Genomic DNA, 57,671 nt, shown 5'->3' on the forward strand with positions numbered 1-57,671 from the left:
CACTCATTTCTCCAAAATTCGCGACTAAACAACCTACGACAACAATTGCCATAGCTAACCCTACATCACACCAACGCTTTCTAAAGAAATTAATCATCTCTATCACCCACTATCTTAAATTTTTAAAAATAGCGTTCAAATAGGAAATCAATTTGTTTTTCTACAGGCAGTATTCTTATATCTGCCCCTGATTCAAGAATTGGCATCATTAATGCTGAGAGAAAAATGGATCCGAATATTTGCACTATCATCATCATTAAAATTTCCTGATCCGTTTCATTTGTTATTTCACTTAAAATATTCTTCACTTTACTAAAAACGAGCCTCTTCAAAAAATCACCATATTCGTATTGAGATGTAAATACCGTAGTTCCCCTTGCAATAATTTTCCTAACTAACTCAGGGTATTGCCGAATTACTAGTACATAATCAAGTAAAAATATTTTTAATCTTTCTTTTGCTGGCACATTAATATCATCTAAAATAGAAAAAGCGCCTTGAAAGCTAATTAATAAGACTTTAATCGTCTCACTAATCAACTTTTCTTTTGAGCCAAAATGGTAATTTACAAGCGCAATATTTGTATCCGACAATGCCGCAATTTTTCTTATTGTTACACTTTCGAAGCCTTCGTCTTTAATGAACTCCAATGTTGTATTTACAGAATTTTAAACCTTATCAATCTTTTTGGGGATTCCAAATATAATTACCTTTTTCACATTATAAAAATTTTTCTATAAATTTTTTATATTTTCTACTTTTTTGGCACTTTCATTACTGTAAGTAGAAATTTTTCTCATTTTAAAAATAATACAACCTAAACTAAATGCGAAAAGTGAAAATATCCCAAAAGTAACCTTTATAGTATTTAATGATAGACTCCAGCTAATTAGAAAAGATACTAGTGCCCCCCCTAAACTGGCCGATGCAATAAATAAACTAGTCACTTCATCAATATTATTTTCCATAATACGGGAGGCTAGGATTAATGTTATTGGAAAAACACCCGCTATAACTAAACCAATAATGAAGATGATAAACAAATACATACCTGTACCTTGAACAAAGGGGAATAGAAATAATAGAATCACTAATGTAAAGCAACTAGATGTAATGTATGTCCAATAATTAAATTTATGAGCTAACTTACCTACAAGTATTCTTCCTATAACTATGGCTAGCCAAAAACAAGATATACTTACTGAACTGATTAATTCATTATTGGTAAGAATCATTATTGTAGATAAAAAATTTGCAAGATTGGTTTCTATGCCTGCATATAAGAATGCAAAAAGTGAAATAAATACTATAACTTTAATCTTTTCACTTTTAAATTTAAGAGTGAATGAGGAAAGGGATGCTCCTCCCTTTTCATTTTTTTGAGGAGAAAAATTTAGAAATTTTGTACGTCCAAGCATGTACCAAACAAATAGTGTAAAAATAAAGAATAGTAATATCCCATAAAGAATAAAATACCATTCATAAAATTTTGTAATATAATTAACTAGTAACGGAAACCCTAGCGCCCCAACCCCAAACCATACTTCGAGAATACTAAATTTAGCAGCACTATTCCTTTCTGCTGAAATAATAAAGGAACCCACCGTAGTTTCTAACAAACCTGCTCCATAGCCTAATACAAAGCAAATAACGGCTAAATATGCCCATTCTTTAATATACATAAAACCTCCTAGAACGATGGACATTACTAAAACACCTAATGTTATTGTTTTAAAATAATGATACTTTCTTACTAGTATGGGTGAACTTAGAACACCAAATAAAAAACCCGTAAATTGAAAAAATATTAAAACACCTAATTGATCAGGGGTTCTTCCATAATATTGTATTAATGAAGGAATTAAACTACCTATACAAACATGTATTATTCCTACAATAAAATAAAACAAGCAACCATAATAAAATATTAACCGCATCTTTTCTCAACTCCAATCCAAAATAAAAACAGGGATTTAAGTAAAAGTTTTAAACCCCTGTTTTTACCATAAAACTAAATAGTTGCTACAGATCGTTCTTTATTACTACTGCTTTTATCAAAAAACATATCCAATATTACTTGTGAACGAAACCCATCTTCAAATGTTGCTACAGACTTATTTGGCCCACCTTCCGCAGCCTTAGCCCATTCTATAATTTCACTTCTAAAAGAATCAGACCATTCAAAAATCTCGTTTTCTGGATCGACTAGTAAAGGTAATGGTAACGGGATTTCATGTTTTTCCAATCCATCAAAGAGTATATATTTATTTGGCTCTTTAGAAGAATACTTATATTCTTTCTTCGTACCTATTACCTCTATACTAAAACCACAATCGTCAAGAAATGAACTTTTAGATGTTGTAATATTAACAAAAACCTTATTTTTCAATTGGCCATAAACCTCAGCATAGTCATCAACAAAAACTGGTTTACTTTCTTTTTCCTTAACATTTGTTTTAATTTTAGTTCGAACAGTATCCTCTCTAAAATCACTCTCAAATAAAAACCATAATAAATCTATTAGATGAATTCCTAAATCTCCCAAGGCCCCACTAGTTCTATTGCTTTGAAAATGATCTCGCCAAGTAAACGAAGTTCTCCTAAAAGCGCTATTCTTTTTAAAATGCAATCTTACCACTACTATTTCCCCTAATTCTTCATTTTGAATTAATTGTTTTAAAGCCTTAACATAAGATAGGTGGCGATAGTTAAACCCCATTGAAGCGACTAAATTAGTATTTTTTGCTATTGTCATCATGTATTTTGCTTCTTCACAAGAAATTGCCATTGGCTTTTCACATAACACATGTTTGTTTTTTAATAACGCTTGAACAGCTTGAGATCTATGACAAAAATTCGGTGAAGATATTATTACCCCATCAACTACTTCAAGTAACTCTACATAGCTATTAAAAACCTTCCCACCAAAATTCCCTACCAACTTTTGGGCATTCTCATTATTAACATCATACACTCCAACTAATTTACAACTATCAACAGTTGATAATGCTCTAGAATGAGCTCTTGCAATACTTCCTGCACCTATAATCCCAATATTCATTATATGAACATCCCCTTTTAATTAATAATGTGCTTTAGAGTATTTAAAATTCCAATCGAGTATTCACCTTGAGCTAACATTGAGTGTGTGTTTTTGGCTTCTTCTGTTGCATTTTCTACTAAATAACCATGTCTTACAGCTTGTAGCATTCTTAAATCATTCCCACTATCTCCAAAAGCAATGGCATTTGTTTTATCTAGTTCGTACTTGTCTAAAATAAACTTCACTATCTCATCTTTACCTGTTCCAAGTGGAATAAAATCTACATCATAGCAATTTTCTGGATCACCAGCTAATGGATTACATTTGTTAATATTAACTCCCACTTGGAATATTTCTCCGATTTCTTCTATCTTTTCTAAATTCTTTGCATCAATAAATTCATTTTGCTCTTCATAATAAAAATTAAATTTGTACTTAGAACTTCCTAATTGTGTCTGAGGTCTTAAAAAAATTTCATATTTTAATTCTAGCAATTTAAGAATTCTTTCAATATTTGAAGAATCAAAACCACCCTCTATAATTCTCTCCTCCCAAATTTGATCATCTATAGTAGTCCCATTACTATCAAAGTACGTTATTTCTGTACCTAATCCACTCGCCACAAAATGAGGGAAATACTGAATACCACCCCTTTTCATTTTTTCAACAATTGATTCTAAACTACTTCCCGTTACCCAACCAATTACTAAATCCCCTTTACTTCCGTGTTCATACAAATACTTTTCTAACAATTTCATATTGCTTCTTTTAGAATCATCCATGTTATGAGAATAATAAGTTTCATCAAAATCACAGAACACTACATATTTAGGTTTTTGAACCTGTGGTAGTCTTTCAAAATTTAAAGATTTTAGAACTTCATTATTTATTGACATTGAATAATCCCTCCAAAACGAAATTTTGCTCTTCTAACATCATGTTTGGGTGTAAAGGTAAATGTAATATTTCTTTATGAACTTGCTCTGTATTTAATATATTTTTTTGCAAATCATTTTCCTTTACCCTCTTAGTATTTTGTTTATGAGATAATACCGGATAATAAATATCTGTTTCAATGTTATACAATTGGTACAATTTATTTTTCAACTCGTCTCTTCTTCCATTTTCAACTCTAATCGGAAAAAGGTGCCAGACATTATCTTCTGTCATCTTAGGTAGCTTAATTAATTCTCTATCTTCTAATTCCTTTAAATCACGTATATATCGTTGAGCTAAATACGCTCTTTTTAAATTGTTGTATGATAAGTACTTAATTCTTTCCAAACCAATAGCTGCTTGCAAATTATCAATTTTAGAATTGAATCCAAAGTCTAATACCTTTTTATTTTTTTTATCAATTTCAAATCCATGATAACTATATTGATTGCAACGTATTGCAAGAGTTTCATTATCGGTAACTATTGCACCTGCCTTACCACATACACCAAAATTCTTATATGGGTTAAAACTAAGAACAATAATATCTCCATATTCTCCAAGATTTGAAGAACCAATAGCTTGACATGCATCTTCAATAACTCTTAATTGATATATATCCGCAATTTCACGAATTTTTTTCATTTCACATTGTTTACCATACAAATGTACTGGCAAAATGCATTTAGTTTTTTGGGTTATAGCTTCTTCGATTTTAGACGGATCAATACAATAACTCTTCTGATCTATATCTACAAATATAGGTTTTGCTCCGACTGCTAACACAGCATTTTCAGTAGCAGCAAAACTATTAGCTGGCATAATTACTTCATCCCCCGGCTGGATACCGATAGATAACAATGACACCATTAGAGCATCTGTACCACTACTTGTTGCAATTACAAACTTTTTATTCAAATAACTTCCGATTACTTCTTCTAGTTTTTTTGAAAATGGGCCACTTGTGAATTGACCTGTCAGTAAAACATCTTTTAAAACCCCTATAATTTTTTCAACCTCATCTTGAGAAATCAACCGATTTACTGGCATAAATTCTATTTTCTGTATATTTTTTCTGCTATAATTGAAAATAGCTTTTTCTATATCAATATCTATTTTCAATTTGTTTTCCCTAAATAATTTCTCTTTCATCTTGTGATTCGGTAATATATTACTAATTTCAAATTCTTTTTCTTTTGTTTCCCCCTGTAGGCACTTTAATAAAGCTAAATTGTCTTTACTATGTCCAGAAATTGTAGTAAGAGTTTTCACGTTAAATCACCTCTAAGAAATTATTTTGAAAATCATGAGTAGACTATATTTTATGTTATCGATTACATGTCAACATATTTTTTACGGAGGGTTTCTCTATGGTAACAATTAATGAAATAGCTAAATTATGTAATGTATCAAATGCTACGGTTTCAAGAGTTCTAAATAATCATCCTTATGTAAATTCAGAAAAACGTGAGAAAATAATAAAAGTAATGCAAGAATTCAACTATACTCCTAGTTCTATTGCAAGGAATCTTAGGATAAATAAGACACAAACCATTGCACTATCAATTCCCAATATAGATCATCCCTTTTTCGGAAAATTAGCTAGAGAAATTTCTAAAGAATTATTAAAGCATAATTACAAATTGCTAATTTATCAGACTTTTTATGAGAAAAAAATTGAACTTGAATTACTTTCCTTACTAAAGAATAAAGCTGTAGATGGTGTAATTCTCGCATCCCTAGAAAATAGTTGGGAAAATATAGAGCATTATTTAGCATATGGGCCCATAATACTTTGTAATGAGTATGAGGAAAATGCACCTATTCCGATAATTTGTTACGATGAATTTGAAGCTGGATACAAAGCTGTTAAACATTTAATAAGCAAAGGTCATAAAAAAATTGGCTTTTGTTTTGATTCTCTTAATAGTCAAGCACAATTAAAACGCCAACAAGGTTATCTGCATGCCTTAAAAGAAAAACAATTACCATTCAATAAAAAATGGCTATTTGGAGATGCAATTACTATTAATGATGGGTTTAGAATTTTTGAGAAGCTAGATAAATTAAAAGATAAACCTACTGCATTATTTACAGGAAATGATCAAGTTGCTGCTGGAGTCATTAAAGGAGCTACTATTAAAGGGTATTCTATTCCAACTGACTTAGCTGTTTGTGGTTATGATAATCAATTAATTTGTACAGTTACAACCCCAACAATTAGTACTATTGATATTCCAATTGTTAAACTGAGTAAACGAACCGTTAACGAGATACTACTATATATAAATACAGATGAATCTATTAAACGTAAAATTATTGAATATCCTACTAACTTAATTATTCGTGAATCTACATAATTAAAATAAAAGTTTCTGCTTAAATTTATCTAATATATAAAAAGAGGACGTAAATAATAATGCGTCCTCTTTTTATATCAAATTAAAATGATCCATTAAAATGCTTTTCACGAAGTCAGATAGATAATGTTTTTAAGAAAGTTAAGAACTTACATATTAGCTGTTACAATAGGTGGATCACATAATTCACACCTATTACAAGCATTACATATCACTCATATACTGTTACCTTTTTTAGATATATATAATGATTAAAAATTGTGAAATTTTATAGCATTATGTAAGACATTTAATATCAAATATATTACATTCACTATGAAATTAGTTTGTTTATAGGATTTCTATAGATAAACAAGGTACTAAATTGACTCTTAAGAAGTCATTACTATTACATTTATCTAAAAATTGAAAAAACATGTGTAGATAGATATCATCTTAAATACATATATAATTAATTTTAATTCTCTGACATAATTCCACATAATTCTTAAACCAGTTTTTTGTGCATTATTAAATAAAATATTGCACAATGTCAGTCTTTAAAAGATTATATATCAAAACTTTAAGAGAGGAAGAAAAACTATGAAGATGAAAAGAAAAATCATGATGACAACAGCACTTGCAGCTACATTAGCTACAGGTGCACTACCAACTACATCAGTGTTTGCTGCAGAAAAAGAGGCTCCTATCCAACAAAAAGAGGCTCAAATGGGTATTCAACCATTAGCACAAAATAATTTAGAAACAGCTGTTAATGCTGCCTTAAATGGTCCAGAAATCAAAAAAATAAAAGTATTTGAGCATGAATTTAACGTAAAAGAAATAGAAGTAGTAAATCTAGGTGGAGAAAAAAAATATGTTAAGGGACAAATTTCTCATCATTTAAGTTTCCGTCCAGATGATCAATTTTATTATGAGTTTACTGTGCAAGATGGAAAAGTAGTAGATAAGCCTGTATTTAATATTGATAGAGGTGGTTGGACACCATTTGCTGCTCCACTTTTATCAATTCTTGCTGCGTATAATGGAATTCCAGTTAATCCAAATGATTTAAATACACTTGGTCAGCAGATTGGTAAAGTTATAGATGGAAGCTGGGAACATGCAGCCCAATCTATCGCAACTGTAGTTAGTCTAAGTTTTAATGAGTAAAATGTTTTAATTTTTATTAGCATTGTAGGGACCACTTTTCCTAAATAGCCTTGTTATAAGAAATTCCTGAAACAGCTATAAATAGATTTTTACCGCTCACTCACATTATCTTAATTTGTTAACCACCTTATCATTCATAATATGTCACAAAATAGAAGTCTTTTTAAGGCTTCTGTTTTGTTTGTATACAATACAGCAAAAAGATTATTTTTACCTATCTATGCTTCAATTTTTTAAAAATCCGTTTGGCTATTAGATATAAATTATTACAATAAACTAATAATATCTTAAGTTAGCTCACTACCTCTTTTTAATTACAAAAATTCATTACATTAGGAATAACAAACAATAAATATAGTAAAAAACCATCTTATTATAGCTATTGTTTAAAAGTCAGGAGAGATATAATGAACAAAATAAAAATGAAAAATTTCTTTAAAATTAGTATCCTCACTTATTTTACACTAGCAATTTTAAGTGCACCATCTACTATTTTAGCTGATAGTCATCCAGGTTATTCTTATGAACCCAATATAGGATATCAGAATCCATCATGGATGTCAGAAGTAGCTGATTTAACAAAATTAAGTGAAATATCTATTCCAGGAACTCATGGTACAATGGCTTTACATGGAGCAAGTTTTCTTGATGAAAATTTGACAAGAAATCAAACTATGAGTCTACCCCAACAATTAAATTCTGGAATTCGATATGTAGATATGCGCGTTAAACGTGTAAAGGATTCTTTTGCAATGTACCATGGCATTGTAAATCAAAAAGCAGTGTTTGAAGATGTATTAAAAGACGCAATTCAATTTTTAAAAGATTATCCGACAGAAACAATTTTAATGCGCTTAAAAGAAGAAACTACACCTGAAAGTGGATCTCCATCATTTGAGGAGATATTTTTAAAATATAAAAACGTTAATGCTTCATATTTTTGGGATCCTAATTCCGTACCAACTATAGACAAAAACAACCCTACTTTAGGAGATATCCGAGGTAAAATTGTAGTCTTACAAAACTTTACATCCTCTCAATTGTACGGTATTGATTACGATAGTTTGAATATACAAGATAAATTTGAAATTGGAAGCGGACCAAACGAAATATATGAAAAATGGAATGCGATAAAAATTCATCTACAAAGTGCAAATACTAACTTTAATAATGGAAAAATATATCTTAACCATTTTAGTGGTACGGGTGGTGCAGCCGCATTTTTAAATAATGTATATCCTTGGTTTGTTGCCAGCGGAAAAGAGAATAGAAATACTGATAGTAACCCTAATTTAATTCAAACGAATTCCACTAATGCGTGGGGTGATTTTCCCCGCGATAGAAATGGGCAAGTGTATTATGGTGGGATGAATACACTTGGGACCGAACTCTTACAACAAGGTGGAATTAGACATTCTGGTATTATCGCAGCTGATTTTCCTGGACCAGGTTTAATTGATAGTATCATTAAATTAAATGGTGTACATTCAAATGAAAAAGAGATATTAATTTCGCAAATTCCATCCGAATCTAGCCCTTTATCCGGACAAAAAAATCGATCCAGTCAAAACTTTAAAATTGATAGTTTACCTGTAGGTACCAAAGAATTAAAATGGGTTATTGAACCTTCAGAAAAAGATCATCCTTCTACTATCTCTTTCAATGTAATGATTGATGTTTCCCTAGGTACCGATTCTATTCGTTGGAAAAATATTTCACATGGATCTAGGACTGAAGCTTACACAAATACTAAATATTATATCGCAAGTCCCATTGGTGCCACTAACAAATTCACTGTGAAAATATACGCTATTACAAATTAGAAAATAAAAAATCCCAATGGAATACCATTGGGATTTTTTGTTAATTTCATTTCGTAAACATTAGATGGGGATTAAATTTATTAGTACATCATTTAGACCATTAGAGAATTTATTTTTCAAACACCCTTTATTTTCAAAGAAAAACCCAAAAATGTTAACTACATTTTCCTGATTATCATTTATTCAAAACTGCCTTCCAAAGCGATAGAGCAAAAATCCAATTTGTGTCACCATTGCCTTGATAATCTTGAACTGCTTCATACACTTTTCCCTCATGTACTACTCTATCACCTTTAGTATATGCTTTTCTCGCATCCCATTTTTCATATGTGGAATCCTCTGCCTTTGTTGTTACACTCAAAACATCACTTCTACTAGATTCATTTCCAGCTAAATCATCCGCCGTTACTACATATTTATACGATGTATTAGCCTTCAATTCTTTATCCATAAAGGATGTATTAGCCGTTGTCCCAATTTTATTCATAACTCCAGCGCTTTCTCTATATACAGTATAATGGTCTACACCTACATTATCTTCAGACGGACTCCACATCAAATCAACAGTTGTCGCTGTTGTACTCATACTATGTAATCCTTTCGGTTGAGTCGGAGCCTCTATATCTGGGGTTTCATTTGTTGTCTTAACTTTTAGTTTTTCACTTTCTTTTGATATGTTTCCAGCAGAGTCTAATGCCTTTATTGTATAGGTATATTCCGTATTTGCTTTTAGCTTTTTATCAATAAATGTTGTACCTGGTACCGTATCAATTAATTCTCCATTGCGTAACACTTGATACTCTTTTACACCTATATTATCCGTAGAGGCCTTCCATGTTAGTGTAACACTATTGGCAACAACTTTAGACGCATTTAATCCAGTTGGTTGACTTGGAGCTACTGTATCGGGAGTTTCATTATTTACTAGATTTACATCAATTACATTATAAAACGCATTTGACGTATCTGCTACATCCCATACAGCTAAAATAACATGATAACCATTGCGATCAGTTGGTACATTAATTGTATGTGTTAAATTATTTGATGCGGCCGAAACGTCATGTTTCACAGTTCCAATTGGTTCTAAGTCAGCACGTGTTAATGGCTTATTAGGATCCCATCCCTTTTTTGTAATGTAATAATGCCATTTACTTGTAGAATGTGCAGCTGTATATTTCCATGTAAATGTATTTGCTCCACCCATAATCGTATTTTTAAACCAGCGATTTGATGTTTGTTGGTCAAGAATCCCTCCAAATAGTCCTCCTGCCGAAGCGATTTTCCCATCAATCGGTCCACCATCTGGGAATCCTTTAGGTGCTTCTAGGCTTTGAGGCTCGTACATTATATTTCCACAATTTAAATTCAATGCTCCATAATTCTGACTACATAAAGTAGCACGACTGCTTGGCTTTTCAACAAATCCATGTGCATACGCACTTTGAGGAATCATTGTAATAGCCGTCATCCCTGCAACTAAAACACAAGCACCAATTCCTTTTTTACTTTTTCTTAATCTTTCAAATTTAGATGTAAATTTCAAATTCATTCTTGTCCCCCCAATATATTATTGTTATCGCTAATATAATAGCAATATAAAGATAAACGAACAAATTACTAGTAAATATACTAATATCACTCATACATTGTTATATTTATTATTATTTTTAATCTCATATAAAAATAAAATAAATACAATAACTCTATTTTGTAACATTATGTATTAATAGAGGAATGAAAACCTCACTTAATTTCACAAAAAATTCAAATATTAATTTAAGGAATTATACCTTATTTAGAAAAAATACACTTTTAAAGTAAAAAAGTCTGGAAGGAACTCATAATATCAGTTTCTTCTAGACTTCACATTTCTATTATATAACTTGCAAATAAGTCATTTCCAAAGCTAGATTCACACATATTTTCTAAACCTTAAAAAACACAATAAATAATTTACTTATATTCACATGGTGAATGTACACAAATCCTTTTAATCTTATATTTATTCCTATAAGATACCATAAAATATCCAACTTAACTTTATAGTACTGGTGAATAGTCATCTTCTACCCTGTAAATCCTTATTTTAAACAAATCATCTATAGATTGATAATGTAAAAGAAAGGAATTGAAAATCCAATTTCCTCCATAACATTCTATCAATTTATTATATTATTTTTACCTAATAAGGTACAGGAACAAACAAAAAACTTCAGTGTGCTTGCAATTATTAATAAATATAAACGTTTTTAGGGTGAAACGTTTAAAGGGTACTTTACTGAATTGTTATTAACTGCTCCTGTACCTAGTATTTAAATTAACTTATGTCAATATATTTTACAATACAAGTGTTAAACGTTACATATTTCTATATTTAATGATACATTTCATCAATATAGCCCCCTAATCTTTAGGCTAAATATAGAAATTTAGGCTCGTTAGGATTTAATTGTGGAATTCTCATCATTGCAAATGAATAGATTAGGCACATAACTGTCACAAATTAATCACTTATCTATTTTTTCAACTGTGAAAATTTTATTACCACTTCAATATTTACTCTTAAACTAAAACACATTTATACCTACAATTAATTTATTATCTTTCAAAAGAGTCGATAGTTTTATATTTTTTATTTTTTTATTGTACATTTGTACATTTGATGTTAGGATTATGCCTATTAAAATTGAATCCTAACGATTCTTCTTTATAATTTCTATATTTTAAATACCAAATAAAAATATAGATTCTGAAACACGATCAAAATCAGAATAAAAATGTCGTTATTTTACAATGATGTCGTGGAATACCTTTAGAATGGAAAGATACATGCAACAACGTGTTAAGGGGTTACAGGGGGAACAAAAATGAGAGACTTTTTTGATGATAAGTATAAAAATATTGAATTAAAAAGGAGGTTAATAAATTTAATAAGTGACATTAGCGAGTTCAAAGGAAAATTAGCTGCTTATCAGGAACAAAACCCTGACATATTTAATAATTTAGAAAAAACTATACCACTACATTACATAAAAAATTTCACAACTATTTATGAAGATGTAAAAGTTCCTAATAAAAGATTAAAAGAGCTTATTTTAGATGATATAGTACCTCAAAATATTTCAGAAGATGCTATTTTTTGTTATTATCAAACACTTTCTTTTGTACATAAAAACTCCTGTACTTTATTAATTAATCCAGCAACTATACAGGAATTACATTTTCAACTAATACATTACCTTACCTCTGACAGTGCCAAATGGCGTGAAAAACCTTTTATTATTCCAGGTATTCCCGAGCATGGAATGCACTTGAATAGTTACCACATTCTTCCACATGAACTTATTCCGCAGTTTATGGAGCAATTATGTGATCAATACAACTCATTAAATACTAGTAAGGGACTACATTCGCTTTTATTAATAGCTCGTTTTATATTAAATTTTTATTGCATTGTCCCTTTCAATCAAGGTAATAACAGGCTAGCATTTATGTTAATGCAATTACTGTTAATTAAGAGTGGACATACATTTGTAAAACATGTATGTTTGGATAAATATATTAAGAAAAATGAATCTGATTATTACAATTCGATTTATAAATCTTCCGTGAATTGGTACTGCGAGGAACATAATAGTAGCTTTTGGTTAAAAACGTTTTTAACAATTATTTTAGAGGCTTACAAAGATCTTCATAACACAGTTCTAGATTCTATATGTAAACATACTAAAGTTGAGAGAATTCAGGATTTTATACTTAAACAAAAACACCCCTTTACTAAGGAGAGTATTCGTAGCACTTATCCAGACATTGCAGAGAGTACAATCAGTAAGGCTTTAAATTCCTTGCAATTATTTGGGCATATTAAGCTAGTTACAAAAGGAAGAAACGCAAAGTGGACTAAAGTTTGACCATACTTTTATAACTCTTACAGTTCAAAAATTCAATTATAACGTTATCAATTGTTTCCATGATTTTGGGATCAAATTCATGGAATGTCATTTTAATTTTAAGCTATTATTACTACTTTAGTTATTTCTAATTCCTACACAACAATTTATAGGAAAAGGTACGTTTCCTTCCACCTTTTCCTATAAAAATATTAGATATTAACACAGAAAGATTGTCGAAAAAAGTCGTATTTTACTATTTTTTCTTTATTTTCTGGTTGTAAACGTTTTAATTTCATGTTACCATCTTAATCAAACAATAGAGGGTAATAAAAATGAAAGTATTTCTTTCCCTTAGGAACATATAAACGTACGGTAACATCAAGTAAATAAGGCCAAAGAAATATTTGATACCTTCCAAAATAAACAATAGGAATTTTGCACTTTAATTTTTTCTTTCAATTTAGAAAAATACATTTTGTCCCTAAACAAAAATTGTTAGCATGCAAAGTTCAAATACACTAGAACACCCAAATAAATGTAATTTCTTTTTAATCGATCATTAAAATATGAAAAAAGTATTCTTCCTACAAAATTCAGCTGATTAACTTAAAGACATCTAAATTACTATCTTAATTTCCCTCTATTGTTGACAACATATTTACCAACTATGAAAAAGAGCCTTACAAGGGTTCTTTTTTGTTATAATCATTCAAATTTCAATTCTATCTTGATACTTAGATTTCCACACAAATTTCCTCTACTTTTTTACTCTCAATTATTAATTTCCATTCCAAATTTGTTTAAATTTATGAATAAAATTCCATCATATAAAAATAATAAATACAACTAATTGTTATATATTAAAGAGGTGTCAATTTTGTCCTTAAATGAAGAGACCTTAGAAACTAAAACAGATAAAAACATTGAAAAGATCCAAACAAGTAACTTAGAAGAGCTTAAAAATACATTAGATAATATCTTTGATATTAGTGCAGATTTAATCGAACATCCTTTGCAATTAAAAACAAACACGAATATTTTACTATATTATTTTGAAGGCCTTACAGATGGTGTCGCTTTAAAAGGCAATGTTGTTACACCATTATTACAAAAAGTAAATGAGGACAGCCAAATATTTAATTCTAATATTATTGCTACTCATACCAAAATAGTTTATACATGGAATGAAATTAAAGAAGGATTACTTGAAGGTCAATGTGTTCTATTTATGGAAGGAGAAAAGCGGTCACTTCTAATAAATACAAAAGGCTGGGCAGAAAGAGCAATTCAAGAACCAATTTCAGAAGTTACTATTAAAGGCTCACATGATGGATTTATTGAGAATGCCACAAAAAATATAGGCTTAATTCGTCGATATCTTCCTTCTACAGAGTTAAAAATCAAAAAGCTGACGATTGGAGAACGAGCAACTTCATTAGTCTTTTTAATTTACTTAGGTGATGTAGCAAACGCAGATGTTGTCCAAGAAATAGAAACTAGAATCTGTAAAATTAAAACGGATGCGGTATTAAGCATTGGAGAACTATCTAATTATACAAAAGATCAAAATTGGACTCCTTTTCCACAGGCTTATTTAAGCGAACGCCCAGATGCCATTTCAAATCATTTACTTGATGGGAAAGTAGCAGTGTTAATGGATAGATCCCCTGGTGCAATGATTGTTCCAATGAATTTAATTGGATTTTTTCAAACTCCAGATGATTATAATATTCATTGGCTCATTGCATCTTTTTTTCGCCTATTACGATTTGCAGGATTTATTATAGCTATTTTTTTACCGGCATTTTATATTGCTATAGTCTCTTTTCACTTTGAAATCATTCCTATAGATTTATACACTTCTATTGCAACGTCAAGAGTCAAAGTCCCTTTCTCTCCCTTATTGGAAGCTTTTATAATGGAAATCACACTAGAAATGCTACGTGAAGCTGGTATTCGCTTACCACAACCCATTGGACAAACTATAGGAATTGTTGGAGGGATTGTAATTGGACAGGCTGCTGTTCAAGCTGGTCTTGTGAGTAACGTTATGGTTATTATCGTATCTATTACAGCCATTGCATCATTTATTGTTTCTAATTATGATTTATCAAGTTCTATACGCCTTATTCGTTTTCCAATGATGTTATTGGCATACTTTTATGGGATTGTAGGTATTGTTAGTGGATTAATGCTCTTATTCGCTCATTTTGTTTCACTAACTTCCTATGGTTCACCATACGGATTGCCAATCGCGCCATTTCGGCTCAAAGAATTAAAAGATTCTTTTGTAAGATTTCCTATTTCTATGATTACCACCCGCTCGAGTACAGGACAGCCGAAACAAAAAAAGAAAAAAGAAGGTGGTTCGCATGGGGAATCTTAAATTTCAAAACCTAACTTTATTCGAATTTATTATTTTCATTCATTCACTGCAACTAGCATCAGGTATGTTAATTATGCCAAGTCCACTTGCTACTACAGCTGGCACAGATGGCTGGATTTCCATCATTCTTGGATGGATAGTTACTTCTATAATCGGCGTATTTATTATATTAATGTTACAAAAAAATCCTAACAAAAATTTCTCACAAATCTTAAAAAGATATTTTGGTAAATGGATAGGGACAATTCTTTTTCTTTTATATGCCTTTTATCTATTTTTTGCTGGCTTTAATACTTTATTAAAGGCAACTGATATTGTAAAAGTGTGGATATTCCCTTCCACTCCTGCTTATCAAATCACCATATTATTACTATTACCTTTTATTATTTTAGCCCTGAGTGGGTTAAGGGCTCTTACTAGTTATTCTATGCTTGTTTTCTTCTTCACTACTTGGATGCCACTATTTCTTCTTTTTTCACTAAAGACTAACTACAACCCTTTACACCTACTACCTATTTTTAAAGATGGATTATACCCTATTGTAAAGGCAACAAAAGAAACCATTACTCCTTATGCTGGCTTAGAAATTGCATATTATATATACCCGTTCTTACAAAGAAAACAAAAAGCCATAAAAGGACTACTAATTGCGAATACTGGAACTATGTTTTTCTATCTATATGTGACTATTCTTTCTTATATATACTTTAGTCCGGAGGGGATAAAAGACGTAATCTGGCCAGTATTTCATCTGTTAAAAGGGGTTCGTTTTTCATTCATGGAACGATTAGAAATTATATATATCGCTTACTATTTAATTGTATTTTCCACTACGATATATCCGTATTTATTTTTCAGTTTTGAATCTGTGACCATTTCACTTCAAAAAAACACCCGCAATTGGGCGCTGCTTGCTTTTATGTTATTTATAGTTGGCATATTTATTTTCCTAAATCCCGATGTGGATCAATATTTGTTTATATATTCTCTTATGGATATCTTAAATGTCGTTTTCTTTATTCTATTACCAATCTTATTTTTCTCTTACAGTATTCTTTTTACTTGGATTATTAGGAGGAAGCAACTTTGATTCGAAAATGTATATGGATTGTAACTTGTTGTGTATATATAATTGGTTGTAGTCAGAGAATTCCTCTTGAGAAGGTTTCATTAATCCTGTTAATTGGCTTGGATAAAACCCCTAATGGAGACATAAAAGTTGGAACAAGCATACCACTCTTTCATCATAAACAGCAAAAAAGTACTATAGAACATTGGACACATGCATCAACTGTATATACTGGATTCAGTAAGATAGATACGAAATTAACGGGCTATATGACAGCTTCCAAAGCTGAAATCATTTTAATTGGGAAAAAATTAGCGCAAGAAGCAAATTGGTTGCAGGAGCTTGATTCGTCATACCGTGATCCTTACGCTACCATTAATACTAAAGTAGTACTTGTAGATGGACCTACAGAAGAAATTTTTAAAATTCATAAGCCTAGTAAACCATCACTTTCATCTTATATAAATGGTGTAATCGAATCCTCAATTCAAAATAACCAATCCGTCTCTTCTACAATTCAACAATTAATGAGAGAACAAAATGAAGAAGGAATGACGCAAGCTGTTCCAATTATCAAAAAAACAAAGAATGAAATCGACACAGTAGGAATTGCATTTTTAAATCGAAAAGGGAAATATTTAACTCATATCCCTAAAAAAGATGTTAAATTTTTCAATCTTATTAATAAGCCAAAAAGTAACGGCCGAATGATACTACACCTTGCGCTTCCTCCTAAAAAGTCCAACAAAAAAACAAACACCTCTATCTTCGTACAGAACGCGACAAGGAAAGTAGATGTTGATTTTCAAAACGGAAAGTTTATATTTAATTTCAATATATATGCTAATGTAGCTTTAATAGAAAAAACCAATGCGAATTTAATTAAGGGGCACTATGATAATAAAACAAATATAAATAATTTAAAAAGTGCTATTCAAAAAGAAATTAATAATAATTTACAAAATATGTTGAATGAAATACAGCAGAATAAAATTGATCCAATTGGATTATCCCTATATGCTAGAGCTTTTCAATATAAAGAATGGAAAAAAGTAAAAGGAGATTGGTTGCAAGCGTTAGCAGAGGCTAAAATAAATGTAAAGACACACGTCAAAATAAAAGATACTGGGACCATTAGAAATTAGTCTTAGATTTAATAGCATTTCTCAAAGGAATCACATATTGTTCTAGTGATTCCTTTTTATGAGAGAATAATGCCTTGCTTTAACGAAAATACAATATATGCAATAGACAATGATAGCTAAACTCCAACTGACACCATAGTAATCCTGTGTGTAGAAGTCATAACCTGCCTTAATACCTGTTTCCATTACAACTAACGTAAATCCTAACGCCACCCACTTGTTAATTTTCATCTTAATATACGTTATCGCTATAATTATTAAAAATAAAATATTTGTAAGGTAGTTTATCTTTAGCTCATATTTTTGAATGTATACTGCCATTATACAAGCAACGATATTAGTCGCAATGCCCAAGGCAACCACGGCTCTCCAAATCCTGTCCGAAATTCCCACTTCTAATTCAGTCCCTTCCTTAATCACATTCGTTCCTACACCCTATTCAAGGTATGCTGTATTATCCTTGTCTGATGAATATCTATTTATCTTTTCATATAGAGCAAACAAAATTTTTACTCATAATTTTTTCTTTATCAGGCAAACTAGATTTAAGCCGTTTGAACTAGCGGCTTCACTCTTCTGGTAATGAGATAGTAATTTATAGTAATTGACTAACTCATTCAATCCATTGGCACTGGCAGGCGACAAAATTGTTGTCTGCCAGTTTCATGTATACTTTTTCTAATTTCATTCCAAACCATACGTTCGCTTTACTGATTTTGAAAAGGACGGAATTAGATTTTGAATTAGTAAAAAAGATAAAGCTCAGTCCACTTTTGGTATAGGACATTTTCTTTTTACATATACTATTTTTGAGCCTTTTTACCAATACGTGTCCTATTGGTGTCTTAAATTCCTCCTAAAAAAGGGCGGCAGATACGACTGCATGCCCTTTTTTATTTATATTGCTGTTCTCTATCCAATAAACCAAATGAAAACTAAAAATGCACTATTACATATTCTGTTCAGTCCAGATTATGTTAAAATTTCTTATGTTGTTTATTTCATAGTCGAATTATGGTTTCATATCTAATTCAACAATATGTGAGCTGTATACCAAAAGAAAAGACACCCGAATGGTGTCTTTTCTTCTTTTAATCTAAAAAAACATTTTTCTTTTTCAGGAAGATTTAATTATCTCACTAACCCAAACCTCTAATTAAAAGACATTTTGATCACGGTGCTCAAGAGGGCTCATCTATATCAACATGTTAATATTTTAATTCCAAATCAATTTTCCAGCACTAAATTTGCTTTCTTAAAGATTTTCTGTCTTGTTCTTAATTTGGTCAAAATCCTCATATAGCTATACAAAAAATATATGCTATTATGATTTTAAGAAACTATGCGTTCCCTTAACCCTGTGACCCTGTATTTTTTACAGGGTCCTTTTTTATTTTATTTACTTTTATTTAGCTTACACGAGTTAATACACATGCCCATCAAGCTAAGATTATATAGGTTTAATTTCATATGAGATTTTCTCTTTTTTCTAAAGGTCCAGTGTAAATTCTTTAAAAATCTACGTATTCTATATACGTCTTAAGAGAAGATAAAAAAATATATTTTTTTATCAAAATTGGAACTTTATCTTGATTACTGTCCAATATATAGTGAAATCAATTTTAAGGAGGGTGCCTGTTTGGCTAGTAATGACAACATAAGCACATGGATAGACCGTCTGTTATCCGGTGACGAAGAAGCTTTTGAATATATATTTGATTTAACAAATCAGAGGATATATGACACCGTATTTGCCATAGTTAAAAATAGTCATGATACAAATGAAATTGTAAATGAGGTTTACTTTCAACTATGGAAATCCATCTCAAAATATGATCAATCTAGACCTTTTTTATTTTGGGTGAATGGCATTGTCTATAAACAAATTAGTCAATGGCGAAAACAAGTTTGGAAAAGGATGCGTTTATTTGAAAAACAGCATTCAATGCAGGAGTCAGTTGTAGAAATCCCAGAAAAACTATTACTTGAAAAGGAAACACAAAAGGAATTGCTAACATTGATTCAAGAATTGCCGTTCAAATTTAGAGTTGTGATAGTGTATCGTTTTTATCACGATTATACATATGAAGAAATTGCGGAATTATTACAAATCCCTATAGGTACGATAAGGTCTAGAATTCATAGAGCGTTAGAAAAAATTCGGAATCAATCTAATATTGAAATTGATGAGGAGGAATATAAATCAAATGTCATTTTCAAATGAATTAAAAAAAGAAATGAAACAAGAAGTTCCTAAAGAAGTTAAAGAGCGTGCATATCACTCATTTACGCAAATTCACAAGAGGGAGAATAAAAAGAAATTGAAAAAGAAATTATTAATAACAGGTTTAGCGGCAGCTATCATTATACCAACTAGTACAATGGCACTAAATAACTCTTATTTTACGCAACCTCAATTAAAATTGAATGACATGATTACTGATCAAGTTAGAAAGTATGCAGCAGCGGGAAAATCTATACCTTTGGATCAAAAAATAACAGATCAAGGAATTACGCTTCATTTAAAAGAAATGTTAATCCAAGAGGATAAAATACTTGTTTACTACCGATTTGAACAACAAGATGGATTAATAATTCCGTATGAATTTAATACAAATGGATTGCATATCATATCCAGTGGTAAAGAAAAGGGTAAGCAAGTGGCAAGTCCAACGTATAAGAATGAAAAATTTAATACTGTAAGTGAATTGCGTTTTCTTAGTAACAATAATCTAGACAGCTATCAAAAGGATCGTATTGGTAATCCAAATGCACCGGATATTGGTATGTTTTACTTAACTGATGCAACAGGAAAGGCTTATGAAACTGCGCTGGCTTTTCATGATAAACCAGAAGGAGCAGTAGTTTTTGAAGAACTTCAAGGAGAAAAATTCCCTAATTCTTTAACTATAAACATCAATATTGATAGAGTTGGAAAAACAGAAGGAAATTGGAAAAACAAAATTTTAGTTGATGTAGAGCATAGATCCGTACAAAAGATTGATACGGATAAAAATCAGTAGAAATCATAGGAAAATTTCCGTACCTTATACTTTTCAAAAAGTATAAGATACGGAATTTTCGAAATCAATCGGTTTAGTATCCTACTATCAATATCTAAATATTTGTGAAGAATACCAGCATGATGACTGTATTTAAGAATTAGTCCCCAAACAAAAAATAAGCTAAATTTACATAAATAACTGTAGAAAGAAAAATTTTGTTATGAGGGCATTTAAAATATTAAGTTGATAGGCATGGAGTTAATACACACCCAATTTCAATTAAAATCGTTTAAATCTTAGTTAAAATTTGAAATGATAAATCTATTAGCTTTTTTGAAAATTGTAATCTAATACTAGATATCTCAATGTATACTTCACTAAACACCAGTTAACACTATAAGCATAGTGTTAACTATCTTAATTGAATATTAATAATAGTAAGTATAAACATTATCAATTTACTATATCTTACATTTATGTAAAAATAGATGTATGTTAAGCTTTTTCAAAATCTTTCCCCTAATAAAGATTTGAAGTAGCATTTCATGATTCTCCTTACAGTTAATATGCCTTGAAAAAGAACCCTATAGGGTTCTTTTTCTTCTTATTACATCTACAGCAGTTACTTATTTAACATACAAAAAGGGCTGACAATTACTTGTAGTCCTTTTTGTACCTAAATATACACTTGTCTTAAGTACTTAATCCTTTATTTTATTATGCATTATTATTAACTAAACATGTCATTATCATTTAGAAATATTACACTTCCAAATTTAGAAGTACACAATAACAAATCTTTCCCAGCTTCCAGCTACATAACTATTAGCTGTTAATTCTCTACCACCATTTGCTGATATAAATCTACCATTACTTAACGCTTGTAATACATATATCCTATTGTCTCCACCATTATATAAAATAAATTTTTCCCACGCCCCAATTAATGTACGATCTGCTACTACTCTACCATTTGGCTCAAACGAAACGTACTTTCCATTACTTTTCGCTTTTAAAGCAAATGTATATAATTCCCCAGTCGGAATTAATTCAAATTTCTCCCATTCATTAACTACACTACGATTTGCTACTACATTTCCCGATGGCTCAGCAGACACATATTGTAAATTTGCAGCTTGTATAGCAACAGTCCAGCTTCCATTAAATAGATTCACACCTTTTAGTGAACACGCATTTAATTGGCTGGCTGCCAATGCATCATTCGATGGGGTTATCATCATTATCATTAGAACCATTGGTAACACCATTAAAACTAACTTTTTAAAGATCTTATTACCATTTGCATGAGCTATGAACCTCTTCATTCCCATTCCTCCCTTAATATATAGCACTCATATACATCATACTAAATATGTAAAATTTTGTAATAAAAGAGAGTCTTTATCAACAAATACCTTATTATTCTGTTTCTTTTTTCTCAAATCTATAGCACCTAAACATTGCTCTATTCTCAAACATATTTTTAAAATTAATTTAACTTTATTTTAAATAAAAGCTAAATAGCCGTTCATAATGAACGACTATCAAGCATCTAACTAATAATTTGAATGTTTTTCATGTTAATCTATTTTGTTTAATCCCGTTGAAGTAACTTGATAGATTCTTTTTTTGCCTATATATTCTTGTTTATTATTCTCAAGGTTAGTAAGTGTAGCCCGTGTCTTTTCATTTACTGCCTCCCCTTCTATATGGGTAAACTCGATATAATCTCCCACTTTGACTGGCACAGTTTGGCTTTCAGCAGTTTGCTGTCTATTTCCCACTATTTCCTTATTGTACATAACACTACCGGATGAATTCTGTACTTTGATACTTGTATACGTATTATTAAAATAAGAATGTGGTACGCCTGCCTCTAAATTCACCTGCATTTTCTCTGTTACCCCATTATAATTTATTTTTGCAATCTCTCTATCACTATATCCTTTTAAAGACCAGCCAAATTGATTCCCGTCTAAAACCGTTGTTTCTGGCATTTTTTCTACTTTTTTCAGACCTTCTTTTGTAACTTCGTACATTGCTTTTTTTCCAAAGCTTTCTTGTTTACTATTATCTATATTTGTTAAAGTAGCTCTATGCACACCTTCTAGATGTGTTAACTCAATATAATCCCCTACTTTAACTGGAACTTTTTGCGATTCAGCATTTTGTTGTTTGTTTCCATAAATGTCTTTCTTGTATACTACTTTGCCTGATGCATTTTGTACTTTAATACTCGCATATGTTTCATTAAAATAGTGATGCGGTACGCCTGCTTTTAAGTCCACTTGCATTTCTTCTGCCGACTTATTGAAATTGATTTTAGCAAACTCGAAATCACTAATTCCTTTCATTGACCACGCAAACTGTCTTCCTTCTAAAATATTATTTGCATTAGGCACATTTGGTTTAATCGGATTAGAATCAGTACCCTTCCAAATCTCTGCTGTTAAAATTGGATATCCTAATGCAGCCACTTTTTGAATGGTATCATTATTTGGACGTAATCCCCACTTCTCAAAGAAAGGCATCAAATTTTGTTTGGCTACTTTTGATGCTGAGATCATAAATAATTGTTTTTTATTTTCATCTGTTTGTGGAAGTTCATCAGAAGGCATATCTCTATACAATTGATGCAGTTTAGGATAGAAGTCTTCTCCATATGCTAATTGTAGTTGCCAAAGCATAACAAGCTTAACAAAAGCATCACTAATTTCATCATAATTTTTATTAGATTGTTCTAAGTATTGAAATGCCTTAGTATAAGCACCCTCTTGTTGCAATCTAAAAGGTTGATTAGATGTAAATGCTTTTTCTACAGAAAGGCTGTAAATATTATTTTGTACTTCTGTCATATTATAAAACTTCCAAGGTGATTGCTGTCTCAAATGCCCTGCCTCATGCCATGGACCCCAACCATCTTTTATAAATTTATTAATATCTAACACGTATTGGATTGCGTCTCCCACATATGCGGTTCGATAAGAAGTTGCATACATATAATAATCAGGAGAATGATTTTCTTCTACGTAATGAATATAATGTTTATCTGCTTGTTCTTCAGATAGTCCAGCTACTCTGTCTTGAATTCGAGTAGCTTCATCCATCTTTTTTAAGAGTTGTACAGGATCTGTATTAGAACCTAACAAATATTTCTTAACACGTGCCGGGCTGGCCGTAATTAATACACGTTCTCCTTTTAACTCCACTGCATGTGCATTTGGATATTGGTCCAGCATGTTTATTAAATCTTGTTTCGTATGTTTGCCTAGTTCAAAGAAAGGAGTAGTCGCTCCACCCGTTGTGACTGTTGTTCGAATAGTGCCACCTTGTTGTTTATTATAAAAATAAATCATCCCCCCATTTGGAGATTGGATTGTGTTTATACCAGGTTTTAATGTAAATAATTTTATTTTAGAATCTTCTCTCCAAGAAGCATCATACGAATACGTTCCAATGTATGCTTGAATATTTTGATTTCCTTCTACATTAATCGTTATTTGTTCATTTGGCTTTGCATATAAACCAGTGGGTTCATATGGACTAAATGCCATACTTTTTCTTTCCTGTTGTTTCAGTATCTCAACATCCCCTTTTCCTGGGACTGTATATATTCTGCTTTCTGATTTAACTGACTTTTCCTCTTGCAATGATGTCGATATTTTTTTTTGCTGCTTTGTTTCCTCTGCAAAGACATCTGATGAAGAAACCATTCCAGTCGTAAGCATAGTTACTGTAGCAGTAGCTGCAAGTATTTTTCTAGTTTTATATTTTGAGTTATTCCCCATATTATCTCCCTCATTTTCCCTTAGTACATGTAAGGACTATTATTTTATTTATCATGTTTTTACATCAAAAACTATTTACGCTATTTATGTTGTATCTAATACTCTATTTTTTCTCATAATAGTCTCCTTTTCTTTATTTCTAATTGTTTATAAATGTTATTTGATGACACATAAAATAACAACTTTACGATAAACTCATCAATAACAACCTATTATGTTTTGATTTAGTATTCTTAACTTCCATCTAATTGTATAAAAGTATTCAATTAGGAAAATAAGAATATAAAGCTCACTAATCATAGATTAGGTTTTACGGAAAAATTCATAAAAATCATTCACCTTAAAAATTCAAACTTGTATAACTACTTTCTACATATAGGATGGAATTATAAAAATATTTCAATAAAACAAAAGACAGAGGCCTGATTATACCTCCGTCTTTTCAATTTATAAAGAACAAAAAATCATTTTATAACTGTATAAATGCCCTTGCAACAAATACCGTATTCCGCTATTTTTTTGAAGAAACAGGATCCATTTTTAATGTTTTTATCCCTTCTTTTAATGTAAACGCATCCGCTCTCAATGTTTTCCAACTATCTTTCGCTGCATTCAAATTAGGTTTTAGGAATTTGAATTTATTTTGATCCGCTTTTTGGGATGCTTTATCAATATGACTAAGCACTCCCGAATATTGAGAATCTAAATCATGCCATTGTGCAGACATATAGGTAAGTGCATTAATAGCCGATCCAATCGCATTGTGCATTTCATTAATATTATTATACGCAACACCAACTACACGATTTAATGTTACTTTATAATCTATAGTCTGACGTAATTGTGCTAACAACGGCTCTAATGTACCTAAATTATTTCTTGCTACCCCTATCATTACACCACCAGCAATCCACGTAGGAATTGAGGGAATTGATACAGTTATTATTCCATCTGATTCTACTTGTTTAAAATGTCTAACTTGCTCTAAAACTTCATTTAGGCGCTTTTCATCTTCATCAATTCCAGATGCTTGGTTTTTCAGAATCGAATGCAAAATATCTTTATGACCTCCAAATGCCCGGACATCTTCTCCAATACTATCTCTTAACTTAGCTAGTTCTTGTATTAAATTCTGTGTATATGCTTGATTTTGTTTAATCTCACCTTGTAAATCTGTAATGCCTTCTTTTAATGTGTCTGCATCCCCTTCATTAATCGCTTCTACTAATGTGTCATAATAATTGTCGAATTTAGTATCATACTCTACAATCCCCGTCAGTGTATCTAAAAGTTGTTTTTTTATGTGTGAATCCCATTTCGTAGCATGCTCTCTTGCATTCTTTTGATCTTGTAGAATTTGACTAGGTAGATTTGTATATCCTTTAATGTCAATTCCTTCAAAGTTAACATCTGGGTTTTTAATTAACAAATAAGAGTAATCATTCATAGATTTTGCAAATACCCCAGCATCTTGCAAAGCTTTTTTCATCTTTTCGCTGTTTACAGAAAGAGATATATCTTCGGTACTAGTTTGTTCCATTTTACTTTCACTTGCGAAGGCTGCCACTGGAGAAACTACAGTAGTTGTTGTCACAGTTAAAAACGTCGATAAAGCAAGTAGTTTATAAGGAAAGTTTTTATTCATTTTAATTCCTCCTATACATATATATTGATTTTTAATTTGTTTTTTCTTGTTTAAAAGCAATGTCTTTTGAAATGAATTCTGCATCCTTATGAATATCATTCCAACTTTGTTTTGCAGCCTTTAAATCATCAGGTATTAAAGACAGTTTATGTTCTTGCATTTGGTCGATATTATCATATAGATCTTTATAATTCGCTCCCATCGTATTCCATTGTTGCTGAACATTCGTTAGAGACATGATTGCTTGATCCACTGTTTGATACAAATATGTCAACGTGTCTTTTGTATTAGTAAGTGAAATAACTGCTTGGTTAGCAAGATCGGCTTTCATACTTAATTCTCCGATTTTATTAGAAATTTCATTATAAGAGTTCATATGATTAGATGCCGCAACACCAGCTGCTGTTCCTAAACCGATACCAGCTGCCCCTAGAGCTGTTAGACCACCAACAACAGCTGGTGTCGCTGTGCCACCGGTCACAACAATTACTACCGCTCCTGCAATCGTTCCAATAACTAAAATAGCTGCTCCTAATCCACCACCAATTGACCAGGCTAATACATTATCAAAATGTGCTTTCTGCGTAGAACGTAAATTCTCAATTTCGGCCTGAAGTTGTGGGACTAGTGCTTGTTTTCCCGCTAATATAGCCGTTAATCCCCCTTGTCCATCTGGACCTCCAACATTATTTTTAAAATCTACAGTATTTGTATACAACTTTGTTTTGAAAGCTTCTAACATCTTAATAACTTCCGTAACTTCATTTGAATTTGTATGAATTGTACCGATTAAATCCCCTATTCCTTCTTTGAGGCCCGCCTTATCTTTCTTTTTTACAGTATCTACTAGTGTGTCGTAATAATTTTGAAATTGTTCATCATAATTTACAATATTACGTGCTGTCTTTTGAATGTTTGGCTTCGCTGTATCTAGCCAGTAATTTGCATTGATTCGTGACAGTTCCTGATTCAGGTGAATGTTTTTAATTAATTCTCCCCCTCCTGAACCTAATTCAATGTTGGATAAATTTACATTCGGTTGCTTAATCATTGTTTTTGCGTACAAATCCATTACAAGAATATGAGAGCCTGTTTCAGCCAATACTTTCTTTAACCCTTCAGGTCCTAACGCATAATTTTCTATTTGCTGTTCTTGTGCTGTCTGTTCTTGTGCAAGTGCATGAATAGTACTACCATTCGTAGCAGTTATAACCGTTGCTAAAGTGGCCAAAGTTATGACCTTAAATGGAAATTTCATTATTTGATTCTCCTCCTTATTTTCAGTTGCATTATAATTTTTTGTTAAACCTAATTTCTTAATATTAAAATTTATTAACTTGTTCTTCGAGTTGATTTATTACATTCTTTAGTCGTCTTAATGTATCTTTTTGAGACTGAGTGTTATTCGTATCAACTTCATTCGATAATTTTGTAATACTATTATTTATTAGATTCAAATCCTCTTTATAACGTTTCATTAGCTCAATCTCTCCATCTACTTGATTAGCAAATGTATGCAAATCATTTTGCATGAAAAGAATCATTGATTTTTGTAAATCTGCTACTGTTAATTTAGTTGTTAAGTCATATAATTTTTGATTTTGTTTCTCTAAATCATTTAAATATGCTCTTTGCTCTGCTGTTAGTTTATTAATTTCGGCAAAGGTACTATATGTTTTTTTAATTTTTTCAGAATCAATCACTTTCATAAGATCATACTCTTTCGTTTTTGTAACTGCAGCTGCAGCAATTTCACCTTTTTTACTTTTCTCTATCGCTTCACGTGCTTCTTTTTTGGCAGCTTCAATTTCTATAACTGATTTTCCCTTTTCTGTTGCTTCTTGCTCTGCTTTCTTCTCTGCTTCTACAATAGCATTGTTTATTTCTTTTCCTTTGTTATACGCCACTACTGCGGTTTGAGCAGCCGGTTCAATGATATCTTTTGATAGACTATAAATTTCTTGGAATACCTTTAGCCCTTGTTCATTTAAAGCTCCTGGTAATAATGCTATTTGCTGTAAATCATTTTGAATTGATTTTTTTGTATTTAGCATTTCATTTTTTAACTTGTCTATTTTTCCTGTTCCCTCTGAACTAAGTACACTCTGTGCTTTTACCACATCTTTATCAAGATTTTTCAGTTTCTTATCTACCTGTAGTTTAAGATCTGTTAACTCATTAATCTGACGTTGCACGTTTTCTTGGTTTGTTATAGTCATATGTTGAAGAACTTCCAGTCTATCTAAAAACCCTTCTTTATCTTCCTTATTATCTACAAATCCTTTTAATGTTGGATAATAGCTATTAAATTTGGTTGCAAATCCTTTACTTTTTGAATTTAGTAGAATTAATTTTGGATATAGTTCTGAGGACCACTCTTTCATATCTTGTTTAATTAGAAATTGAGTTGTATTTAAAGATGGAACTTCTTCAAGTTGCACATTCGGACTTGCTAAGGCTCCATCTATAAAGGTTTGTGTTAATTTGGAGTGTGCACCTATTTTTCGTAATGCTGAGGAAATATCTATATTTTCTTGTTTCGTTTCTGCCTGAACGGTTGGCGTTGCGAGAGTATTGATAGGAATAGTCGCTCCAGTAACGATTGATGTTATTAAAAATCCTGTCATAATTTTATTCTTCATTCCGTACACCTCTTCACTATTGTTTTTTACAGTTTTAATCGTAAATGTTGTACAACCTAACGTTAGGATTTCTTCACACATACTTGAGGATAGAGATTTTTTCAAAAAAGTAATTCCATCTCGTTTTTTATTTATTTTTGAAAGAATATAAGGACCTTACTTCCCCCTCATTTTAAACACTATGTTTTTCATAAGTAAACCAGAAAATCGCTTTTATTAAATTTGATTTTTCAGATATTTATTATTCAAATTATAAAATATTATATTTAAAAAAGTTAAATCCAAATTTCATTTCATAAAGTGAAATAATTATACTATGATAATTAAACATAAAAATCCTTTTATTCACCAAAACCTATATCAATCCCTCATTCAAAAATGATTTTAATATAATTTAATAGTAATTGACGCATATGTGTCTTTTAGATGGATATGTAAAATTACATATCCATCTAGGAGTAACTAGCATACATACGCCAACAATATTATTATCGTATAAATAATAATATTGTTACTACGAACACCACAGGAGAAAACTCCCCTCATGCACTCTAGGGGATAGAATGTCTATGTAATAAAATTTTTTACTTATATACTTACTATTCATTATAGAAATACAAAAAAAGCGATTCTTTTCACATGAAAAGAATCGCTTTCTAGGTTCATATTTTCAATTACGTTACATAAAGAATTGAGAAATTATCATTTAAGAGCCTTAACTATCATTTCAGTTGCCTCTGCAATTAGTTGATTATCATAGGTAGCCTCTTTCTCATCTTTACTAGATAAAATTGCGATGATAATGGGTGCTCTATTTGGCGGCCAAACGATAGCAATATCATTTCGTGTCCCATAACTTCCAGCTCCTGATTTATCTCCAACTATCCAGTCAGTTGGTACGCCTGCACGAATAAGTTTGTCTCCTGTAGCATTTCCTTTCATCCACCCTGTAAGAATGTTACGTTTATGAAGCGGAAGCGCATTTCCGACCGTAAAAGCTTTTAGATTCGTAGCAATTGCTTTCGCTGTACTAGTGTCACGAATGTCTCCTGGAATAGCCTCGTTTAATTCTGTTTCAAAGCGATCAGACATAGTAACCCGATCACCCATCTGTCTAAGCGCTTTTTCATATCCTTTTGGTCCGCCTATTTTGTTAAATAAAATGTTCCCTGCAGTATTATCACTGTTACGAACAGCAGCCTCAGCAATTTCTCCTAGTGTCATTCCAGTATCTATATGTTTCTCGGTAACAGGTGAATAATCCACTAAGTCTTCTTTCGTATAAGTAATAACTTCATTTAATTTCTCAGTAGAGTTTTGCTGTAGTAATACCCCTGCCGCTAACGCCTTGTATGTTGATGCAAAGGCAAACCTTTCGTTAGGTCGATAAGAGATTGTTTGATTTGTACCAGTATCAATCGCATATACACCTACTCGTGCATCGAATTTTTTCTCAAGTTGAGAGAACTCTTTATACGTCGCCTGATGTTTATGCTTCACTTGTCCTGTCTTTTCTTTCGCCTCAACTTGCAATGGCCCTCCTTTAAAAGCTTCTAAGCTTGTAAGACTTAAACTTAATATACCAACGCATATACCTATTTTTAGCATCCTCTTATTTTTCAAAATCATCATTCCTTTCAAATTTTCAACATCTGTTTTTATACGTACACATAATAGACCATCTAAGAAACAAGTTTGTTCCATAAATTTAAAACTTTTTAACTAGTAGCCAAGATATTAACAAAATAAAAGATAGCAGCTACGAGCGCCGCTATCTTTTATTTCACATCTCATTTTTTTACTTATAAATACCTTTATATAAACAGGGTCTCTTCCCTGAGAAAAGTACTAAAATCTTACTAATTTTGCTTAGAAATACCTGTACTAGGAGCTCCCCCCTGTATACGTTGCTGTTTCAAATCAAAGTATACATCTAAAACTTCTTTTCCAATTATAGAATTAATTCCACTTTTATCGTTATGAAGCCATGGAACTACTACAGAAAATGCTACTTCTGGATTATCATATGGAGCATATCCAACTAACGTTAAGTTGTAGCATTCCATACGTTCTCCTTTTGCATTTCTACCAATTGGATCATCTCCACCATAAACAGTTTGAGCTGTCCCTGTCTTTCCTGCTGGTTTATATGGCGCGTTTTTGAAATACTTCACGCCAGTTCCATCACCTTCTTGGAATACCCATCTAAACCCTTCTTTTATCCGATCAATATGTTCTGTCTTCATATCAATTCGATTTAATACGACAGGCTCTATAGAGCGTATAACTTTGCCAACCTCTTCTTCTTTTATTGATTGCTCTCGTATTTCTTGTACAATTTGAGGTTGCATTCTATACCCCCCATTAGCAATCGTTGAAATATATTGCGCCAATTGCAACGGTGTATACGTATCATACTGCCCGATAGAAAAATCTAGTAAAAACCCAGGCTGACTATCTACTTTTCTAGTTTGTCCAATTATTTCATTCGGTAAATCAATACCTGTTGGAACTCCTAATCCAAATTGTTTAAAATAATAGCGCATCGTATCAAATGCTCCTTGTTTTATATCCAACGAACCATTTGGTACGTAATTAACTCCCGCAATTTTTAAAGCTGTCTGGAACATGTATACATTCGAAGATACTTGTAGCGCTCGTAAATCATTAATATTACCAAATCCGGATACATTCCACGATTTCTTAGCTTGTGTACCTTTAAATTTCATAGGTGCATCATAAAATTGATCTCCTGGCTGTATTGCCCCTGTCTCATATCCAGTTAATAAAGTTGCACCTTTTACAGCTGACCCTAGCTCATACGAGGTTGTCATGTTACCTAATGCCAAATCTTCAATCTCTATTTTCCCTTCTTTTTCTACAATCTTTTTGCCTGCCATAGATAAAATCTGTCCGTTATTTGGATTCGTCATGACGACAAAAGCTCGGTCCAACAGTGGCTCTGAACTCTTAAACGCTCTCAAATTTTTCTCTATACTTTCTTCCACTTTCTTTTGTAATTCCATATCAATCGTTAATGTTAAACTATTACCACTTTTTCCTTTAGAGATTATTTCTGTGTTTATAATGTTTCCTGATTTATCAGTAATGTTTTTCACTTCTTCTTTTGCACCGTGCAAGACATCTTCATATCGTTGTTCAATATAACTTTTTCCTACACGATCATTTCGGTTATATCCACGTACCAAATAAGAATCTAAGTTTTCTTTCGGTAATCCTTCTTCACTACTCGTAATATTACCTAACACGGAACGAAATAGATTACCATTTACATAATTACGTTCCCAATCAACTGTTGCATCTACTCCTGGAAACTCAGCAAGGTTTTCACTTATTCGCGCATACTCTTGATCTGTTACATCTTTTTTTATAATTTGTGGTGTTAGTTGATAACCTGAACTCATTTTACTTTTAATAGCTAACACCTTTAAATCTTGTGCTGTTAATTCTGCCAATTCTAATTCTGTAACACGACTTCGTCTTAAGTCTTCTATTTTTTTATCTAACTCTTTTCCTTCTATTCCCTTATCTTTTAACTTTTCTATATCTTTTTTAGTAATCATTGTCTCCGCACGTTTCGTATTCAACTGCATCCAAAAATCTTTTTTATCGATATCTGTTAATTTATTTATATCTTGTTCAGACATTTCAAGTACTTTCGCTAAGTCGTTTGCTGTTTTTAAAATATCTTCACTAGTAATTCCCTTTACCCTTGTATACGTAATCGTACGAAGAGATTTATTATTAACGACTGTTTTCCCTTCTCGATCTAGTATTTGTCCACGTGGAACTGGTATACTAGTTGTTTCATTTTGACTGCTCTCCACTTGGTTCTTATAAGCCTCTCCCTCAACGATTTGTACTTTTCCTAGCTGCATAATAATGGCTGAGAATAGTAGAAATATGCAAAGGAACATTATATTTAATCGAATAGATATATATGTCTGCTGCTTTTTTTCTTTTTGTTTTTTCATAAATCCTCCATATAATTCTTCCGGAACTCCTCACTAATACTTAGTAAATAAATACGTTCCCTATATATTAGAAATCACCATTCAGTTATAAATAGTGTCTTATCTTTTTTTCTACATCCTTGTAAGCATCAAGCCTTCTTCGTTTAGCCGCGTAATCGATAAATCCCCTTTCCTGTTTTTCTCTCTATTTTTTTATTGCTTGCATTAGAAATGCTAAACTGTATAATGACTCATATTAAGCTTACACATAGACTTGCTAGTAACTTTTCATACTAATTATTCCTTTCTTCATGCTGTTATACTTAATAGACAACCTAAATAATAAAATTGTTCCACATTTACAAAAAAAATAATTAACTATAAGATGAAATAGGCTACATAAGGGAGGGTTATATGTTTCATATAAAAAGATGGAGATTTTTTGCGGTTCTTTCTATTGTAGGTTTGATTTTACTAATTTTATTAAAAATCAACTTCATCTCAATTACTATCGCAACTTCTTCAGCTGAAAGAGGAAAAATTTCCGATCAAAATGGTGTAATACTAGCTACAAATAAGAAAGTTAAGTCTCTATATTGCACTTCTAATGATGAAAAGGTATCGAATCAAGATACATCAAACACATTAGCTTTTTTTAATCAATTTTCAAACGAGTTTCAACATGACATTTCGGCAGAGGACATAAAATCACAATTACAACAATCTTGTAAAAAGCAGACTATGAATGATATACCGTTATACTCTGACATAAATGAGAGTGAACTTACATTCATAAACAAGAAAAAACCCAATAATGTAATAATTAAAGATGAATGGATTCGATATTATCCTAAACACGAAGTTGGTTCACAGCTAATTGGGTATGTAGAAAATGACCTTAATTCTAAGTATGGATCCGTTGGAAAAAGCGGGATTGAGCTGCAATATGAAAATGATTTAAAAGGAAAACCCGGAAAAACTCTTATTTTTAAAATGAATAATAAAAAGTTCTTATGGAACATTCAAAAAGTACAAAAAGGAAAAGATATCCGGCTAGCTTTAGACTCTAAGTTGCAGCAAAAAACAGAGGAAGCATTAAGATCTCAAATCAAGAAAATAACTGATGTTAATGCTGGTTACGTTGTGGTAACCGATGTGAAAACTGGCGCAATTTTAACTATGGCCAACTCAGCAGTGTTTGATCCAAATACATTATATGAACAAGTATCATCTAAAAAAGAAAACATCAAATCACTTTCGCAAAATAAAGCAATTCAAAAATTAAAGTATGGTGAATCTTATGTAAATATGGCCTCAACTATAAAGCCACTTACTATTTTAATTGGATTAAACGAAAAGCTTTTTCAACCTGAAGATACTTATTTAGATAAAGGTACTTTTCAATATGATAATCAAAATAACATTACGAATGCACCTGGAACGCCAACAGGTGAGATTACACCGAGGCAGGCTATCATTAATTCATCTAACACATTTATGACAGCAAAAGTAGCTCTACCCTTATTCAACCAAAATAATGGGAATATAGAAAAAGTTGCACATATATGGACAGAGTATTTAAAACAATTCGGCCTTCGTTCTAAAACCGGGGTTGATTTACCTTTTGAAGAAGACGGACAATATGAATTTCATCCAACAAATAAGTTTGAAAATGGTATCTCCGCCTTATTAAATGCCTCTTGGGGAGGAAATGAAGTACACACGCCTCTTCAACTTGCTCAATATGCAGCAACTTTAGCAAGTAAAGGTGATAAATATAAACCTCAAATCTTAAGTGCTATTATTGATCAAAATGGTAAGGAAACCAAAAAGTTTAAACCAATTTTAGAAAGTTCAAATCGTTACCCGGTGAAATTTTGGAGTGTCGTGCAAGGTGGGATGAGCCAAAATATAGAGGAAATTAAAAACTTACCCTTTCATGTCGCAGGTAAAACAGGCATAACAGGTGCTCCGAATGAGCAAGAAAGAATGATAAACCATTCTCTTTTCATTGCATATGCTCCTACGGAAGATCCACAAATTGCCGTTTCTGTCGTTATTCCTGGTAGTAATTCAGAAAAAAACATTGCTGCTCTCGTTACATCAGAAATTTTAGAGTACTGGAATACTCTTCAATAAGAGAATAAAAACAAAGAGGAAGGTTCATTAAAGTGAACCTTCCTCTTTACCATATAGAATCTATATTCATTATTTTCCATTTACCTTCATGATCCTTTTCGAACATGAAAGAATATTTAATATCAGTTAAAACATACTCTTTTTGTACATATCCAGTATTACCGCTAATTGTCGATACTTTTATATATCCATTATTCTGCACTTTTTCTGGAATCCAAGCTTTTACCATTTCATTAGATACTTCATATAAAACTTGTGATTCTCGCTTTGGTTCAGCTAAAATTTCCGTTTTATTTCCAGTAACAGTTGCATATATATAATGCGCTTGCTTTGGTTCGTTACTTTCTGTCAATCCACTTGGTACTTTGTATACTTTTTTTGTATCATTTGCAAATTCTCCCCCCATTGTAAGAGCGACTTGCAACTCATGAAAAATATCTTCATCAAACTTCAATTCATCCTTCTTATAACTCTTCCCTTTAAATAGAACTTCATCATTTAACGCTCTATACAAGTCATTTTCATTTTTTGAATTTGTACTTTGATATAATTCATTCATAAATTGTTTTAATGTTGGATCTTGAGCAGACTCATCTTTAGTTTTAGGCTTAATTTGTGTACTACTTTGGACCGGTGATTTATTATCATCAAGCCATGGTTGTTGAACGATAACAAATAACATTGTACAAACCAAAACAACTACTATAGGCAATGCTCTTTTACGAAACGGTCTTTTATGTTTTACAAGATCCGCTTCATTATTTTCATATATAGACTGCTTTATTTTAAAAATAAACTCTTCTTCATCTTTACGATTCTCCATTGGGCCTTTTTTTAATTGTTTATACCAGTCAGGATTTTGTTTATTGTTCATCACTACTACCCTCCCCTATTAATTTTGAAACCTTACTTCTCGCTCGGCTTAATCTAGATTTTACAGTTCCAATGGATACTCCTAGTGTTTCGGCCATTTCTTCATAAGATAATTCATATTTCGCGTCTAAAATTATTATTTCACGGTGTTTTTTAGGTAGTTTTAATACAACATCCCACACTTCATTCATTTCCTCTTGATTAAAAAATTCTTTTTCTGCCGATGGAGATTGCTTATCATCACTAAAAAAACCTACTAATGATATCCTTTTAAAATAGGAGGATTTCAAATAGTTTATTGCTGTATTTCTTGTAATTTTTAATATCCACGTTTTAATAGATGACTCCTTTCGAAATGAATTCCAATTTTTAAATACCTTTATAAATACATCTTGCGTGATATCATCTGATAAGTGTGGATCTTTCGTAATAATAAATGAATAATTCCATACATCTTGCCAATAGTCTTTTATAACATAGTCAAGCTCATCATGAATACACTTTTCAATAAACGTCTCTTCCATTTCCACACCTCGAACTTATTTGAATAAAGATAACACTGCCCTCACTTTTATTATGGTTTCAATATATAGACAAGATACAAGTTTCATTTGTTCCGTTCTTTATCTTTTTTTAATAAAAAAATCCTCCTAAAAATGTAAAGGTGTGCAATTACTTTCATAAAATAATCATCTATACATTCTTTTACATGACAGGCTCCGAAAAAACAAGTAAAGCATCCAATGTTAAAAATACACTCATAAAAAATCTGATTATTATTTGTGCATTTCACGCAACACTCCACTTGTATCACCTTTTTTCTTAGAGCATACTTATTTGTGTGCTCTATTTATGTTTTACTAAATAACTGTTTTGTTAACGTTTATAATTCCCCCTCACTTGTCCCTTTCAATTTGTTTTACTCTTCTATTTACTATTAGCAATACCAACCTTTCAAAAATGAAAACAAAGATGTGTTATTATCTTTATTCAGCCACAACAAAAAAGCATTCTCAATTAAGGAGAATGCTTTTTCGAAACTTAATTGTTCTTTGTATTGCTCAATTTATACCTTCGTGTTAAGCAAACAATGAATGTAGTAAAAGATTTCACCTTATAGTTACTTATTTTTTCTGAAAAACATGTTTTACTTTTTCGCCTGGAACGTTACTCCCCCCTCTTCCTTTTACATCTTCGATCATCATGGTAACGATCATGTCGGGCGCATTTGCATCAAAAGCTGCAAACCATCCAAGTTCTTTTCCGTCTGCTTCTTTCGACTCCTTCAGTTCTGCTGTACCGGTTTTACCAGCAAGAGTTATACCATCAACCTTAGCCATTCTCCCCGCGCCATCAGGGTCATTAATGACTTTTATTAATGCGCTCTTTAATATCTCTTGATTCTTTTTAGAAACCACATTTTCTTTCCAATTCCCCTCTACTTTTGCTTCTTTTAAAAGATGAGGCGACGGAATATTCCCTTCATTCACAATCGGTGCATATGTTAATGCTAAATGGAGTGGTGTCATTAATACTTGTCCTTGTCCATATCCCGTGTCTGCTAGTTGAATATCATTTTTTATCCCATCTCTTGCAATGATTGAAATAGGAAATTCGTATTCGATTGGTAATTTTTCATAAAATCCGTATTTCTTAAATTCATTTACATACTGATCTTTTCCCATTTTCAAAGCTTGTTGAGCAAAATAAATATTATCAGAGTACTTCATTGCCTTATCAAAATCAATTGGACTAGCTTCCTTCACACGTGTTACATAATAATTTCCCCAAGATGAATCTTTTGCCCACTTTAATCCTTGAATTTTAAATTCTTCCTTAGGGTTTATAGTGTTTGTTTCCAAACCAATTGCACCAGTAATCGTTTTAAATACGGAACCTGGTACAAATGCTTGTGTGAAACGATTCATCATTGGTAGTTTTGAATCGTTATTCCATGCTTCTCGTTGGGCTTTTGACGCTCCTCTAACTATTGTATTTGGATTATAAGCAGGGCTACTTACAAGTGCTATAGTTTCACCTGTTTTAGGATTGACCGCTGCACTAGATCCTGCTTCATTTTTCATCTCATTAAAGATTTTTTCTTGAATTGCAGCATCAATTGTTAACGTAACGTTTTCCCCTTCTTTTGCTTCTTTTTTTGCTACATTTTTAATCTCTTTTCCATTCTCATCTTCTATAAATACGCGTCCACCTTTTTCGCCACGCAATTTATTCTCTAATACTTTCTCTAAACCTGTCTTACCTACTAAATCATCAGCTTGATAACCTCTTTTTTGAAGCGATTTTAACTCCTCTGCATTCACCTTTCCTATATATCCAGTTAAGTGTGCCGTTGCTTCTCCTAATGAATACGTACGAATATTTACTGGGCGAGATGATACTCCTTCTAATTCAATATAATCATTCTGTCTAGTTCCCTCTTTTAAAATCCCAATTGGTACAAAGGAGTCTGGTTTTATCCATTTCGCTGTAAGCTTCTGATCAACCTCTTCTATAGACATATCCAGTAACTGTGCTACTATTTCTTTTGTTTGCGCTGCCGTTTCGCCTAGTTTCTCTGGAATAATTCCAACCTCAGTCGCTTTACCATTCGTTGCTAGACCCTTCCCATTTCGATCATATATTTCTCCGCGTTTTCCTTGTTCTATTTGCATACGTACTTTGTAATCTTTTTTCATACCTGGAAAAATGAAATCTGGTGTCCAATCTATTTTCCAAGATTCTTTTTCTTTCACAAGTTTTGCTTCATGTATAAATGAAGCTGTTCCTCCATCCGTATCCATCTTAACTTCAAAAAGAAAAAGTTCTTTATCTTTAGCATTCTCTCCTTTCGTTTTAATTTTTAAATCCTTAACTCCAATACCCTCATAGATTTTTTGATATTTCTCGGTGAATTCCTTTTTAGAAATCGTTTTTTGGGCATGTTCTGATAAATGATCATACATATTTGCGAATTTTTTATCATTCCATAAATTTATATATTCTTCAAATGCTTGTTTTGGCGGTTCGTTTTTATTACATCCTACCAACATAACTGCAAAACAAAAGAAAACCAACATCCATAATTTTTTCAATTCAATCTTCTCCCTTAGTTAAAAATATTTATTCCTTTCTTGATATATTAAATAAAAAATGTTGTAACGCTTAATAGACAGTGTAAGTAATGAGATTGTTCCATATTTACAAAAGAAATTAATTTATGGTTCAGATGCATTCGAAGGGGAAGATTTTAAAATTCTTACAAATTAAAAAAGCGGATCTATTTAGCAATCGGTGTCATTATTAGTGCTGTTTTAACAATTTTATTTAAAATACCTTTTAGTTTGAGTTCTCCGCTCTTATCTTTTTTGTAGATATTCGAAACAAAAAAGACCCCTTATACTAAGGGTCCTACAATAGAAAATAACTAAGTATAAACAATAAAAAGAATTACTGAAAGTATAATTTATAGGCGCTTTATATCCTTCTATTTCGCATCAAAACCCCTGCGCTGTATGCGACAGGGGATTCGATGCGTTCATTCTAAAGCTTATTTAGAAGAGTCATGTACAGGCAAACTACTAAAAATCAATTCAGCAACTTTTACATATCCTTTTGAGTTTGGATGAATCAAATCCGTAGACCAAAGCGTATTATCGTTTACTAAATGATGATTCCAAAAGTCAACATGATGAAGCTTATACTCTCTACTCAATGAAAGTATAATTTCATTTGCCTCTAATAATTGTTCTTTTAACACTTGTTTTTTTTCAGAAGAAATAGGTAGCCGAACTGTAAAATCTGGAAGGTTTGCTATAATAATATCAGCATCCGTTTTACTTAATGTATCTATCATAAATTCCATTTCGTTCTTATATTCTTGATGATTCCAACGTCCTTTTAATACATCATTTGCACCTGCAATTAAACTAACCAAATCTGGATTAAACGTTAATGCTTTTTCCAATTGCTGTGAGCGAATTTCTTTAGTTACTAACCCACGCTTTGCAAAATTAGCATATTCTATATCGTTTACACAGAGTTGAACAAAATGATCTACCCAGCTTTTTAATGCTATTCCCTCAACTTCATCCCCTATGCCCTCTGTAAAACTATCACCAATCGATACAAATCGCTTCCACATATGTAGTCCCCCTTTATTATTAACCATATCTATACTATACAATAGCTCACACCGTAATTGTTATTTCTAAGTGGTTTTCGATTTCAATTATATTCCACTTTACTATATTTACATTTAGAATCCAAAATTGACCGATTCCTAAGTATACTTAGGAATCGGTCAATTTCGTATATTTACTAAAGAAATAAAATCTCTCTAGGAATTATACTTTTTTCAAAAAATTGGTTGTTCTTTGTTTTGCCCAGTTTATACATTTCTTTTCGATTAAATGATACGAAATTATAGAAAAAAGTAGTGTCATTGCAATGCACAAAGTAAGCAGGAAAAAGATAGGTATCTTTGTATACAAAAGTTTAAATAGTACCATCATGATTGGAAAATGACACAAATAGATACTGTATGAAATTTCTCCTAAATATACAAATACATTCTTATTTAAAAATGCTTTTACTTTTAGGTTACTCATAGCCATTATAATAAATATACTAACCCCCATTACGACACCCCAATCTTTTAATAAGAAAGTAGTATCATTACGGGAAAAACCATAAATTAAAATGGAATATAAATATAAAATAATCCCTAATGCAATAAGAAATCCTTTTTTAAATTTTTTCATATTCCTATATGAGTAAATAAGTTTTTCCTGATACTTAAAAAGTAACATTCCAACCATAAACATAGATGTAAAATGCAGTGTATCAGCATAACCATTATAAAACCCTTCAGCTTTCCCAATATGCAACATATTAAGAAAAACACTAATGAAAGAAAAGCTCAAAGCAAATAGTACCGTTTTCTTCCAATTCAGTTTATAAAAAAGAAGGAATAATAAAGGAAACACAATAGATATACGTATTTCTTGAGCCAATGACCAAATAACTGGATTATAATTTTCCGTAAAAAAGTTATTAAGAAGCACAAAGTGGTTTAGAATATCTAATTTTGTTATAGACCCTTGCCACCTATCATAGAACCAATCCCGTAGTCCTACCACTTCATACGACGAAAATAAAATAAATAAAACAAAGGTAACGATTATCCAAAAATAATAAGGAATATAGATTCTTACAAATCTCTTAATTAAATATCCCCAATAATTTGTTTTTGAATGATAAAGTGCCATAGATAACACAAAACCACTTAGTACATAAAAAACGATAACAGCTTCCCCACCCGCCCATAAAAACCTAAGCGGGGAAAATTTAATAGAATTAGGCAACGATGGTAGCATTAAACAAAAATGTCCAAATACCACAGTAAGTGCCGCTAACCCTCGTATAGAATCTAATTCTTTTATTCTCTTACTCATAAAATGTTCTCCTTGTAAATTGTAGATTTTGCTGTTCGTAAAGGCCACTATACTAGTGTAGTGGAAGAATTGTACATAATGTCTATCTAGATCCCAGATATAAGCAGTTCAAAGTCAATCTATGCATCTGTTTTCTGGTCTCCATTTCCTTATATAAATAATTTAAAACAAAATATTTAATACAAAGAAAAGATTTTATTAAATTTTTATAAAATCTAATTACAGAAATACGTACCGGGTATTATTTTTTTATTGTCATTTAATGAAAAAATGGATGTTTTTTCTTCATGTAACTTTATTAAACTAACTTTGTACTAGAATGCTTTGAATCAAAAAATACATAATAAACGCCATCCTTTCTGTATATTTCTACAAAAAGAATAGCGTTTTTTGATTATATAGATACAAATTTAATTTAGCTTGATAGCACTACCACTACAAATAGTTCTGAAGAGCCAAATTTGAGAATTAATGCAATCTACCATTCCAAGCTATCTACACAAAAATCCATAATACTTTGAAACTCTGTATTTCAGATTAATTTTTAGTTTTATCTTATAAAGTTAGCTTTTTACTATATCAACCGCACTATCCCATATACTGCTAAAGAAAGATCCAATTTGGCGCATAAAACGTGTAAACCAATTTGCTTGTTCTACATCAGATTTTGTTACAAGGTCTATTTGTAATGATTTACCTGATAAGAACCCAGGATCTGTATTATCTTTAGGCAAGATAATCATTTTACTTATTGTTACACCTTTTTTAATAGGCGCTTCTTGTTCTTTATTCGATACTTTAAATTCTTTTTTATAAACATCTTTATTGCTCTTTGGTATTGGAAGTGAAACAGCTTGCTTCGTTTGAACTACTACATCTTTGTCTTTTGCATTTGCAACTCGCAAAGTTTCATGCCCTTTTACTACTGAATCTTTTCCGTAGATATTCTTCACTTCAAAATTCGCAAATCCATAATCATATAATTTCTTCGTTTCATCAAAACGTGCTGTATGGGAGTTTGCTTTTATCACTACAGATATTAGACGCATACCGTTTCTTTCTACTGTACCAGTGAAGCAATCACCGGCTTCTGGAGTAGTTCCTGTTTTCAACCCATCTACACCTTCGTATTGCTTAATTAAACCTTTTAACATCATGTTAAAATTCACCATATCAATTGGATACTTGCCACCCTTTTGGAATGTTTTTTTAGGAATTTTCGCTGTATCTAACATTTTTGGAAAATCTTGAATAAGACGTTGTGCTAAAATCGCACAATCTCTTGCGGACATTTTATTTTTCTCGTCTGGAGTTGTCCCTTCTGGGTGATATCCTTTTAAATCATAGTTTGTTAAGCCTGTAGAGTTTACAAATTTATAATTTTTCATTCCAAACTCTTTTGACTTATCATTCATCATTTTCACGAAATCGGCTTCTTTTCCAGCAATTTCTTCAACTAAAGCAATTGTTGCACCATTTGCAGAGTAAATTGCCATTGCCTCATATAACTCTTTTACTGTATAAGAGCCACCATTTTCTAATGGAACGTTTGATAATGAGCGATCTTGTGAAATCTTATGTGCATATTCAGAGATTTTAACTTTTTGATCCCATTTAAGTTTTCCTTTATCCACCGCTTCATGAACTAAATATTCACTCATCATTTTTGTCATACTAGCAATTGCTAGTGATTCATCCGCATTTTTTTGATATAAAATTTTTCCGGAATTCGCTTCTACTAAAATTGCTGATCCTGCTTCTACATCTAAAACAGGGACTGTTTCCGCTGTTGCTCTTCCAGATGTAACAATTATGCTACAAAATAGTGTAAGCACTGTTACTATTACAATGAATTTTTTGTAAAACATACCTTTCAATCCTCTTACCTCCAATATATTTTTTAGGATTACAATGAATAGACAATCTAAATAATGCGTTTGTTCCATATTTACAAAAAATAAAACCAGTGTATCCCGATTAAATATCGAGACACACTGGTTTTATTAGCTATCAAGGATTTTAATTATTTAATTCAGCTACTTACTATACTCATACCAGAGATGAATTTTCCTTAGTCTAGACTATTAATTTTTTATAATAAAAAAACTACATCCTATATAGAATGTAGTTTCCCTCACAGATCTATCTATTTTTTACTTCCTTGTTATAAAAATCATATAATAATTCAATAGATGAACTAGATAAAAGCGGCATTGCCTTCTCAACTAATTCTCTATCCCAATCAAACCAACGCATTTCCATTAGCATTTTCATTTCTGTATCAGTGAATCGTTTCTTTATTTCCTTAGCAGGATTTCCACCAACTATTGTATACGGCGGAACATCTTTACTTACGACAGATCCCGCTGCAACGATTGCACCTTCACCGATTATAACGCCAGGCATAATAATAGCATTCATTCCAATCCAAGCATCACTTTTAATGACTGTATCGCCCTTCGGTTCATATGAATGTTCAATTTGCTCAGCGAATGGATATACTGTAATCCATTCTGAGTGATGATTATGATTACCACCCATTAAAATGACTACTCCACTCGCAATACAAACATAGTTCCCAATAATGAGTTTATCAAGATGCCATCCCATCTGTTCAATTGGATTGAACAGCGCTCGGGACTTAGCATCCCCCCACAAATACCTTACACAGCCATCTTCAAAATTTTGATGACCATAATAACCTGAATAATAGGAGTACTCTCCTACCTCAATGAGTGAATTTGTTACTATATCTTTTAAATACTTTGTTTCTGACCAATGATTAAATAATGGATGCTTCATAACTTTATTCCTCGCTTCTAAGTATTATATATTTTGCTATTTACTTAGAAGCTTACTACGACTGCTACATTTTTTAGCTTTCTCAAACGACGAATCATTGTCTTCAAGCCTTTCTTTTATTATAAAGCAATCATATCGTGATAAATTATATAAGTCAAATTGTAAAATTATGTACTGGAACTTGAAGTATGAATTGAAATTTCAGCATTAAAACAATCGAGTTTTCAAATAACAAAGTCCCAATTACATATAATAAAGATTTCTTATCTATACATCTAACTTCTTTCTTATATTAGCATTAACTCCCTCGATATAGTTTTATTATTTATTAATTTGTCTGATAAATCAATAAATGTTAATATGATTATAGAAGATATTATCATCCATTAGATTTCACAGCTAGTTTTTCACAAAAACGATTTCTGAATCCTTAAGTAAATAGGAGGTTTAGAACATGAAACTTTTAAGGCAATCAACAATTATTGGTGCATTGACTGTTGGAGGATTTTTATTTTCGAATACAATTAGTACAATCACACCTGTGTCTGCTGAATCGCAACTTACACAAAAAGAATCACGAATTTTAGATAATTGGCGGTGGCAAAGCTATTTTTTATTACATCATAATGCAGATTTTATAGAAGAGTTAGCAGTTGGTGACTTAAAACATGGAGATACATTCGATGTTACTATATATACTGGTGGTAAAGATACTGGTATTGTAAAAATATATCAATTGAGTGGAAATGAAAATGATGAAATAAACTTGCATAGATATAAAACCATTTATGACTCGGGTTTGAAACATAATTATGGTAGATTTGTAACACCTATTACTAAGGTTTATAATCCAGGAACATATGTAGCCGTTATGAAACTTGGAGAAAATTATTATTATGGGGGCAGCTTTAAAATCTCAAAATAATTTGCGTATATCTGACCAGTAAATATATATTGAATACTATTGTTATTAGACAAAAACTATTTTAAAAGCTTCTCTGCCCTATATAAGGTAGAGGAGCTTTTTGATTGTCTGCCCTTTTTAAGATTAGAAAAAATCCTTACTTTCTTTATAAATTAGCATTTTTATTCAACAACTGTTTCCACGTCTTTAAGTTCTACAATTCAATATGCAATATTGCATATTCTATATGTTCACTCTTTAAAAATGCGATAATTTGTTTATAAAAATATTTAAAATTAGTATTGGAAGGAGAATATTACATGTCTTTCTATTCTTGGTCCCTCTTATTTTCTTAATATTTGTTGCAATTATCATTTCTATTCAAAAGGCTAAGAAACAATAATTTATTATTTGGAGGTGTAATAATGTCATTTGCAGCATGGAGTGCATTTTTTATGACTTTAATCGGAGCAGTATCCGGAGCAATCTTTGGTACAATATCCTCTAGAAATAAAAGTAAAAATTAAATACTAACGTAAAAAAAATTTCTAATAAAACTCTATACAAAAAAGTAGCCTATAAAGTTTTATAGGCTACTTTTCATTTCATCCATATTATTTAGCTAATTCTTTCGTACCCTTCATTACATCAACGAAGAATCCCCAGTTATTCACAACAGAAGAAATACTAATATGTTCATCTGGTGTATGAACGTTAAAAATGTCTGGACCAAATGAAATTGCATCTAAGTCAGGCATCTTTTGAACGAATGCACTACATTCAATACCTGCATGTACAGCGAATATTTCAGCATCCTTGTTGTATTTTTCTTGATGCACTTTTTCAAACAAATTACGAATTTGTGAATTCGGATTGTATGGCCATTCTGGATATTCTGACTCTATTTCAAATGTTGCACCAACTAATTCGGCAATACATTTAATTTCATTTGCAATATGTTGTTTTAAACTACTGACAGAACTTCTCACTTCGTTACGTAATTTAATTTCATCTTGCAACGTTTCAATAACGCCTAAATTTGTTGAACTTTCTACTAGACCTTTAATATCCATGCTCATACTTTGAATGCCATTCGGAATTAAGAATAATGATGAAATAAGTTGCTTTTGTGTCTCTTTAGCAAATACTTTTTCTACTTTCTCATCCAATTTTGTAAGTGTTACATGAACATCTGGATCAACAGCACGCATTTCTTCTTGTAATACTCTTGTCCATGATTCTAGTTTTTCTTCTACTTTCTCTACATCTTCTGTAGCTAATACAATTGTAGCTACACTTTCACGCGGAATTGCATTTGTTTTTAATCCGCCGTGAACTTCACTTATTTCAAATTGAATATTTGCTGATAAATCACGTAATACTCGTCCTAATACTTTGTTCGCATTACCACGTTGTTTATCAATTTCCATACCAGAATGTCCGCCTTTTAAACCACCAACATATAGACGGTATGCATCCGTATTCACTGGCGCTTCATCCCATATTACTGGAATTGTTTCTACAGCTTTCGCACCACCTGCGCTACTTACAAGTAATTTATGATCTTCTTCAGAATCGATATTTATAAAAATCTTTCCTTCAAAGTGATTTGCATCAACAGCGAAAGCCCCGCCCATTGTTGTTTCTTCTTCAGTAGTAATAACTACTTCAAGTGCTGGATGCGAAATGTCTGATGCATCTAATAAAGCCATTGCATACGCAACTGCAATACCATTATCCGCTCCTAAAGTCGTTTGATTTGCATATAACATGTCCCCAATGATTCGTAATTCAATTGGATCTTTTTCAAAATCATGTACGGTTGCTTGATTTTTTTCACATACCATATCCATATGGCCTTGAATGATAATAGCTGGTACATTTTCATAGCCAGTAGTTGCGTCTTTTTTAATAATGACATTCATTGCTTCATCTTGAATCACTTCTAAGTTACGCTCTTTTGCAAAACCAACTAAATAATCACTAATTTCCTTTTCATTACCAGATCCTCTAGGAATCTTTGAAATTTCTGCAAAATGATAAAATACAGGGTGCTTTGTTAATTGTTCTAAAGTAGAATACATTTTTAAGCTCCTCTCAAAATGACAAAATAATATGTAAGTCTGCTATCATTATACCATGATTCGTTACTTTCCCTTTCTATTTCATACTTTATAATCCACTTGTGAAATATTTAATCGTATAAAAAAACGAAAGAAAATGCACTATGCATTTTCTTTCGTTTTTTTTGCTCTCATATATTTTGAAGTACCATTATTCATTAATTTCTCTAACCGATTTATATTTTCCGTTAATGCACCTTTCACAAGAGAGAAATCTGTATTTGGTTCTTCTTTTTTTTCTTTAAAAAATGAAGACTTTTGTACGTTTACTTCAGCCATCTCTTCTCCCCCTTTTCAAAAAGATACAATCTTCTATTTATATTATATCGCAAATGTAGACAGCGTGTACACGTATCATTTTCTTTTTAATTCTTCTTCTAATTCTTCTACTTGCTGTAATGTATCTCCTTTTATTAACGAGAAATCTGTTGTATCTTCATTATCTTCTTTAAAAAAATCATTGTCATAATCTTTTATCATTACAATCACCTCTACGTGCTAGTGTAGGAATGATTGTCCGATTTTATACAAGTCCTTTATGTATAAGTGAAAAGGACAGAAGAAAATCCTGTCCTTATTTACTAAAATAACTATGATGTATTGTTAAATTATATACATTTTCAAAATCTCGATCTTGCAGGTTATTTTTCTTCCCATCAATAACAATGAAAACATCACTCACCATTTTTGCTGGTATTATTCCGACATTTTCTACTTGCACCGCTTTCTGCTCATTCAATTGCTCAATGTGTTCTAACGGAACGATAATACTAAATTGAGAACGGATACCACGAAAGTTTGTATTTAATTCCTTTGCCGCTTCAAATACAACAATTTTCGCACCAATCTTTTCTCCGTACGAATCTAAAAATGCGTTTAAGCTCTTTGTATATTCCTCTTCCGTATGCCATTCCATTGTACCGAATACTGCTGGATTGACATTTTGAATAATTGTTGTGTATATTTCTCCTCTTGCTTTAGAAGCAATTAATGACCGTTTTATCGATTGAACAGTCTTGCCGATATCGCTAAATTTCGCTCCCCATATTTCTGAAATATTTGGTGTTAAAATAAATGCGATATCAACGAAAATAACCATTGCAGTGAACATTAAAAGATTTTTCCAGAGGGTTAAATCAATTCCTTTTATCATGAAATACACGGTGACTGATATTATAAACAACCCATACCAAGTCTTTCTAATACGTTGCTTTTTCTCCTCGTACAACTCTTCGTTTCTCCAGTAAAAGAACACAAGAACGAGAAAAACGATTGCTAAAATAAATAAGCCGATTCGAATGTTAGAGATCACCAATGACATCACCCTCCATTCAAAAACTACTCACGATATAATTACATGCACAAGCAGCTCTCTTTATGACAAAAGACGTGGACAAGCTTCTAAATTTAGCAATATCGCATATACATTAGAAGGTGCCACGTCTTTTACCCCGCATTAACGGGCAGTAAGACCCCCACCTGAAAATTTAGCAAAAGCATAGAAGTTAGGTAGGGGATCAACTGCCCATAAAAGCCCGATTGGTTCAACTAATAATCAATGGGGGATGAACCCCCCACTGATTAAAGTTTCACTTTATCATGAATCTACATTGTATATGTAGACAAGCATGCGTTTCAAATTTTCATGTTAAAAAGAAATATGTTTCGGAATTTCCCCTTCTGGTACTTCTCCGTCCATACTTAAGTAATAATGACGAATCGGACGTAAATCATCGTCTAATTCATAAACGAGTGGAATGCTCGTTGGAATATTTAATGAAACAACACCATCGCTTGAAAGGTTATCTAAGTATTTCACTAGCGAACGAATCGTATTACCGTGTGATGAAATAATTACCTTTTCACCAATTTTTAATGACGGCGCAATTTCTGAGTGCCAATAATCAAGTACTCTTTTCTCCGTATCCACTAAACATTCAGTCAATGGAAACTCACCTTTTTTAAGTGCTTTATATTTTGGATCATTCATTTCATATCTAGGATCATCCTCAGTAAGAGCAGGTGGTCTTACATCAATACTTCTTCTCCAAATATGAACTTGCTCCTCACCATACTTTTTCGCAGTTTCATCTTTATTCAACCCTTGCAATGCACCGTAATGTCTTTCATTTAGCTTCCAAGATTTATGTACTGGTACCCAAGCAAGATCCATCTCATGAAGTACAATCCATAACGTCCGGATTGCTCGTTTTAATACAGATGTATAAGCTACATCAAAAGTATATCCATTTTTCTTTAATATCGCTCCTGCTTCTCTCGCTTCACTTAATCCATTCTCTGATAAATCTACATCTGTCCATCCTGTAAAGCGATTTTCAAGATTCCATAAACTTTGTCCGTGACGAATAAGTACAAGTTTTATCATAATAATTCCCCTCTCGGAAATGTGAATTTTATTGTTCCATTGCGTACACGTATAAAGTATCTAGTAATGTATCTTTTTATCCATTCACTCTATGACCAATCCATAGTTGCCAAATGTATGGATAAAATTTTTTCTTTTTCAAACTATAAAAACAGATATATTTCTTATTATTTTTGATCGATTACAACTTCTCGTTTTGATATCCAAGCATCAAAACCTGATCGACTATTTGCCATTTCATTCATAACTTGATGCCAATTTTCTTCACACGATTCACCAAATTTTGAAAAAATAACACTCATTTGTTGTCTTTGAACATCGCTCAGTTTTTTCTCTAAATCTACACCTATTTCTGTTAAAGATAACTGTTTCACACGGCGATCATGTGTAGCTTCATTACTCTCAATTAAGCCCTTTTCCACAAGTTGTCGTAGTGGTCCGTGAAGAGCTTGTTTACTTATTTCTAGCAGTGATAATAACTCATTTACACTTATCCCTGGAAATCGTGCGATAAAAAATAAAATTCGGTGATGTACTCGTTGTATGCCATACTCTTTTATAATTTCATCTGGCTTTTCAGTAAATGTTTTATATGCAAAGTAAAATAATGCTAATGCTTCATTCATCTGTTCTTCTTTATGTTGTGTCATCTACTTTCCCCCTGTATGTAAATTATACCACAATCTAGTATTGAATATTTTAACGAACACATTAGAACTTCTTTAGTTTATTGAAATATTCAATGCACAATTAGGAGAGGATTCATTTGAAATCGCAATATACTATAAGTACATATTTATTGGATAGACTACACGAATTAGGAATTGAACATATATTTGGGGTTCCTGGTGATTATAACCTTGCCTTTTTAGATGATGTAGTAGCACATGAAAATTTAAAGTGGATTGGAAATTGTAATGAATTAAATGCTGCATATGCAGCAGATGGGTACGCTCGCATAAAAGGAATCGCTGCTCTTATTACTACTTTCGGTGTTGGAGAACTAAGCTCCATTAACGGTGTTGCTGGCTCATATGCCGAAAACGTACCAGTTATAAAAATAACTGGTACGCCAACAACTAAAGTAATGGAAAATCGAGCACTCGTTCATCATACGTTAGGTGATGGAAAGTTCGATCACTTTTCCAATATGTATCGAGAAATCACGGTGGCACAAACAGATTTAACAGCTGAGCATGCCGCTGAAGAAATTGACCGTGTGTTACGTGCATGTTGGAGTGATAAACGCCCTGTTCATATTCAATTCCCAATTGATGTATATAATAAGCCAATTAATAAACCTACGGAACCAATTTTACATAAACCAGTTTTAAGTAATAAAGATGCGCTGGATAAAATGCTTCTACATGCGACTTCAAAAATAAACCGTGCCAAAAAACCAGTTATTTTAGCTGATTTTGAAGTGGCTCGTTTTCATGCGGAAGAATATTTGCATCAATTCGTAGAAAAAACTGGGTTTCCTATCGCAACGTTAAGTATGGGAAAAGGAATATTCCCTGAAAAACACCCTCAATTTATAGGGATTTATACTGGGGATGTTAGTTCTCCATACATACGAAAAAGAATTGATGAATCTGACTGTATTATTAGTATTGGTGTGAAATTAACTGATACTATTACCGGCGGCTTTACACAAGGTTTTACGAAAGAGCAAGTTATAGAAATCCATCCCTATACTGTGAAAATTATTGATAAAAAATACGGACCAGTTGTAATGAAAGATGTTTTAGAACAATTAAGTGATTTAATCGAACATCGCATTGAGGAAACACTTGAAATTAAGCCCTTTATTTCAGAATCACTATCTATGACAGAAGAGTTCAATCCAAAAGCACAAATGGTTACACAAAAACGTTTTTGGCAACAAATATACCATTTCTTACAAGAAAACGATGTTTTAATTGCAGAACAAGGAACGCCTTTCTTCGGTAGTGCCGCTATCCCTTTACCAAATAACACTACATATGTAGCACAACCATTATGGGGCTCGATTGGTTATACATTAGCTGCTCTACTCGGTACACAGCTCGCTGACTTATCGCGGCGTAACATTTTAATTATTGGTGATGGTTCGTTCCAATTAACTGTCCAAGAGTTATCGACTATACTTCATCAAAATTTAAAACCGATTATATTTTTAATTAATAACAATGGATACACTGTTGAACGTGCAATTCACGGCCAAAATCAACCGTATAATGACATACAAATGTGGGATTACACGAAACTAGCAAACGTATTCAGTTCAGAAGAAAAAAGCTTAACATTTAAAGTGGAAAATGAAACAGAGTTAGCAGAAGTCTTAACTAAAATAAATTTTAATATAAATCGACTTATCTTTGTTGAAGTTGTAATGAGCCAAGGGGATCAGCCTGAATTGTTAGCTAAACTTGCGAAAAGATTCGGTAAGCAAAATTCTTAATAAGAAAAAGCGTAGCCCATTTATAGATACGCTTTTTCTTATTAAATTTTTATTCCGCAAGCGCTAACTGCCAAGACACACCATACTTATCATTTAACCAGCCAAACTTTTTGCTAAATGGATAGGAACCTAAAGGCATTAGTACGGATCCATCCTGCACTAGTTTATTAAAGACCGTTTCAATTTCTTCTTCTGTCTCACAAGTTACATAAAGAGACATAGATGGTGTAAATGTAAAACCATGCTTTACATAACTATCAATGCACATAAATTCTTGACCATTTAACGTAAAAGTTGCATGAATGACAGTTCCCTCTTTACCAGGTCCATTTTCATCGTAGCGAGAAATACTTACAATTTCTGATTGATCGAATAGCGACGTGTAAAAATTCATCGCCTCCTCAGCTTTACCTTCAAACATTAAAAACGTAGTAATTTTTTGATTTGTGTTACTCATATAGAGACAACCCCTTATTATGTATTTATGCAAAACATACACCGGCAAGCAAAAACCGAACGTATATTCTTATAAGTATATTGTCTATAAAAACGATGAGTTTGTCAATTATCTACTTTCTTATTTCTTCTTAAATAATGCTGTCCAAAGAAATGATTCTCCAAACATAGTATTTGGTTGGTCAATTTGCTTCATCTTTCTAATTTCGATCACTTCAAACTCGTCAAATATATCTCTTAATTTTTCTTCTGAATATGCAAGGCCACCTTGTAGACTCCATCCTCTATATACATCCCAATCTGTTATTTCTGATCCATTTCGCTCATCTAAATCACCTGCCGAAAAACATGTTAATCCAAAATAACCACCCGATTTCAAGGAGTTTTTAATTAAATTCACATAATTTATTCTTCTATGCGGTGGAATATGATGTAAACAGCCCGAATCGTACACAAAATCAAAATCATTTTGACACTCTAAATTAAAAATCGAATCACAAATAAAATCGATTTCTATTCCTGTTGCTAACGCCCTTTCTTTCGCCCAATTAATGCCCTCTATAGATAAATCCACTGCTTTTACTTCAAATCCTTCATTCGCCAAATAAATTGCATTTCTTCCTGGACCACATCCAAGCTCCAACACTTTCCCTTTGGAGATCCATTCTTTTTGTATATAGGAAACTAGGTTCTCATCTGGAATATTTTCAAAAAACGGAACATCTTTTTCTCTGTTCGCATAAAATTCATTCCAAAACAGTTCTGCCGGTCTTAATAATGAATCAAGCATTTCAATAATATCTTCTTGAGTATGCAACGTTTCATTTTTCATTTGTACCCCTCCAAATTTAATAGTCAGAAAATTATTATATATCTTTTTGAACTTTCAAACAAAGAAAAAACTCCTATATTCAATAGGAGTTTTTGTCTTTAAAATCCAAGTACAGCCAACCATTTTAACAACTTCTCTTCTCGCGCTTTTAAATCATCGTTCCTAAGCTTGCCTAACTGTACTTCACTCACAATTTCTCCGTCTGCCATAAAAAGAACTCTTTCTGTTTTCGCTGCTACCTTTACATCATGAGTTACTAACATAATTGTAGTTCCATCACGATTAATATTTAATAAGATTTGCATTACTTCTTCTGTTGATTTTAAATTTAGAGCACCCGTTGGCTCATCAGCAAAAATAATATTTGGATTATTAATGAGCGCTCTACATATAGAGACCCTTTGTAATTGCCCTCCAGATGCTTCGGTTATATAATGCGACGCTATATCACTTATCCCCATTAGCTCCAGAGCACGTTTATTTACTATTTTCTTACTCTCACATTTCGCTAAATATGCTGACAAAATGATATTATCAAATAGATTCAAGTTTCTCAGAAGGTTGCTCTGCTGAAAAATAAATCCTATTTCAGTAAGGCGCAATTTGGCTAACGCTTCTTCTTTCATACATGATAATTCTTTACTATCAACTTTCACACTTCCAGATGATATTTGATCCATTCCGCTAATAGTATAAAGTAACGTCGATTTTCCGGAACCAGAAGGTCCCATAACCGATACAAATTCTCCCTCATAAATCTCTAAATCTATATTTTTTAACACGTGATAATTGGCATTTCCATCTATTGAATATTTTTTGTTTAATTCCTTTACTTCTAAAATTTTTTTCAAGTTATACACCCCTACTCCCCATTTGGCTTTACATCGTTTGTTTGCTTTATAGTAAAACTAATGAAAAGTGTTGCTGTAGTCACAGATATAAATAATATAGCTGGACATATTACATAAGAAACGATAGGATTTACGACAAACTTTATGTGAGCTGCTCCCATAAATGAGCCTAACCAACTTACTAACATTTCACCAAACATAGCAGCTATACATGTCCCAGTCACAATGCCTAATAATACAATGACGATAGAACGTATTATATACTGTATACGAATATCTTTGTATGAAAACCCTATACTTTTCATAATTAATATTTGCGAAGAGTCTTTTGCCAATAACATTTTAAAAAACATTGCAGTGATTAAAACTGATATGAATATAGCAATCAAAATAGCCACTTGAGTCACGAGTCTTAATTGTCTCTCCTAAAGTTTGTGTTAAATAATCATCCGTATCTGTTATTTTTACAGAACTAAAATTATGTTTATACTCCTTCACTTTTTCTTTTAAATTCACAGTAGGCTTCATATCTACATTTACTACATACCATAATATATTTTCATTATTATAAGAGAAGCTCACTTTAGCTGTTTTCCCGCCATTCGTTACATCTTGATATATACCACTAATAGTTAGTACGTTCTCTTTTCCTTCTGCAAATAAAATGATTTTATCCCCTACATTCTTTTTCAATTCATTTGCGTTCATATAAGAAAGAGCAATTTCATTTTTATTTTTTGGTGCCATACCTTGAATATTGTCTAATGGGAATTGAGTGAAGTCTCCTACTTCTAGATTTAAATTTTCATGTATGCCATCAGCATTCACCATTTTAAATGTAATCGTTACAAATGCTGCATATTTTTCTACTTCATCATCATTTCGTAAATATGATATAACGTCCTTAAATCGTTTCTCTATATTTTCAGTTTGCTGTAAATCTATTCGAATATCACTTTTTCCTGTTCCCATATAATTAACAAACTTCGGTGACTGAATCGTATACAAAAAGTTAACAGGTACAACAATCATAAACACAGCTATTATTAATACGATACTTAATACGCGATATAACTTAAATCTTTTTATAACATCTTGTATACCAATAAATATATTTACATTTTTAAATTTAGATTGATTGAGTGAAAAAGAGTTTCTAATCTTTCTTTTCCCTAGTTTATCTCTTGATTGTAAAGCGTCTATTGCTGTAATTCCCCTAAAATCCCGCAAAATGATGCGACAGAACAGGATAACGACTAAAAATAACAATGTTGTAATTATTAATGGCACAACATTGTGTAAAATACTTTTATCTGCCACCCCCATATAAAGTGTGATATTCGAAGTGAATATTTTTGTAACAAATAGTGAAAGTATATATCCACATATACATCCACCAGCTGAAATAACAACATATTTTGTTACATATAGTTTTTGAATATCTTTACTTGTAATACCGATAGCTTTCATAACACCTATTTCCCGATATTCTTCTTCCATTGAAGTCATAATCGTAAATCTAATACATAAACTTGCGATTAACATTAATAATGCACTTATTATAATAAGCACTGCAGCTATAATTCCATCTGTTAATGAATTGAGTGTTTTAAAGAGTGAATACGTAATAGAGGGACCTTTTTGAGGTAAGTTCGATGACTCGTATAGATTTTCAAATTCATTTATTTTATTTACATCTGTTAGCTGGAATTCAATAAGATATTCGCTTTCTCCAAAATTCCTTTTTATTCTTTCGAAATCTTCATTGCTTATTACGAATCGTTTTGAACTAATAATTGATGGATTCATTTGAACATCACGAACAAATGCTGAAATAGTAAATTCTAGTTCATTCTTATTTTTATCAACCCATATTTTATCTCCAATACGCAAATTATATTTTTGCATATAATAAATTGGTACACCTATTTCTCCTTTCCTAACATCGACCACTTCATTATTTAAATTTAATAAAAAATCAAACTTACTATTTTGTTTAACTAAGCTTATGTCCATTACACTATTATGTTCCGCTTGACTTTTCTTCTTTATAAAAATGTTAGATCCATTTATTTGAACCATCTCAGCCGTTTGCTGTTTTTTTACAAACGGAATTTTTTCTACAAAGGAATCAATTGACTTTTGATTTACTTCTCCGGCATGCATTTGTACGAAATGCGGTGCGTTTGATATTTTAACCAATTGATCCATTGAGTTCAATAGATTTATAACATTACTTGAAGCACTAGCCATTAAAAGACTTGATAACATGATAAACATAAATAAAATGGTAATTATCATTTTATTTTGAGAGAAATCTCTTTTTAACATTCTCCTAATCATATAAAGCTAGTTCCCTTCATTCAATAGTATTTTCTTCATCACAACCGCTATTAATATCATTATGAAACTAATAACTAATATAGGTAAATAAATTTTCATACTGAATTCTTCAAACATAAAACCATAAATGACTTGCCCAATCGGTGCCATACATTGGGATACCGCTGTTATAATTGCCATTACTTTTCCTAAGTGCTCATTTGGTGTTTTCTTTTGAACTACAGTAATCACATAGATGGATACAATTGTCATGATCATTGCAATTAGAATAGAAGAAAGTATAAAGAGGATAAATGGTGGATAGTATCCTAAATTAAGAATAAATGGTGTAACTGATAGTGCCATTGGTATTACTAATAAAGCTATTAAAATCATCCAATAATACAATGTTTTCATCTGTAGCTTTTTCGCAAAAAAACCTATTGATAATGCACCTATAATAGTAGCAAAATCGATCAATCCCATTCCAATTCCGTATAACGTGTGGCTACTTCCCATTGTTACTCGTATAATAATTGGAGCACAAACAACAAATAGCGGTGTTAATATTAAATTTAGTAATGCGGCTAAAAGCATTGATTTCAAAATAAATTGTTGTTTTAAAACGAATATAAACCCTTCTTTCATATCCTTTACAATTGTCGGTATTATATGGCTTTCTTGCGTTCTTTTTATAAAAGGTATTGTAATAAACATTTCGAAAATCGCAGATAAAAAGAAAGCGAAGCAACTTATTATTACGAGCATTTTCAAACCAATTATGCCGTACAATATTCCTCCTAATACAGGAGCAACTATATTAGATAATGCTTGCACACCATTTACGATACCGTTCGCTTGTTCTAACTTTTTCTCTGGAACTAATTGCGGAATACTCGCCATTACTACCGGTGAGTACATTGCACTAATGATCGCTAGTAAAAACATAATTGTTCCGATCAATAGAATAGATACAGATCCAGTAAATAACAAAACTATAAAGCTTAACACAATCGCAGCGTTTATAAAATCAAATATAACCATTAAATTACGGCGATTGAAACGATCTGCTATCGCTCCGCCAAGAGGAGCTAGCAAAAACGGAATACTCGTAACCGCATATAGTCCTGCGAATATATCAGCACGCCCTGTTATATCTAATACATATAAAGACAGAGCAAAACGTAAAAGTGTTGAACCTAAAATAGTAATAATTTGCC

Annotated in this window: 44 protein-coding genes and 1 pseudogene (2 of these 45 running past the window's edge); 12 read left to right on the plus strand and 33 right to left on the minus strand. The window is 31.6% G+C overall.

Annotation, left to right across the window (positions count from 1 at the left end; all coding sequences use genetic code 11):
- The 6 genes from MNO09_RS18360 to MNO09_RS18385 all read right to left on the minus strand — a co-directional run.
- Positions 1-97, minus strand: the 5' end (the start) of a protein-coding gene (locus MNO09_RS18360; RefSeq protein ID WP_000606791.1) for an HXXEE domain-containing protein. 539 nt of this gene lie to the left of the window's left edge; 97 of the gene's 636 nt are visible here — the first part of the coding sequence; the start codon lies at positions 95-97; its stop codon lies off the left edge, out of view.
- 25 nt (positions 98-122) lie between these two features.
- Positions 123-650: a TetR/AcrR family transcriptional regulator gene (locus tag MNO09_RS18365; protein WP_078183643.1), complete on the minus strand. Its 528-nt coding sequence runs from the start codon at positions 648-650 to the stop codon at positions 123-125.
- Between the two features lie 84 nt (positions 651-734).
- On the minus strand, positions 735-1,937 hold the full coding sequence (locus tag MNO09_RS18370) for an MFS transporter (RefSeq protein ID WP_001236740.1): 1,203 nt from the start codon (positions 1,935-1,937) through the stop codon (positions 735-737).
- Positions 1,938-2,011: 74 nt separating this feature from the next.
- Positions 2,012-3,061: a Gfo/Idh/MocA family protein gene (locus MNO09_RS18375; RefSeq protein ID WP_088107175.1), complete on the minus strand. Its 1,050-nt coding sequence runs from the start codon at positions 3,059-3,061 to the stop codon at positions 2,012-2,014.
- Positions 3,062-3,078: 17 nt separating this feature from the next.
- Positions 3,079-3,939: an HAD-IIB family hydrolase gene (locus MNO09_RS18380; protein WP_000026449.1), complete on the minus strand. Its 861-nt coding sequence runs from the start codon at positions 3,937-3,939 to the stop codon at positions 3,079-3,081.
- Complete coding sequence (locus tag MNO09_RS18385) at positions 3,926-5,251, minus strand: DegT/DnrJ/EryC1/StrS aminotransferase family protein (protein WP_241950038.1); 1,326 nt, start codon at positions 5,249-5,251, stop codon at positions 3,926-3,928. The genes MNO09_RS18380 and MNO09_RS18385 overlap by 14 nt, the downstream gene beginning before the upstream one ends.
- Positions 5,252-5,349: 98 nt before the next feature.
- Here MNO09_RS18385 and MNO09_RS18390 point away from each other — a divergent pair, with 98 nt between their 5' ends.
- The 3 genes from MNO09_RS18390 (at position 5,350) to MNO09_RS18400 (ending at position 9,314) form a co-directional block, all read left to right on the plus strand.
- The gene (locus MNO09_RS18390; protein WP_000256376.1) at positions 5,350-6,339 is read left to right on the plus strand and encodes a LacI family DNA-binding transcriptional regulator; all 990 of its coding nucleotides are present in this window, start codon (positions 5,350-5,352) and stop codon (positions 6,337-6,339) included.
- A 582-nt stretch (positions 6,340-6,921) separates the two neighbouring features.
- Positions 6,922-7,491: a methyltransferase gene (locus MNO09_RS18395; protein ID WP_070168833.1), complete on the plus strand. Its 570-nt coding sequence runs from the start codon at positions 6,922-6,924 to the stop codon at positions 7,489-7,491.
- A gap of 407 nt (positions 7,492-7,898) precedes the next feature.
- Entirely contained in the window at positions 7,899-9,314 is a 1,416-nt protein-coding gene (locus MNO09_RS18400; RefSeq protein ID WP_001033586.1) for a phosphatidylinositol-specific phospholipase C, read from the plus strand.
- 175 nt (positions 9,315-9,489) lie between these two features.
- Here the strand turns inward: MNO09_RS18400 and MNO09_RS18405 are convergent, their stop codons facing one another.
- The gene (locus tag MNO09_RS18405; protein WP_001049446.1) at positions 9,490-10,866 is read right to left on the minus strand and encodes a lytic polysaccharide monooxygenase; all 1,377 of its coding nucleotides are present in this window, start codon (positions 10,864-10,866) and stop codon (positions 9,490-9,492) included.
- Between the two features lie 1,318 nt (positions 10,867-12,184).
- Here MNO09_RS18405 and MNO09_RS18410 point away from each other — a divergent pair.
- From MNO09_RS18410 to MNO09_RS18425, 4 genes are all read left to right on the plus strand, one after another.
- Entirely contained in the window at positions 12,185-13,228 is a 1,044-nt protein-coding gene (locus MNO09_RS18410; protein WP_088107174.1) for a Fic family protein, read from the plus strand.
- A gap of 859 nt (positions 13,229-14,087) precedes the next feature.
- Positions 14,088-15,596 (plus strand): spore germination protein, encoded by a 1,509-nt coding sequence (locus tag MNO09_RS18415; protein ID WP_070168832.1) that lies wholly within the window; start codon positions 14,088-14,090, stop codon positions 15,594-15,596.
- Entirely contained in the window at positions 15,583-16,686 is a 1,104-nt protein-coding gene (locus MNO09_RS18420) for a GerAB/ArcD/ProY family transporter (RefSeq protein WP_000527380.1), read from the plus strand. The genes MNO09_RS18415 and MNO09_RS18420 overlap by 14 nt, the downstream gene beginning before the upstream one ends.
- A complete protein-coding gene (locus MNO09_RS18425; protein ID WP_088107173.1) occupies positions 16,683-17,810 on the plus strand; it encodes a Ger(x)C family spore germination protein in 1,128 nt (375 codons plus the stop codon). Before MNO09_RS18420 ends, MNO09_RS18425 begins: the two co-directional genes overlap by 4 nt.
- A 42-nt stretch (positions 17,811-17,852) precedes the next feature.
- Here MNO09_RS18425 and MNO09_RS18430 read toward each other — a convergent pair whose 3' ends face one another.
- Entirely contained in the window at positions 17,853-18,203 is a 351-nt protein-coding gene (locus tag MNO09_RS18430; RefSeq protein WP_033657795.1) for a hypothetical protein, read from the minus strand.
- 1,246 nt (positions 18,204-19,449) lie between these two features.
- Here MNO09_RS18430 and MNO09_RS18435 point away from each other — a divergent pair.
- The gene (locus MNO09_RS18435) at positions 19,450-20,034 is read left to right on the plus strand and encodes a sigma-70 family RNA polymerase sigma factor (protein WP_078183646.1); all 585 of its coding nucleotides are present in this window, start codon (positions 19,450-19,452) and stop codon (positions 20,032-20,034) included.
- Positions 20,018-20,833: a DUF4179 domain-containing protein gene (locus tag MNO09_RS18440; RefSeq protein WP_000010529.1), complete on the plus strand. Its 816-nt coding sequence runs from the start codon at positions 20,018-20,020 to the stop codon at positions 20,831-20,833. The genes MNO09_RS18435 and MNO09_RS18440 overlap by 17 nt, the downstream gene beginning before the upstream one ends.
- 758 nt (positions 20,834-21,591) lie before the next feature.
- Here MNO09_RS18440 and MNO09_RS18445 read toward each other — a convergent pair.
- The 7 genes from MNO09_RS18445 to MNO09_RS18475 form a co-directional block, all read right to left on the minus strand.
- Entirely contained in the window at positions 21,592-22,140 is a 549-nt protein-coding gene (locus tag MNO09_RS18445) for a fascin domain-containing protein (protein ID WP_078183647.1), read from the minus strand.
- Positions 22,141-22,395: 255 nt separating this feature from the next.
- Positions 22,396-24,603, minus strand: a complete 2,208-nt coding sequence (locus MNO09_RS18450) for a M60 family metallopeptidase (RefSeq protein WP_000527924.1) — start codon at positions 24,601-24,603, stop codon at positions 22,396-22,398.
- A 511-nt stretch (positions 24,604-25,114) separates the two neighbouring features.
- Entirely contained in the window at positions 25,115-26,248 is a 1,134-nt protein-coding gene (gene hblA, locus MNO09_RS18455; protein WP_001038658.1) for a hemolysin BL binding component B, read from the minus strand.
- Between the two features lie 31 nt (positions 26,249-26,279).
- A complete protein-coding gene (gene hblD / locus MNO09_RS18460; RefSeq protein WP_080014168.1) occupies positions 26,280-27,509 on the minus strand; it encodes a hemolysin BL lytic component L1 in 1,230 nt (409 codons plus the stop codon).
- A gap of 61 nt (positions 27,510-27,570) precedes the next feature.
- A complete protein-coding gene (hblC, locus tag MNO09_RS18465) occupies positions 27,571-28,890 on the minus strand; it encodes a hemolysin BL lytic component L2 (protein ID WP_000791003.1) in 1,320 nt (439 codons plus the stop codon).
- Between the two features lie 702 nt (positions 28,891-29,592).
- On the minus strand, positions 29,593-30,519 hold the full coding sequence (gene bla, locus MNO09_RS18470) for a class A beta-lactamase Bla1 (protein WP_371400089.1): 927 nt from the start codon (positions 30,517-30,519) through the stop codon (positions 29,593-29,595).
- A 230-nt stretch (positions 30,520-30,749) separates the two neighbouring features.
- Positions 30,750-32,885 (minus strand): peptidoglycan D,D-transpeptidase FtsI family protein, encoded by a 2,136-nt coding sequence (locus MNO09_RS18475; protein WP_000744259.1) that lies wholly within the window; start codon positions 32,883-32,885, stop codon positions 30,750-30,752.
- A 393-nt stretch (positions 32,886-33,278) separates the two neighbouring features.
- On the opposite strand from MNO09_RS18475, the gene MNO09_RS18480 reads away from it, so the two are divergent.
- Positions 33,279-35,003, plus strand: coding sequence for a peptidoglycan D,D-transpeptidase FtsI family protein (locus MNO09_RS18480; RefSeq protein WP_078183651.1), 1,725 nt, complete (start codon positions 33,279-33,281; stop codon positions 35,001-35,003).
- 46 nt (positions 35,004-35,049) lie between these two features.
- On the opposite strand, the gene MNO09_RS18485 is transcribed toward MNO09_RS18480, so the two are convergent.
- The 7 genes from MNO09_RS18485 to MNO09_RS18515 form a co-directional block, all read right to left on the minus strand.
- Entirely contained in the window at positions 35,050-35,877 is an 828-nt protein-coding gene (locus tag MNO09_RS18485) for an anti-sigma factor (RefSeq protein WP_098632031.1), read from the minus strand.
- Positions 35,867-36,400, minus strand: coding sequence for an RNA polymerase sigma factor (locus tag MNO09_RS18490; protein WP_000393076.1), 534 nt, complete (start codon positions 36,398-36,400; stop codon positions 35,867-35,869). Before MNO09_RS18490 ends, MNO09_RS18485 begins: the two co-directional genes overlap by 11 nt.
- Positions 36,401-37,000: 600 nt before the next feature.
- Positions 37,001-38,971 carry a penicillin-binding transpeptidase domain-containing protein gene (locus tag MNO09_RS18495; RefSeq protein WP_088107166.1) on the minus strand — a complete coding sequence of 657 codons (1,971 nt, stop codon included), beginning with the start codon at positions 38,969-38,971 and terminating at the stop codon, positions 37,001-37,003.
- A 455-nt stretch (positions 38,972-39,426) separates the two neighbouring features.
- Positions 39,427-40,047: an SGNH/GDSL hydrolase family protein gene (locus MNO09_RS18500; protein ID WP_116480648.1), complete on the minus strand. Its 621-nt coding sequence runs from the start codon at positions 40,045-40,047 to the stop codon at positions 39,427-39,429.
- 175 nt (positions 40,048-40,222) lie between these two features.
- Positions 40,223-41,332, minus strand: coding sequence for an acyltransferase family protein (locus MNO09_RS18505; RefSeq protein WP_088092590.1), 1,110 nt, complete (start codon positions 41,330-41,332; stop codon positions 40,223-40,225).
- 563 nt (positions 41,333-41,895) lie between these two features.
- Positions 41,896-43,209 (minus strand): D-alanyl-D-alanine carboxypeptidase family protein, encoded by a 1,314-nt coding sequence (locus MNO09_RS18510; RefSeq protein WP_000677729.1) that lies wholly within the window; start codon positions 43,207-43,209, stop codon positions 41,896-41,898.
- Positions 43,210-43,474: 265 nt separating this feature from the next.
- On the minus strand, positions 43,475-44,134 hold the full coding sequence (locus tag MNO09_RS18515) for a CatB-related O-acetyltransferase (protein WP_000682543.1): 660 nt from the start codon (positions 44,132-44,134) through the stop codon (positions 43,475-43,477).
- Positions 44,135-44,588: 454 nt separating this feature from the next.
- Here MNO09_RS18515 and MNO09_RS18520 point away from each other — a divergent pair, with 454 nt between their 5' ends.
- Positions 44,589-45,059: a DUF5065 family protein gene (locus tag MNO09_RS18520; protein WP_000771847.1), complete on the plus strand. Its 471-nt coding sequence runs from the start codon at positions 44,589-44,591 to the stop codon at positions 45,057-45,059.
- 593 nt (positions 45,060-45,652) lie between these two features.
- Here the strand turns inward: MNO09_RS18520 and pepD are convergent.
- From pepD to MNO09_RS18550, 6 genes are all read right to left on the minus strand, one after another.
- Positions 45,653-47,122, minus strand: a complete 1,470-nt coding sequence (gene pepD, locus MNO09_RS18525) for a beta-Ala-His dipeptidase (RefSeq protein ID WP_000287560.1) — start codon at positions 47,120-47,122, stop codon at positions 45,653-45,655.
- A 141-nt stretch (positions 47,123-47,263) separates the two neighbouring features.
- The gene (spoIISB, locus tag MNO09_RS18530; protein WP_000852619.1) at positions 47,264-47,440 is read right to left on the minus strand and encodes a stage II sporulation protein SB; all 177 of its coding nucleotides are present in this window, start codon (positions 47,438-47,440) and stop codon (positions 47,264-47,266) included.
- Positions 47,441-47,515: 75 nt separating this feature from the next.
- Complete coding sequence (locus MNO09_RS18535) at positions 47,516-47,641, minus strand: hypothetical protein (RefSeq protein WP_000588712.1); 126 nt, start codon at positions 47,639-47,641, stop codon at positions 47,516-47,518.
- Positions 47,642-47,735: 94 nt separating this feature from the next.
- Entirely contained in the window at positions 47,736-48,473 is a 738-nt protein-coding gene (locus MNO09_RS18540) for a type II toxin-antitoxin system SpoIISA family toxin (RefSeq protein ID WP_116480647.1), read from the minus strand.
- Between the two features lie 336 nt (positions 48,474-48,809).
- Positions 48,810-49,547, minus strand: coding sequence for a 2,3-diphosphoglycerate-dependent phosphoglycerate mutase (gene gpmA / locus MNO09_RS18545; protein ID WP_070168825.1), 738 nt, complete (start codon positions 49,545-49,547; stop codon positions 48,810-48,812).
- Between the two features lie 167 nt (positions 49,548-49,714).
- Positions 49,715-50,197, minus strand: coding sequence for a MarR family winged helix-turn-helix transcriptional regulator (locus tag MNO09_RS18550; protein ID WP_000191899.1), 483 nt, complete (start codon positions 50,195-50,197; stop codon positions 49,715-49,717).
- 116 nt (positions 50,198-50,313) lie between these two features.
- Between MNO09_RS18550 and MNO09_RS18555 the strand changes: the two genes are divergently transcribed.
- Positions 50,314-51,990, plus strand: coding sequence for an alpha-keto acid decarboxylase family protein (locus MNO09_RS18555; RefSeq protein WP_070168824.1), 1,677 nt, complete (start codon positions 50,314-50,316; stop codon positions 51,988-51,990).
- 49 nt (positions 51,991-52,039) lie between these two features.
- On the opposite strand, the gene MNO09_RS18560 is transcribed toward MNO09_RS18555, so the two are convergent.
- From MNO09_RS18560 to MNO09_RS18580, 5 genes and pseudogenes are all read right to left on the minus strand, one after another.
- Positions 52,040-52,447 carry a VOC family protein gene (locus tag MNO09_RS18560; protein WP_070168823.1) on the minus strand — a complete coding sequence of 136 codons (408 nt, stop codon included), beginning with the start codon at positions 52,445-52,447 and terminating at the stop codon, positions 52,040-52,042.
- 120 nt (positions 52,448-52,567) lie between these two features.
- Complete coding sequence (locus MNO09_RS18565; protein ID WP_070168822.1) at positions 52,568-53,278, minus strand: class I SAM-dependent methyltransferase; 711 nt, start codon at positions 53,276-53,278, stop codon at positions 52,568-52,570.
- Between the two features lie 98 nt (positions 53,279-53,376).
- On the minus strand, positions 53,377-54,129 hold the full coding sequence (locus MNO09_RS18570) for an ABC transporter ATP-binding protein (RefSeq protein WP_070168821.1): 753 nt from the start codon (positions 54,127-54,129) through the stop codon (positions 53,377-53,379).
- An 11-nt stretch (positions 54,130-54,140) separates the two neighbouring features.
- A pseudogene (locus tag MNO09_RS18575) lies at positions 54,141-56,472 on the minus strand (ABC transporter permease).
- A 6-nt stretch (positions 56,473-56,478) separates the two neighbouring features.
- Positions 56,479-57,671, minus strand: partial view of an MFS transporter gene (locus tag MNO09_RS18580; RefSeq protein ID WP_088107165.1) — the 3' portion only. The gene runs 70 nt beyond the window's last position; 1,193 of the gene's 1,263 nt are visible here — the last part of the coding sequence; its start codon lies off the right edge, out of view; the stop codon is at positions 56,479-56,481.

It is taken from the genome of Bacillus sp. N5-665, assembly GCF_022637375.2.
GTDB lineage: Bacteria > Bacillota > Bacilli > Bacillales > Bacillaceae_G > Bacillus_A > Bacillus_A wiedmannii.

Coding starts and splice junctions, on each gene's coding strand:
- MNO09_RS18380 (WP_000026449.1), bottom strand. CDS start 3,939: ATGTCAATAAATAATGAAGTTCTAAAATCTTTAAATTTTGAAAGACTA.
- MNO09_RS18505 (WP_088092590.1), bottom strand. CDS start 41,332: ATGAGTAAGAGAATAAAAGAATTAGATTCTATACGAGGGTTAGCGGCA.
- spoIISB (WP_000852619.1), bottom strand. CDS start 47,440: ATGGCTGAAGTAAACGTACAAAAGTCTTCATTTTTTAAAGAAAAAAAA.
- MNO09_RS18390 (WP_000256376.1), top strand. CDS start 5,350: ATGGTAACAATTAATGAAATAGCTAAATTATGTAATGTATCAAATGCT.
- MNO09_RS18490 (WP_000393076.1), bottom strand. CDS start 36,400: ATGGAAGAGACGTTTATTGAAAAGTGTATTCATGATGAGCTTGACTAT.
- pepD (WP_000287560.1), bottom strand. CDS start 47,122: ATGTATTCTACTTTAGAACAATTAACAAAGCACCCTGTATTTTATCAT.
- MNO09_RS18535 (WP_000588712.1), bottom strand. CDS start 47,641: ATGATAAAAGATTATGACAATGATTTTTTTAAAGAAGATAATGAAGAT.
- hblC (WP_000791003.1), bottom strand. CDS start 28,890: ATGAAGAATAAAATTATGACAGGATTTTTAATAACATCAATCGTTACT.
- hblA (WP_001038658.1), bottom strand. CDS start 26,248: ATGAATAAAAACTTTCCTTATAAACTACTTGCTTTATCGACGTTTTTA.
- MNO09_RS18420 (WP_000527380.1), top strand. CDS start 15,583: ATGGGGAATCTTAAATTTCAAAACCTAACTTTATTCGAATTTATTATT.
- MNO09_RS18485 (WP_098632031.1), bottom strand. CDS start 35,877: ATGAACAATAAACAAAATCCTGACTGGTATAAACAATTAAAAAAAGGC.
- MNO09_RS18560 (WP_070168823.1), bottom strand. CDS start 52,447: ATGAGTAACACAAATCAAAAAATTACTACGTTTTTAATGTTTGAAGGT.
- MNO09_RS18520 (WP_000771847.1), top strand. CDS start 44,589: ATGAAACTTTTAAGGCAATCAACAATTATTGGTGCATTGACTGTTGGA.
- MNO09_RS18500 (WP_116480648.1), bottom strand. CDS start 40,047: ATGGTTAATAATAAAGGGGGACTACATATGTGGAAGCGATTTGTATCG.
- MNO09_RS18480 (WP_078183651.1), top strand. CDS start 33,279: ATGTTTCATATAAAAAGATGGAGATTTTTTGCGGTTCTTTCTATTGTA.
- MNO09_RS18475 (WP_000744259.1), bottom strand. CDS start 32,885: ATGAAAAAACAAAAAGAAAAAAAGCAGCAGACATATATATCTATTCGA.
- bla (WP_371400089.1), bottom strand. CDS start 30,519: ATGATTTTGAAAAATAAGAGGATGCTAAAAATAGGTATATGCGTTGGT.
- MNO09_RS18440 (WP_000010529.1), top strand. CDS start 20,018: ATGTCATTTTCAAATGAATTAAAAAAAGAAATGAAACAAGAAGTTCCT.
- MNO09_RS18375 (WP_088107175.1), bottom strand. CDS start 3,061: ATGAATATTGGGATTATAGGTGCAGGAAGTATTGCAAGAGCTCATTCT.
- MNO09_RS18450 (WP_000527924.1), bottom strand. CDS start 24,603: ATGGGGAATAACTCAAAATATAAAACTAGAAAAATACTTGCAGCTACT.
- MNO09_RS18515 (WP_000682543.1), bottom strand. CDS start 44,134: ATGAAGCATCCATTATTTAATCATTGGTCAGAAACAAAGTATTTAAAA.
- MNO09_RS18445 (WP_078183647.1), bottom strand. CDS start 22,140: ATGAAGAGGTTCATAGCTCATGCAAATGGTAATAAGATCTTTAAAAAG.
- gpmA (WP_070168825.1), bottom strand. CDS start 49,547: ATGATAAAACTTGTACTTATTCGTCACGGACAAAGTTTATGGAATCTT.
- MNO09_RS18400 (WP_001033586.1), top strand. CDS start 7,899: ATGAACAAAATAAAAATGAAAAATTTCTTTAAAATTAGTATCCTCACT.
- MNO09_RS18370 (WP_001236740.1), bottom strand. CDS start 1,937: ATGCGGTTAATATTTTATTATGGTTGCTTGTTTTATTTTATTGTAGGA.
- MNO09_RS18395 (WP_070168833.1), top strand. CDS start 6,922: ATGAAGATGAAAAGAAAAATCATGATGACAACAGCACTTGCAGCTACA.
- MNO09_RS18565 (WP_070168822.1), bottom strand. CDS start 53,278: ATGAAAAATGAAACGTTGCATACTCAAGAAGATATTATTGAAATGCTT.
- MNO09_RS18410 (WP_088107174.1), top strand. CDS start 12,185: ATGAGAGACTTTTTTGATGATAAGTATAAAAATATTGAATTAAAAAGG.
- MNO09_RS18550 (WP_000191899.1), bottom strand. CDS start 50,197: ATGACACAACATAAAGAAGAACAGATGAATGAAGCATTAGCATTATTT.
- MNO09_RS18405 (WP_001049446.1), bottom strand. CDS start 10,866: ATGAATTTGAAATTTACATCTAAATTTGAAAGATTAAGAAAAAGTAAA.